The organism is Staphylococcus sp. GDY8P54P, assembly GCF_017892645.1.
Lineage (GTDB): Bacteria > Bacillota > Bacilli > Staphylococcales > Staphylococcaceae > Staphylococcus > Staphylococcus ureilyticus.
The window spans coordinates 57,672-113,522 of the sequence record NZ_JAESLN010000010.1 but is presented as its reverse complement, the minus strand read 5'-3'; the positions used below and the strand labels follow the sequence as shown (position 1 = coordinate 113,522).

The window sequence follows — 55,851 nt, the reverse complement described above, 5'->3', positions numbered from 1 at the left end:
TAAAGCAAATCAAGGAAAACGGAATGACTTAACTTTTAGTTCACCTGAACCAAAAGTTAATAAAGCACCAGTTTACGAAAACAAACAAATCGCTGAGATGGCTGGTGTTAGCCCTTCAACAGTAATGAGAGCTAATAATTAAAGAAATGAGGTTATACAATGCTTCTAAAATCATATAAGCAAGTATTAAGATATTATCCTGCAGAAAAGATAACCGAATACGAGCTATTAACTGCTTATAATCCCGTGTTTATTAATCGTAAAATACAAACCATTGAAGAACAAATCGAATGTATGTATAGCCTTAATACGTCGCACATGACATGTGATGATGTGATGGGTGTAGTCACAACTTCATATCCTTTAGAAAAGTTAGTATGTTGGATTGTTGAGAAAAAAGACGAGCTGGATAGATATAAAAAACAATCAAATAAACGACTAAATTTGGTTAAAAAGCTAATCAAACACTATCCTTCGCATGAACAAAAGGATATCATTCGATACATGCAGTCAAATGGCTCATATAAGCCACACAAAACGATTGAGAAACTGCAAAAAGATTTATATCAAGTCCATCATAAAAACCGTTCACAACGCCGTGAGAAGCATATACAAGCCAATAAAGTGATTTATAATGACTATATCGAAACAAAACGTAAAAGCCTGCAAAATGAACGTGAGGTGCTTGCCATATGATTATTGAGTATCAAGATGTGAACTATAAAATGTTATCCAAGTATATGTTGAACTATCACAGACTTTGTGACTGGTACATCAACAGACCTCATAACGTCAATGACCTTCAGTACCGAAATATATGTGATGTGGTTAAAGGTATAACTGCTGTATATAATAATTCTTCTTTATTAAAGCAACAAGTTATCAAGTTGACGTGGTGGGACAAGGAAAACTTATCAGATGACGTTATTTGCGACATCATCGGCATTAAACAAAGGGCATTGTTGCGTGCTAGAACGTCTATATTAGATCGATTGGCGAGTGAAATCGGCTATGTATGATAAAAAGACGATTAAACAGTTTATATTGAGTTGTCACGAGCATATTAACGATGATTATGAAGATAAACCCATTGAAACAGATGATTTCTTTGAGTTAGGTGCTGAAGTTGGCCATAAGCGTATAGATCAAATGAATACAGAAGATGCGATATTTTTAAACGAGCTAGAATTGGCCGCCGAAACGGTAGGAACATTCAAAGAGTTTAATTTGTTTTTACTGATGGTAGAGGGGAAAACTTACAAAGATATGGCTCGTATATTCGAAGTAGGCGAGCAGAGAGTTAAGCAGATGTTAGACAAGTTAATAGTTAAAATGATTGAATATTTGCAATATAACTAAAATTGTATATAATAGGTAATGGAATCACTTATCACTTTCTAACGAATACACACTAGACGACTTTTAAAGTCGTCTTTTTATTTGGTTATTAATACAACTAAATTTTTTAATCACATTAGAGTGAGTATAAAATAGGCTTATTCTAATATTTAATGCTTTAGTAAACTTACATACAGCTATATATATTATTTTATAATTATTAAATTTCTCATACCAATTGTCAAAGTATGTTACAGGTGGTAATTTGCTTGATATTTCAATGTCATGTTAAAATATATTTATCAGTTTTTTAGTAGCATCATAACTCTTAATTTACAAGGCAGACAGTCTAGTCTGGCTTTTTTTTATTTACAATAACGAACATATGTTCTATTATATTTATTGAGGTGATACTATGATGCCAGATAAATATAAAAATGAAACAGACTATCGTAAAATACCACGTGAATATCTTAATCCACGCATACCACAAGGACGTGGCATGGTTAAATGGCAACCATTCAAGACTATGCCTGAACAGTATGAGAGGTTAGAGCAATACATACTAGACCAAAATAAAATTGAGAGACCTATATTAAGTGAAGATCAATTAAACGAGTTAAATGATACATTAGTATATAAGATGTTTCATGATCCATCACTTACAGTCAGCTATTATAAAGATGGTTACATTGAAAATGTAGAGGGTATCATTCACAAAGTGGGTGACTTAGAGCAATGCTTATACATCCATGTAGAAGATGAGTTAAGAAAAATTAGCTTGATGGATATTGTAGACATAAAATAACCTGCACTAAGTACAGTGCAGGTCTCAGAGATATACTCATAAATCAATATAAAGGTAGTTAAGTAGTGGTATTTGTTATATATCCATAGTGTGTCATCTTAAACATTACTTTAACAAATTTTATAAGTTGTTTAGTTCCTTAAAGATAAAATATATAGGGCAAGGATAACTACCCATAGAATAAAATTTAAGACGGAGAGTTTTGTAGTCCATGTGGTGAATCTTTGCTTAACTCTCTCATACGTTCAATTTCTTCATCTGTAGGATTATCCATATCAATACCTTCGTTAATTACTTGATCTCTTGCTGGATTATCTATAACTTCTTCTTGCGTTTGTGGTTCTTGATATTGTTGTCGTTCTTGAGATTGAACAGGTTCTTGCTGTTGCTGCTCTTCTTGATATTGGTCGTTTTGTGCTTGTTGATTTTGTTTTTCTTCGTTATCTGCTACTTGTTCAGAACTTTTATCATCTGTTTTAGATTTTTCTTCATCTAATTTCTTATTGTCTTTTTTACTATTATCAGACTTCTTATCATCTTTCTTACTTTCTTCACTAGATGACTTCGTTTCCTTCTTATCTTCTGATTTACTTTCCTCTTTATTTCCACATGCAGTCAAAACTAAAAAACTTGCTAATAATAAAAATAAAACCTTTTTCATTTAATAGTCTCCCTTAAAAATAAATTATTAACTTAATTGTACTACATTTAAAAATAAATAGTGATAACAAAAAGTTATGATTAAAGATATTAAGTAATAAAATACTTATAATTCGATGGAAATTATAGGAGATTATGGAACATTTTACGAACAACTATACATTAATTCATTTCTCGATGCAGCACAGAGCGAATGTCAGAGTTGTGATGGGCAATCGTAGTTATAACAACACATTTGAGATAGTGATTAATGAAATAAGACCTCAAAAAAAGAGTATGTACTAATGAAAAAACTCAAGTTTTAATATTGTTTATGTATCTATATATATATGAAGTTATGTTTAGTAATATAAAAATGGTAATAAATAAAATGTAATAATAAGTTTGTAAATTCCATACCTCTCTATTTTATAAAAGGTAGTGATATATTTCACGTTCTGAGAGAAGGTCTGTGTTGCGTTGAGAAGTTATAAGATGGATAATTATATTTACAATACTTATATAGGATTAATATTGTGAGTATAAAGAAAATATTTGAAAAATTAATGAAAGTTTTAGCTTTAAAACAGTTTGATAAAAGCAATTAAAAAGCATGATTATTTTTGTTTAAAAGATAGTTGCAAGTATACTAATGTTAGTAACATAATTTCGTTTAAAATTGAAATGGCAGAAAAATGATTAACTTGAAATTAAAATTTCGCAAAAATTTCGCAAAGATGCGAAATAATATGAATGTTCATAGACTTTCAAAACAAAAAATATGTTTGTAAATGCTGAAATGTCAGGGTTTTGAGCGTTGGTGGTAACTTATGGAATGGTGATATGTTAAAGAAGAACAATAATAGATATTGTATCTGAAAACCCCGTAGGCATATACCTACGGGGTTATTTTTGTGTGTTTTATATTTTTGGAAAGGGCATTAAACTTTGCTCAAGGGTAAGAAATTACTAATTTTAAATAAGTGTATTTTAAGTTTTTTAAGTGAACTTTCTATAATTTCATTATTGTTGAAGTTTGTATAGTGATGATTTAGATTAATCGTCATCATCTAATAAATTTGTAACATTTACAATGATTTCTCTTGTATCAACATTAAACGATACATCATTTCCATAACTTAGTGATTTAACTTTTATAGTATCATTTTCCAATTTTAAATATAGGGCAACGTGTTGATAGTTTTCTAAAATAACTAGTGTATCTTCGTCTCTGACTATATTATATGATCCTTTGCCATTAATTGTAACTGTCCAATTATTGAATTCCATGATACCCATCTCCTTTTATATACTATGTTTCTTTTTCTAATCCTAAAATAACCATTAACACAACTGAAATGAGCATGAATGGTACAAAAATAGATGTTATTAAAAATCCGCCAATCACGATTAGGTAAAATTCATCAATTTTATATTTGCCAAATTGCATAATATCACTTCTCATAAAGTTATATTACTTCTTGTTATAATCATCTATCGTAACGCCATCTTTTTCTATTTTTTTCGTACTAGCCCGTATTAATAAAATTGCATTACCCATAAAGAGTACTGCTAATATTAATGAAGTGGTAAATCCACTAATATTTGTATAATTAAAAATTATGAGTGTTATCATTAAAATGATATTAATTGTATGGTGTATAGCCATTCTCTTATTCACTTTCTTCACCCCTCAGGTATTGATTCTCTATTTTTAAAATTTGGATTCAAAAATTTGTAATGAACTACCCAGCATTATTGTATTTTGACTCGAAATCCATGAGTGCAATAGTATAATTTTTCCACCATGAATCTTTTTGATAATATTCTAAAAGTACTTTTAATTCCATAATACTATATGTAACTGTGCAATCTGCAAATATCAAAGGATAAGATAGTGTATGTCCTTCATACCAAAAACCCATATCATCAATTAATCTATTCAAATTATGTCAACTCCTAGAATACTTTGGGGGTGTTGCTATTTATTCGTATAACTTTGATGTATTTAAGTATCATATTGCTTAAATCATATATATGATTTAAAAATTTTTATTTTTTTGATGGATACAACATATGCTTTATAAAAAGTATGTTAGCATTGAAATAATATTATAACAAAAAGGGGTAATTATATGTGGAATAATATTGAGATAATTGTTTCATTTATTATATTTGTAGGTGCGCTTATATTTGCTGTTTATTCATTTTACAATAATTCTATTACAGTTGGCGTTGGTGCTTTAATTGTGACTACAGTAAATATCTATTACATGATTAAGGCATTAAGAGCTAAAAGAGAAGATAATTACTAAGTGTAGATAGTGTATTAAAGAAATATAGAGACATTTGGATAATTCAGCACATTATTAATAAATTAACTCAATATATAAATTTATGTAAATACGAGTGAAATATTTTTCTAAAAGTATTAGTTCAACAGGAGTGAGAAATTTGAGAAATAATATGGATATGAGTTTTATGATTGCTAATTTTATGAATATAATTTTAGTATTATTATTTGCTTTTGGTACATTCAATCATCTTAATGTTTTTCTTACCGTGATTTTTGCAATAATAACTGTTTTAAATGCAGGTTTTTTGCTTTATAAAAGTATTGAAATTTCAAAGAAAAGTAACCGTTAAAAGGCTTAACTAAAGTGCTTTCTACCTTTATAGTCCACTCATAGAAATTTAAAAAACATAAATACTAATCATAAGTATTTTAAAATGAATGTTCTTATTGCATTTGGGAGGCATTTTATGAATCATGAAAATAATAAGAAAAAATATAAGACAATAGAAGTTATAGCAAACACTTTTGGCATAGTAGCTTTGATCTTAGTATTTGCCTCATTGATTCTAGCTTTGATCTTTGAATGGAAATTTCTGGACTATGTTGTTAACGGGTCTAGTATACTTATTATACTAAGTTTAATCATAGGTGCGATACCACACGTTATGGAAAAAATATCAAGAAAATCATTTTTGATTTTCTCTTTATTGTAATTATAGCGTTTATTTTTTATAACTTATAAGGGGGCTATACATGAAACTTATCACTAAAATTTTAGATGTTTTAGTATGGATATGCGTTATTTTATTGTTTAGTAAGTATATTGTTAAATATGCGAATATGATGTTTGATTGGAATTTAAGATGGTATTTTCTTGAAGATATTCCTCATTTAGCATTGATATTATTTATTTTACTATTTGTATTTGCAGTACCTTCTGAAATGATAAAAGAAAAACATAATAATGAATAAAGTCATACATCATATTTTTGTGTTATTTGAAAAGAAGATTTGGAATGATTTTGAAGATATTAGCCATCTTTTTATAAATCAATCTCTTTCTAGCGCTATATTTAGGTAAAAAGTATAGTGCTTTGAAACAAAAAACTGCATCAAATCAATGTTTTGAAAGTTATCAAATTCAATGATACATATAGATAAGTTTATAATATAGCTGTCTATCATTATAGTTATAATCCCTTATTGCATTAAATGAAAAAATAAAATTATAAGATGAAATCAAGCACATGTTACAAATTTAAGATTTACATTACTGTCACGTAGTTTTATAATTAGTTTTGCATGCCCACGGGTGTGCGAAAATGAGGAGATGGGTTTTCTGTGTGCCCTTGGGCATGCAGAAGATTCATAACTCCCGTTATAAGGCCCCTTTTATTAGGGGTCTTTTTGTATTTAAAAACATTGATTACCATTTACGTAAATAAAGTAACTGTGGTATTGTATTTTCATGTTGATTATCGTAATATTCATGTGTTTAAAAATATACGAATAAAAAGGAGTTTATGCATATGAGTTTTATAATAATGATCATTGTAGGTGGCCTTATCGGCTGGATTGCAGGTGCTATCGTAGGTAAAGATATTCCAGGAGGTATCATTGGTAATATTGTTGCTGGTCTAATTGGTTCTGCGATTGGTAGTAGATTGCTTGGTACTTGGGGCCCAGTATGGGGCGGCGTACCAATTTTCCCTGCATTGATTGGGTCAATTGTATTTATATTTATCACTTCACTTATTATTAGTGCGCTAAGAAAAAAATAATTAAGATAAATCGACTTACAAAAAGTTAGAAAAAATTTTTATTATAACGGGTAGAAATTATGATCTTTTTTGTGAAAATATTACGATAATCAACGACCATCTCTCAATGATAATATAAAGGTGGTTTAGTATGATAAACATTATTTCAGCTATTGGTTCTATTGGAACTTTTATAATGGCACTATTTTATTTTGTTTCAGTTTCAATACAACTGTACCAAATGAAAATAAGTTTTATTCCTGCGCTTGGATTTAATCAAATTTTACTTTCTTTAGATAAAGATAATCAATTACAAATGATTAATACAAGTTCTGATTCTGTTGAACACCAAGATTATTTGAAAATTTTTAATCTAGGTGGCGGAGCAGCAAAAGATATTAAGATTGAAATTATTCTTAATGAAGATAACGTAATTCAAAAGAAATATGTAAGTATATTACCAAGTAAAGAAGGTTATTTATTACCAATTAATAAAGATGTTTTTGATGAATTGCAAAGTACCATTCAAAATAATGGTTATGAATCTAATTTAAATATTAGAATTAATTATTATCATAACGTTAGTAGAAAAGTAAAAACAATCATGTTAAATGGTAAATTAGATAGATTTAATACGTATGATGAAAAAGAACTTTATGAATTACAATTTATTAATAAATAATACTATTTGTGCTTTGTGCATATATAAATATATTTATGAAAAACACTCATTAGATAACTTTAGGGTTATGGTGAGTGTTTTTGTTATGTTTTATGACATAGATTTGCTGTAGATATGCTTTGAATATACAATGAAATAGAGGTGAAACGATATGATACGACAAGCACGTCAATCAGATTTACAATCGATTTTAAGTATATATAATCATGCAATATTAAATACGACTGCAGTTTATACATATGAGCCAGTAACCATTGAAGAAAGAGAAAGTTGGTTTCATACAAAATTAGAGCAAGCTGAACCCATTTTTGTATATTTAAAAGATGGCCAAGTTGTTGGATTTGCAACATATGGTGCGTTTAGAAATTGGCCAGCGTATCAATATACTGTAGAACATTCGATTTATGTTGACCCAGAAACTAGAAATGAAGGTGTAGCTTCACAACTTTTAGTTAAATTAATTGAAGAAATTAAAAACAGAAATTATAAGACAATTGTTGCAGGTATTGACGCATCAAATACTGCTAGCATTAAATTGCATGAAAAATATGGTTTTGAATTATGTGGAACTATAAAAAGTGTCGGTTATAAATTTGACAGATGGTTAGATTTAGATTTTTATCAATTGATATTGAAATAATTATGTTTAAAGCCAACGATGCTATTTTAGAGCAAGTAAATAAAGTATTATAGAAATTGTGCCTGACATGATGTTAGATAAGTTATTTTAATCGTTTGGTAAGTCAGTGGAAACATTTTGCGATACGTATTAGCATCAATGCTAATTAGCTAAACAAATCATCAACGGTAGTATCGAGTATTGATGCCAGTTTAAATGCTAAAGATAATGATGGATCATATTTATTATTTTCAATCGCATTAATGGTTTGTCTAGAAACGCCAAGTGCTTGACTAAGTTTTAATTGGGAAATGGCCTTCTGCTTGCGATAATATTTGATTTTGTTTTTCATTTTATCTTCCTTTTATGTATATTTACGTTTTACGTAAAAATAGTTCATAATCGTTAATATGAAAATAATGATAATGACGGATAGCTCTGGATAAGTTGAAAAAAAGCTGTGATTAAAGTCCCATACATTAATTATACGCAATATAAATGTTAAGAGTAGGGCGTGTATTGTCCAAACGCAAGTTCTAGCAAGTACTTCTGTGAATATTTTACTTTGCCTTTCGTCATATTGATGATTAGCTTGGTCAGATATCTCTGAAGGTAAAAATTTATGTGACAGTATCGTCCAGCTGACTGTAAATAATAAAACAACAATAAAAATGATGAATAATTTCATAATGATGCCTCCATGAGTAGAAAATTTTTCATTTTCAACATAAAAAACATGTGCTTAAATGTCAAATGTTTTTGACATTTTTAAATAGAAAATAAAAGTGATCGTTAGTTTAATAAGTAGAAAGGGTATGGATAAATAAATAATATGACCTTTTCATAAGAGATTTTTAGGTTTTTGTAGTGATACGGTTTGAAGATCTTATTCATATGACTTGGGGTGATTGTGATGGCTGTGTTTGCCTTATTATTTCATTTAGTCTGTTTAATTATTGTTTTAATCGCAGGTTTTAAAGCATTAAAAGAGTTCAGAAAACCTATGAACCAACGTAATCAAAGAAAAATTGATTCCATTTTAGTACTTGTGTTAGTGGTGGCTTTGATTGCGATACTGTCTAGTGTTTTTACAGATATTTAATAAAATGTCGTTGCTCAAGTGAGCGACGGCTTTTAATTTTGTTTTAGAAACGGTAAATGTCGTTAATATGAAGTATAAAATAATATTTCATTTTGTAATTAATTCAATATTAATATAGAATGAATTAAAGAAGTTTTGTAAATGAAATTTTTTGCTACTTAATAGTAAACGGATTAATATTTTATTCAAGGAGATGTCGTTATGAAGTTTAGATTTAGTGTTTCATTGTTGTTGGTTTCAAGTTTATTATTGTCACAAACTGTAATGGCAGCACAAGAAAATAAAAGCACTCAGGATACAAAGAAAAATGATACACAAAATAAAGAAAATACGAGTAAAGCCATTGATTATGAAAAAGCTCAAAAAATGAGTCCGCAACAATTGAAAAATGCATTAACACCAGGAGATTTAAAGTTACATAATAAAGATGGTGAACGTCAAAATACTGAAATGAGAAGTTTTTCAGCAAATCGAGCATATCAAGATGTAAATACATACATAGCAAATAATAATATAAAACCAGCTAAAATCGTACAAGATTCTAGAATGAATAACTTACCCAAGTATAATTATAAATCTGGCAAATATATCGGTGTAGTAATTCATGAAACGGCCAATCCAAACAGTACAATTGATGGTGAGGTAAATTACATGTACAACAATTATAATAGTGCATTTGTACATGCGTATGCGGGTAGCGATAAAATTGTGCAGACTGCGCCAAGTCAATATTTAGCTTGGGGTGCAGGTGCTAACGCTAATCCATATTTTTATCAAATTGAATTAACAAGATCAAACACATTTGATGGTTTTGCAAGATCAGTTAATAACCAAGCATATTTAACCGCAAAAATGTTGAAAGCCAATGGGCTACAACCTTCGCTTGCTGACAATAATCAAGGGACAGGCACAATTATAAGTCACAATGCGGTAAGTCAATATTGGGGTGGTTCAGACCATTCAGATCCGATTGGCTATTTCGGACAATGGGGATATAATATGAACCAGTTTTACAGTTTAGTACAAAAACACTATAAATCTCTATCAGGTGGTAGTAGTGATGGAGCAATTACTGGTGGCACTTATAAAGTATCAAAAGGTGATACGCTGTATAGTATTTCGAGAAGAAGTGGCGTTTCAATAGATAATATTAAGAAATGGAATAAATTAACGAGTAACACACTTTCTGTAGGACAAGTATTAAAGTTAAAAAATCCTAACACATCAAGTGATTCTATTACTGGAGATTCACATAAAGTGGTTGAGGGAGACACACTTTATAATATTTCAAAACGAAGTAAAGTGAGTGTAGCAAACATAAAAAAATGGAACCATTTAAAGTCTGATAATATTAGTAAAGGACAAATTTTATATTTAGTTAAGACATATACGGTTAAAAAAGGTGATACTTTATACAGTGTTGCTAAAAATCAAGGTACTACTGTAGATAAAATTAAAAAGGATAACAAGTTGAGTTCTAATAGTTTGAAAGTAGGGCAAATTTTAAAAATAAAATAGAAGTATTGTATATAAACGAGCAAGTCTTAATGGACTATGCTCGTTTTTTAATACATTGAAAAATGATTTTTGAATATAATTGTGAACGTCATAGTTTCGTGTTACTTTAATAATATAAAATCATAGGTGGGTATAGATAATGAAAAAAATCATTTTAATACTGTCATTGTTATTTTTATCAGTGATTTTGACAGCATGTGGTAACAACGAAAAAAATAGTGATGATGTTGAGCAAAGCAGTAATACAAACAAACAAGATGAAGACAATGATCAGCGTGAGGAACGACAATCTACAGAACAAAGTGAAGCAAAAAAGGATCAGTCGTTACCTCAAGATTCAACGGCTGAAAATGACAAGAATACAGATTCAAAAGCTAAAAAGAAAAACGATAATGTTTCAAAAAAGAAAAATGACGATAATAGTACAAGTTATTTAACAGGTTTAAGTGCTTCAGAGATCGAATACGCACGTGTTTGGCATCAACTAGGCATGATTAAAGATGTCAAAAATATTTATGTCAAAAAATATCCAAAAGGGTCGCCAGTAAATGAAAATGCGGAAAAAAGCGCAAAATATCCTGAGGATGTTGTTAAATTAGAAGCACCAATGAAAGTGGGTGGCTCAATAACATATAGTAGTAATGGGGATGGAACTATTAATATTTATAAAAAAATTCCTTACAGATGGGAGACAAGCACATCTTCGAACCCTGAGGATGTTTATCAAGACACTAAAAATGCAGTTGAGCAAGATGTAGAAACAGTTGAAGTTAATGCAACAGACAATGCACAAATCAAAAAGTTAGCCCAAAGAATACAATTGGTTAATGAATGATGCTTTGTGGTATAAAGTAAAGAACAATTTTGAAGTGATTTGATCATGGCATCAACAATTCTAACTATTTTATGATTTTGTATAGTGTGATACATTATATGTAATCGTAATTAGGAAATTGTTAGCATACGATATATAGTTCGTAACTTTAAATTTAGTTGAGGTGAGACGCATGTTAACTAAAGGTATTAAATATCCATATGTTAAATTCTTTTTTGATGTGATTGGTATTTTATGTGCGATAAGCGTATTAGCGATCATATTTGTTAATGGTTTTACCAACAGTCAATCTGGTAACTTTAGTTTAGGATTCGAAATAACTGGTACACATATGATAATGATGAATATTTTGGTATTGGTGACAATGATTTGTGCAATAACATCAACAATTTTAAGAAGAGTAAAATAGTGTGATGAGGGTTTGATTAGATTGTACTGAAACGAATATTTATGTGAAGTAGAAACAGACCAGAAATTAAAAACTAATTTCTGGTCTGTTTTCATTTTTTATAGATGCACATTTTCTTTAGCATAATAAAATTTTTGCTTTTTTTCAGTAATAAATAATTGGAGAAATGTAAGTATACCAATTTTACCTATTAACATTGTGAGTACAATGACTATTTTCGTTGGGCTATCATATAATGTCGTGAAATTCATCGATAGCCCAACAGTGCCGAAAGCGGAAATCACTTCAAATAATACTTTAGAATAAGGTATTGCCGAATTCAAATAACTTACAATAAATGAGATAAATATAACGAATGTCCCGGCAGAAAATGTAATGGCCACAGCAGTTTTTAATGTATGGTCATGTATAGATTTTTTGAAAATAGAAGGGTGTTGTTCGTTTTTTAATGTACTTTTTATAAATAATAACGTTAAGACTAAACTTGTTACTTTAATACCACCTGCAGCACTGATAGGGGCGCCACCAATAAACATTAAAAGCATTAATAATATTGAAGTAGGTGGTGTGATTTGTCCGATATCGACACTGTTAAAACCAGCAGTTCGTGTCGTAACAGACTGAAAGAATGAAGCGCCAAGTTTTTCTAAAAATGATAAATGCATCATAGAATGGTTATATTCTAAAAAGTAAAACACAACCGAACCAATAAATATGAGTATGACATATGTCGTTAATACTATTTTTGAGTGTACGGTTAATTTACTTAACTTTCTTGTTGTAGCGACGTCTAAAAAGACAAGCGGTCCAATACCGCCCATGATGATAAGAATTGGAACGATTATAGTTATTATAGGGTCATTAACAGTGCGCATCATATTATCACTAAATAATGAAAAACCAGCATTATTAAAAGCAGAAATTGAAGTAAACACACTTAAAAATAGCCCTTTACCAAAGCCATATTTTGGAATAAATGATAGTGCGATACATATTGCTCCAATGAATTCTGTAAGGATACTATAAACGACGAATTGAAGAATCAATTTGATGACGCCACCAGGTGTTTCAATGTTCCAGGTTGTCATAATCAAATAACGGTTTCTTAAACTGATTTTTCGATGCATCAGTATCAGCGTTAAAAGTGTTACCGTGACTATTCCTAACCCACCAATTTGAATAAGTAATAAAATAATAGTATCGCCTAACCAATTAAATTGACTAGATATATCTATAGTCGCTAGGCCAGTAACTGTAAATGCACTAGCAGAGATAAAAAATGCGTCTACAAAATCTAAAGGTTTTACACCTGTGACCGGTAGATATAATAATAAGGTGCCAACGATTGTGGTGAATAAAAACAACATTAAATACATATATAATGGTTTGTTTAATAGTCTCATTTTTAAAGTCCCTCGCATTTTAATAATGAGTATTTTATACTCATTATTAAAAAAAGCAAGTTAATTGATAGAAGTAAACTGAAAAAATTAATTTTTAAGTTTGTGAACGAATGCCTTTAGTGACGGCTTCAGCGAAATCATAAATTGAATTTCGGTATTTATTCGTGTTTTCTCTCGTCTTTCTGTTTAAATTGTCCTTTTTGAAAAATGATTTTCTAATAGATGTAGATATCTCCAGTTGAACTCCGGAACCTGAGTCATTTTCATTGATGAAATTTTTAGAAGAACGGCCATTAATATTATTTGGACTTTTTTCTACATTAAACCCTTCTTTTTCTAATTCTTTTTTTATGGATTGCGCCATTTTTTTATCCTGGCCGCCGATATAAACGATATCTTTATCACCTTGAAATCCGTGTATTGAGATAGATTCTTGAGAACGATTTGTCATTTCTTTCAATTTAGGATCGTCAAAATTGGTAGATGTAATATGCAATTGTTTGTTACTTGATTTTAGTAAGCCTTCAAAGCTATATAAATTAAAGTCTCCTTTTTTAGAAATGATTTTAGCTAATTCGGAGGTGCCCGGTTCTATACCGCCACCATGTATCGCAGTAATAAGTATATCTTTATTATTTGTTTTTTTAACATTTCTTTGCCAATCACGCTGTTTCACTGTATCTGATTTTAATTGAGCGAAATTTTGATATTTATCTTGATTGGGTGACTGGTTATTGTTCCATATGTATGTAAAGTATAGACTAACTAGTATGATGCCAACAATAACAAGCATAACTAAATAATATACGTAAGTGCTTAGAATATTTTTCATCGTTAACTCCTGATCAAAAGTATTTACTGACTAGTAAAGTATAACAAATTTATTAATGCTGCATAGATTATATGTTATTTACAATTATGTTAATAACATTGTAATGAAATTTACATACTAGGGTATGAAAGATATAGAGTGAATTATTAAATTGAAAATGAAATAGTTTGGATATTTTAGAAAAAGTAATAACGACGGAATGGAGAATAAAACATGTACTGACCGAGCATTTATGATAACCATGTTTATGAATTTATGATCAACGCTAACATGTGCGGTTAGATTTTTCCTGTTCAGTCAATCATGCTGAATGTCTTAATAAGACATAATGATGTGTTTTTATGATTGAATGATTACAAAATAATTAATTTTAGAAGAAAGGTTGTGAATTTTTTGGATATAGTAACTAAAATGCAAGTCAATGTATCTAGTGATCAAGTGTTTGAAGCTTTTGTCAATCCAGATTATATAGGAGGATTTTGGTTTTCTTCAAGTTCTGAACGTTGGGAAGAGGGTAAAACAATTACCTTACGATATGAAGAGTATCATGCTGAAATCGATATTTTAATAGAAGATATGGTTGAAAATGAAATGATTCAATTTAAGGGGGGCGATAATCATGTAACAATACAATTCGATGGTGATGATAATCATACAATTGTAACTACTACAGAAAAAGATATAGAAGAAAATGATGTAGCACGCTTATTAGGCCAAAAAGAAGGCTGGGTATATATGCTTAGTTGTCTGAAATCATATTTAGAATATGGCAATAAAATAAGAGGTGCATTATTGTAACTATCCAACTAGGATTGAAAGCATGGCAATGTTTAACTTTGATCACGCTTTCAATCCTTTTTATATATTTTTCAAATACCAAAACAAAAATTTTGCACGATATGGTTTAATATGTTTAAATGTAACTATAAAAGTTTCAATTAAAGATAAAAGGTGATTTCTTTGAATTTAGAATTCAATATAGCAGTACATTTACTGACTTTTTTGCTAAAACATGATGATGAGCGTTTTAGCAGCAATGAATTAGCGGAACGTATCTGTATTAATCCGGCTCAATTACGCAGGGTAACTCGTAAGTTAAATCAACATCATTATTTAGCTACTTCTAGAGGTAAATTTGGAGGGTATCAGGCTAATGATATGACAGCAAATGTTAACTTGTCTGAACTATTTGTGATGTTTAAAGAAGATCGCTCAGAAGGACGTTTATTTACTGGAGATGCTGGTAGTGACTGTGAAGTTTCAAGAGAAATTGGCAACACGATGTTTAAGTTTCATCAAAAAGAAGAAGAGCTATTAATTAATTATTATCAAAATGTAACGATTAAAGACGTTTTAAATGAAACGATTAAGGAGGATTATTATGAAAAAGTATGATTTATTAATAATTGGATTTGGTAAAGGTGGTAAAACTTTAGCAAAATTTGCGTCTGGCCAAGGAAAAAGTGTAGCGGTAGTTGAAAAATCGCAAAAAATGTATGGTGGTACATGCATTAATATAGGTTGTATTCCTTCAAAAACACTTGTGCATGAAGGTTTAGCACACGGTTCATTTGAACAAGCTTTTTCTAGAAAATCCGATGTAGTAAATGCACTAAATAGTAAGAACTATCATAATTTGGCAGATGATAATAATATCAACGTATTAGATTTTACTGCAGCATTTAAGTCTAATAATGAAGTAGAATTATTAGATGAAAATGGTGAAGTACAAGAAACACTTACTGCGGAAGATATCGTGATTAATACAGGTGCACAACCAATCATTCCATCCATCGAAGGTGTAGAAACATCAAAGCATTTATATGATTCTACCGGCATTATGGAATTGGCAACACAACCTCAACGTTTAGTTATTGTGGGTGGAGGCTATATTGCATTAGAATTTGCTTCTATGTTTGCGAACTTTGATACACAAGTAACTGTTTTAGAGAAACATGATGATATCATGCCTAAAGAAGATAAAGATATTGTTGCAGAAGTTAAAAAAGATCTTGAAAATAAAGGTGTTAATCTTGTATTAAATGCGGATACAGAGCGTTTTGAAGATAATGCATCTGGCACAACAGTACACACGACACAAGGAAGCTATGAAGCGGATGCGGTATTATTAGCTACTGGTCGTAAACCAAATACAGACTTAGGTTTAGAAAATACAGATGTTGAAATTGGTGAACGTGGAGAAATCAAGGTAAACCAAAACTTACAAACAAACGTGCCAAATATTTATGCATTAGGTGATGTTAAAGGTGGCATGCAATTCACGTATATTTCATTGGATGACTTCAGAATTGTAAAAGATCAATTGTTTGGTAATGGCAAACGTACGACCGAAAATCGCGGTGCTGTGCCATACACTGTATTTATTGATCCACCATTATCACGTGTAGGTTTAACAGCAGAAGAAGCAAAAGCACAAGGTTATCAAATTTTAGAAAATGCAGTACCTGTAAACACAATTCCGCGTCATAAAATAAACAATGATACAAGAGGTTTGTTTAAAGCAGTCGTTAATAAAGAAACAAGTGAAATATTAGGTGCTACTTTATATGGCTTACAATCTGAGGAAATTATTAATTTAGTAAAATTAGCAATTGACCAACATTTATCTTATGAAGTATTAAAAGAAAATATTTATACACATCCTACAATGGTTGAATCATTTAATGATTTATTCATTATGTAAAGCAAATATTAAAAAGTTTTTAATCAAAAAGAGCAGGGTTAAGTAATCTAGTGTAACTGGATTACGACCCCGCTCTTTTTTATATGATGATTTATATAATTGATTTAATAATTTGGCCTATGAGTCCGAAAATACCGATGATTAAACAGACCACACCAAAGCTGACTAAACTTTGTTTTTTGCCGACACCCTCTTTTTTAGGTGTACGGTTATTTATGATGAGCAACACAATACCAACGATAATGAGTAATATTGAAACAATCCACATTTTGCGTCCCTCCTTACTTGTATCGATAAAATAATAACGTCTTTACTATCTCTTTACCCTGTTAACTGCTTATATTAACGCCTTCTTTGCACATCATATGTGATGTGACATTAACAGATGAGTTAAATATATTATAAATGATTATGTAATGTAAGGGTATAGTAAGTTATAAAATAGATTGATCCACATAAATGATGAGGGGGTGATAGAGATGAAAATAGATGATACTTATGTATTTGACTCAAATGATTTAGAAGATTTTATAACAATATATCACTCGAATGGTTGGATGGGGCATAATAAGGAAAAGATTAAGACAATTTTTAATGCTAGCACACATATCGTGGTGGCAAAGCATAATGGTAGTGCTATAGGATTAGCGAGAGCCTTATCAGATGGTATATTTAACGCAGCTATTTATGATGTTATCGTGGATCAGTCCTAACAAAATCACGGTATAGGTTATGACCTTGTATGTAGAATGATTAAACAATTGGGGCAGGTGTCTTGCGTGCATTTAATTTCAACGCATGGCGTTGAAGGGTTATATTAAAAATTAGGTTTTCGGAAATTAAAAACAGGTATGGACATATATGCAAATCAAAAATTAAAAGATGAGTATACTGATTAATGTCTATCAGCTATACTCACCTTTTTGGTCGAGAATCTAGATTATAAAATATTGTGACTCACATCCTCATGTGAATAATTTTTCAATAGAGAACAACCCAGTGGATGATGACCATTGTCAACGTAATGGTTGATTTCTTCAAGTACATCTAAAATTTCATACTCAGGTGTATTTACATCAAACGTATATTTGAATACTTGCTTCTTGTCAGATAATACAGTTGCAACGAGTTCATTATTTTGCATTTTGTAATTTAATAATTTCATAATAATCCCTCACTTTTATTAATCGTTTTAGTCCGTTTATCAAAATACTCAATTGAGAATAAGTTTCATTGACGACGCCATTACATTATAATTATTATAATGTAATCCTTATTATACATTAAAATACATAAAATGTAGAGAGTTTTGACTTAAAAATTAATTTAAAACGCTTTCTTTATAAGAATTAATATAATTTATTATAAACTGAATCATCTTAACTTGAAGTTCGAAGTGTAATTTGATACGATTTCAGTAATTGAATAAACCTTTCTAGGGTTCCACAACGATGGTGTTGGTTCGGTCCGAGAGAAAGGCACATATTAATATGTGACACGGAAGGATAAAAGCCTGGGAGATAGTATAGATGACTATCTCTCAGGCTTTTTTAATCTTAAAGGAGGATTTTGTTATGAATTGGTTAAAAATTGTGATTGCAGCACTCTTTGAAGTGGGATGGGTTATTGGCTTAACTCATGCTTCATCAGTATTTGAGTGGATATTGACAGTCATTGCTATATTTTTAAGTTTTTACTTACTTATAGATGCTTCAAAAGTATTACCGGTAGGGACATCTTATGCAGTCTTTGTAGGACTTGGTACAACTGGCGTTACACTAGCTGATTTTATATTCTTTGATCAACCATTTAACCCAGGGAAAATCATTTTAATAACGACATTGTTGCTTGGTGTAATTAGTTTGAAATTAGTGACGACAAATGAGAGGGGGCATTCATAATGGCTTGGATTTTATTGATTTGTGCAGGTATATTTGAAATGCTTGGTATTACATTTTTGAATGCTTATGTGCATAGTCGCAAATATAAATCGCTTGGTTGGATGATAACTTTCTTTGCAATTAGTTTTTTAACATTATCTATTGCTATGAAACAGTTGCCTATGAGCACTGCATATGCTGTATGGACTGGCATTGGTGCTGTTGGCGGAGCAGTTTTAGGTATGCTTTTTTACAAAGAGTCAACGGATATTAAACGAATTATTTGTATTCTAATTATATTGGGTAGCACCATTGGTTTGAAATTATTAAGTTAAAATTAACTGAGTTATACCACATAAATTATTTTTCCATTTCACGGCTTTCAATGATTGACCATTGACCAAATTTTGGATTTCGTTCATATATTATTTGAACATCACCATAACAGAATTATAAAAGATTTGTTTCGCGTGTTGCGATACCGTGTGCATCTTGATAACATAATTAAGGTGGAGGTGCAGAAAATGGAAGGATTAGCCGCATTTATAACAATTACTTTAATGATTATTATCGTCCCAGGACCTGATTTTTTCGTCGTGATGAAAAATTCAATCACTTCTGGTAAAGGTAATGGTGCAATGGCAGCATTGGGTATAACGACAGGCCATGTTGTTTATTCTCTACTAGCGGTCTTTGGTATTATTTTTATTTTGGCAAATATGTATTACGTGTTTTTAGTGATTAAAATACTGGGTGCTTGTTACCTTATATATTTAGGTATCAAAAGTATTATTAGTGCACGTCAAAGTATGAATTTTTCAATCACACAAATGAAAGCACAACAAATCAGCTATTTAAGTTCATATAGGCAAGGTTTCTTTAGTACCATTTTAAATCCAAAAGCATTACTCTATTACATAAGTATCTTACCGCAATTTTTAAGTGCAGGCGAAGGCGTTACCACACAAATAGCGGTGTTATCCGCGATTGTAACGACAGTTATTTTATTATGGTTTATTTTCTGTGTATATATTTTTCAATACATTAAATTACTTTTTGCAAACAGAAAGATTAAAGCTATTTTTGACTATACGGTAGGTGCAGTGTTAATTGGTCTGTCGCTTAATTTATTATTTAGCAAAAGTAGTTAATCTAGATTTAACAAAAAAAGCAGCTTGAGGAAACAATATTTTCCCAAGCTGTTTTTTTAGTGTGTTTTTGTGTCTATCGAATATTCAAAAGTAAATGATTTATCTTAGGGGTTAAAATAAGCACTTTCAGAAATTAATACTTTGACGCCACGATAAATATTTTTAATTGTATACCAAATCGTGAATAAGATTAAAATAATTCCTAAAATTATCATTATGACCATAATTGTATGATGTTGTTGATTGACGATCATGCCACCTAAACTTGCAACGATAATAATAAATATCGGTCCTAAATATGTGATGACATGATAGAGTAGCGATTTAGCAGCATGCGTGGATGCTGGTTTATCAGCAAAAATCCAAATGATGATAGGTAATATGATTGGTGCAAAAAATATGCTGAAATAACTTACAGAAGCTAAAACACGTCCACCTTGCGTATCTGAATTTAAAGGTTGTTCATTCATTTTTATCACCTCACATTTAAAGTAACAAAAATAAATATTTTATTATAGAAGTTATACTTCATCTAACAAAAATGTTACCTTATTTAAAAATACAAAGGAGTACAAACATATGAAACTATACTTAATTCGCCATGGTGAATCAAAATCCAATTACGATAAAAAAGAAGGAAATCACTATTTTTGTGGCCAATTAGACGTTCCATTAACTGAAAAAGGCGCTCGAGACGCGCAATTATTACAACATCATTTTAATCAAGTCAAAATTGATCATATTTATTTGTCTGATTTAACAAGAACGAGACAAACATATAATGCAATTTTTGATAAAGATATTCCAGCTAGTGTAACGACATTACTGAGAGAACGTTCTTTAGGTCAGTTTGAGGGTGAAAAAGTGAGTGAAATTGAACAAAATGCTCAATTTGAAACTTATTTTAATGGCGGTCCAAACAGTTCATTTAGGCACAGCTTTACTCAAAAAGCACCAGAAGGAGAAAGTTATGAAGATGTTTTAAAACGTGTAGAAACTTTCTTTAAACAAGAGCTAGATACATCTTTAGATACGGTTGTAATCATTGCTCATCAAGTTGTAATTAGATGTTGTTTCGTATACTTAGGTTATGAAAATAAAGCATCTGTGATAGATAAGCAAATTGATAATTGTGTACCTTATGAAATTGAGCTTTAGCTTTGATAAAATGACGTATTAAAAAACCTGAACTGTTTATTTGCTCAGTTCAGGTTAATATCTTTTTGCTGCTGTTAAGCTATCGTGAAATCCTTGGAATATAGTGTTGATATTGTCTAAGAAACTACCAACAATAACTGCGAGTATGACGTAAGTAATGCTTAAAGCAATAGATTTATATGAAATTACGCCATAAGTTTCTTTTTTCTCAAAGAGATTAAAAGCTATGAAGACAGCAGCCATGGCACCTAGTAAAATCGTAATTACCATAGTGCAACCTCCCTATAAAGTTTTCGGCTGTGCTCCTACGTTTACTGTGTTCAATCTTATAACATAGGATAACAAATACATCTCCGAGAAAAAAAGTCATTTTATATTAAAAAACCTTACAATCATGTAAGGTTTTTTACAAATATAAGTCAAGATGAATCATTTAACTTTAAGTAAGCGCTTAAAAGGCTTTATAATGCTGGGAATTGGTATTGTCATCATTTTGTAATGCATAGCACTTTATTTGATATCAATAAAAATGAATTTGATAGTTATTCAAAGAATGTTCACAAATTCAAGTAGTTGAATAACCATGAATGATACATTATTTATCTATTGCATCACTTTTAATACCTTTATCTTTAAGGAACTTTTTGATTTTTTCTTGTTGTTTACCGTTTACATTTCCTGCATGTTCTGCTGATACGTCTACAACGTTTAGCGTGTTTTGCGGTTGATAATTTACTTCTTCGATTTGTTTATCAGCATCTTTAATCGTGGTGTTTAACGCAGTGAAATAGTTAATGATTCGATCCACGTCATCTTTATAACCTTTAGGCAGATGATTGTCTTTGACAAAGTTTTTAAATCGCACATCGTTTTTAATCGCATTGTGTGATAAATCAGATAATCTTTTGGCTTGTGCGTCTGTGATTTTAGTATCCGTACCGGTTTGCTTATCTAATTTATACTGTATTAGATATTTATTGTCGAGAATATCTGCATTAACATCTAGATATTTTTTTATCGCTTTGTTCATTTCATCTTCGCTTATATTTTCGCCTTTTTTATGAGAAGCAAAGATATTACTTTCTGTAACTTTTTTGACATTTGAAGGGGCATGTCTTTCACTGTGTTGTTTATCATCATTTGGATTTTCATTAGCACATGCTGTGAGTATGACAGTTAGCATGAGAACGAATGTTATAAGTATACTTTTTTTCATAAAACGTATTGCTCCTTTAAAAATAGTCCAATTTATATTAATTGATGTGCTTTTGAAATTATAACCTAAGACTATCATTTCAAGCTATTGATTGATATAGATGTCGTAAAGTTAAACGCACAATCTTTTGAACAAAGTTTGAAACTTTGAGCGAAAACGTTTCATATTTGTGTAACAAGATTCGACTGCTTTTCCTTAGAAATGAAAACAACAAAAAAAGGAGAACCAAATTTGGTTCTCCTTTATCATCTATTTGAATAGGGAAGTGATTAGTGTCGAATGATATAATCAAATGCATTTAATGCAGCATTTGCACCAGCGCCCATTGAAATAATGATTTGTTTATTACGATCATCTGTAACATCGCCTGCAGCAAATATACCTGGGATGCTTGTAGCGTTTGTACGATCAATGATTATTTCATTTGCTTGGTTTAACTCAACATAGTTATCTAACCATTCTGTATTTGGAAGTAATCCGATTTGTACGAATATACCTTCCAATTCTATAGTGTGGTCTTCACCAGTTGATTTGTCTTGATATTTAAGACCCGTCACTGAAGCTTCACCTAAAACTTCAGTTGTTTGTGCGTTCTTGATAATTGTAACGTTTGGTAAAGAGCTTAAACGTTCTTGTAATACGTCGTCTGCTTTAAGGGTAGCGTTACGCTCAAGTAGTGTAACATGTTCTACAATACCTGCTAAGTCTATTGCAGCTTCTACACCTGAGTTACCGCCACCAACAACAGCAACGTTTTTATTTTCAAATAGAGGTCCGTCACAGTGCGGGCAGAATGCCACCCCTTTATTGATAAGGGCTTCTTCACCAGGTACTTCTAGCTTACGCCAACGTGCACCTGTAGCAATAATCACGGTTTTACTTTGTAATTTAGCGTCATTATCTAAAGTGACAATAATACCATTGTCTGTTTTTTCAATATCACTTGCTCTGACACCTGTCATGGTATCTACATTATATTGCTTTACATGATCTTCAAGTGCAGAGGAGAACTTAGGACCATCCGTTTCTTTAACTGTAATAAAGTTTTCAATTGTTGCAGTATCGTTGACTTGACCACCAATGCGATCTGCAACAATACCAGTGCGTAATCCTTTACGTGCAGTATAGATAGCGGCACTACCACTTGCGGGTCCACCACCAACGATTAACACGTCGTAAGGATCTTTATCATTGAATTCCGAAGGGTCTGCTTTACTACCTAGTTCAGATAATATATCTTGTACAGTCATGCGTCCATTGCCAAATTCTTCACCATCTAAATAGATAGCTGGCACTGCCATAATATCTTCAGATTCCTCTCTGAAAATAGCACCGTCAATCATTGTATGAGTGATATTTGGATTTAATAAACTCATTAAGTTCAATGCTTGAACGACATCCGGGCATTTTTGACACGTTAAACTGATATAAGTTTCAAAATTGAGTGGGCGATCTAAAGCTTTAATTTGATCTATGACAGATTGCTCTTCTTTAGGTGCGCGACCACTGACTTGTAATAAAGCTAATACAAGTGAATTAAATTCGTGACCCATAGGTAAACCAGCAAATGTAATCCCTGTGTCTGCGTCAGGTTTATCTACTGTAAAGCTTGGTGTACGTTTTAGGTCTTTCTCTTCAATTGTGATATGAGATGATGCTGCTGCAACTTCATCTAGCAACTCTTTTAGTTCTTTCGATTTATCATCTGAACCAAGACTTGCGCGTAGTACAACATCACCCTCCATTAATTGAAGTAATTGTTGTAATTGTGATTTTAGCTGATCATTAAGCATTCAAATCAATGCCTCCTTAGATTTTACCTACTAAGTCAAGACCAGGTTGTAATGTTTCTGAACCTTCTTCCCATTTAGCTGGGCAAACTTCACCTGGGTGTTGACGTACATATTGTGCTGCTTTAATTTTGTGTACTAATGTACTTGCATCACGGCCAATACCGTCCGCATTAATTTCAGCTGCTTGAACAACACCATCAGGATCAACGATAAATGTACCACGTTGAGCTAGGCCAACCTCTTCATCTAATACGTCAAAATTACGAGTGATTGTTTGTGAAGGATCGCCAATCATTGTATATTGAATTTTATTAATTGCTTCAGAATGATCATGCCAAGCTTTGTGTACAAAGTGTGTATCCGTTGAAACTGAATATACGTTTACACCTAGTTCTTGTAATTTATCATACTGATTTTGTAAATCTTCTAATTCAGTAGGGCATACGAATGAGAAGTCTGCTGGGTAGAAGCAAACTACACTCCAAGAACCTTTTAAGTTTTCATCAGAAACTTCGAAAAACTCATCTTTCTTTGGATCATAAGCATTAGCTGTAAATGGTAAAATTTCCTTGTTGATTAAAGACATGTAAAACATCCTCCTATTTAATAACTTAGTGTTAATTTAAATATTATTAATCAGATTATCATAATTTCTTAATGATAATAATTCTAATCTTTCAATTACTATTATTGCATGTAGCTATTGTTTCGTCAACATTAGTACCTTTAAAGCACAATAGATTTAAATCGTGCTCGCTATTTGTGTTAGAAGACAATAAAACTAGTTAAGCTACATAAGAAAATGAAAGCATATACATTATTTGTATTTTCTTTCACACTATATAAATAGCCTTCCTATTCTCAACTAAACATAAGAATTGAGAAGGAAGGCATTGAAAGTTTGATATGATAGGATTATAAAAAATTATCACAAATTTGTGAACTTATTTACCGCTTTTGGAACTTGTAATGATAAGTAAATATTAAAGAAAGTAAATTGATTTATTGGAAAACATTAGCGCCGCATTTTGATATTTGCTAAATTGTTCCATGTTAACAATAGGTGTATATAAAATGATTGAATCACATAAAGAGATTATTTTAGGTTGTGGAATTTAGGAGAATTTAAAAAGTGAATTGTTTATGCTACTCAAAACTTAAGAATAGAAGCATAACAAATAATTTATTAGCTACATTTCTATTCCTAAGTTTTTAAAATAGCTTATGAGTTGTTCATTGAAAAAAGTGAAATAATCATATTAATAAACAATTTTACAGTCAAACAAACGACTGTACCATCCACCAAATAATAAACGCTACAGGGAAGAATAACCACCAAAAGTTAGATAGAAATTCCCAAACATTCATAGGACGATCTTTCTGATTAGAAACTGGTTGTTGATAGGTTTCAATAATTGTCTTTTTTAATGCTTTATCTCCTTTAATGAGTTCATCTAATGAGACGTCGAATAGGTCGCTCATTTTTATTAACATATCAATACTAGGATAGACTTTGTTCAGTTCCCATTTTGAAATACTTTGACGTGAAATATTTAATATTTCAGCAAGTTCGTCTTGCGACCAATTTTTGAGTTCGCGTTGTTCTTTGATACGTGGTCCAATTTCCATAGTTATCACTCCTTTTATTTGAAATTAACGGTATCACCATGTAATGTCACGCACTTAATCGTTTACTAGTGTGCAACTCGAGGTTGCAAACACCTATTTGAAGGTGTTTTTGAAATAAATATAGCATGAAATCAGATCAATTTGATGTAAATTGAATCTTTAAATGTTTAGTAAGTATTTACCCATATTCACATAAAAAAGACGAGATAGAAATTAAATTACAATGAAAAATTTCTATCTCGTCTGCTTGTATCATTAAATATATCGTTGTAGGGATATATTATTTTAATTTTATATGCTTATCTGTCCCAATATCTTGCGCGTTCAAATGCTTGAATAATCGTTTGAGCATCATCTGAAATATATACACCGGGTGCGTTCAAGTCTAGTTTTGCATTTGATAATTTTTCTGATGCGGCTTGATTAACAACTAGCGGTTTGTTGTGTTTGTATGTGAGTTCTGCAAATGCCTCTGCATCCGGTGATAATTCTGCACCATCTGAAATTACAAACACACTATCAAATAATGTAGGGTGTGCAGTATCATACGTTTCAGTTATGCCGAAATCTTTAGTGATATCTTTAGGTTGTTTGCCTACAAAAGCATAGTTGAGTTTGTTGTCGGCAAATGTTTTGGCATATGATTTTAATGTTTCCTCATTTATCTCACCGTTCACAAGTACTGCTATAGAATGTCCAGGTAATGGTATATCGAATTTTTCCATTGTTAACTTACTATCTTTGGCATCAGTTTGTACTTCTTCATTTTCTTCTGGCACTTCAACGCCTACGTTTGCTGCGACGCGCTCTGTCAATGCGCGATCAACTTTGTTTAGTTGATTCACTGCATTTTGTTTAACTATAGCTGATTTACATTTACCAATTTCAAATGAAAATCCATCTACGGTATGGTCGAATTCAGGCTTTGTTAAACTATTCAAATAAAGTTTAGCTTGGCTGTAATAATCTTTAAAGCTTTCACTACGTTTTTGTATTTTACGTCCTTCAACTTTTTCTTGATAATGTTCGTAGCCGCCTTCTTCTTTAGGTGTTGTGTGGGGATCGTTGTTGTTTAATGCATTGTTGTGATATGCCGTTTGTCCTTTATGGACATTCATTTGATGCATAGCATCTCTTTGGTTATTGTGTACTTCATTAACTGGTCGATTAATTGGTATTTGATTAAAGTTTGGTCCACCTAATCTTGATATTTGAGTATCCGTATATGAGAATAAACGTCCTTGTAATAGAGGATCGTTAGAGAAATCAATGCCAGGCACGATATGACCAGGATGGAACGCTGCTTGTTCCGTTTCATCAAAAACATTAGATACGTTTTGATTTAACGTCATTTTACCAACAATTTCAACTGGAACTTCATCTTCTGGCCATATTTTTGTTGGATCTAAAATATCAAAATCAAAATCAAATTCTTGTTCTGGTCGAATCACTTGAAGGCCTAATTCCCACTCAGGGTAGTCTCCTTTTTCAATTGATTCATATAAATCTTTGCGATGGAAGTCAATATCTTTACCGGATAAGATTTGTGCCTCATCCCATACTAATGATTCTAAACCGTGAACTGGCTTCCAATGAAATTTTACGAAATAGGATTGACCCTCACGATTAACTAAGCGGAAGGTATGGATGCCGAATCCTTCAATCTGTCTAAAGTTTTTAGGGATACCTCTGTCACTCATAGCCCAAACCGTTGTGTGCGTTGATTCTGGGTTTTGTGCGAAAAAGTCCCAGAATGTATCGTGAGCAGTCCCACCTTGAGGCATTTCATTGTGTGGTTCAGGTTTAACAGCGTGAATTAAATCTGGAAATTTAATAGCGTCCTGTATAAAGAAAACAGGTATATCGTTACCTACTAAATCAAAAATACCTTCATCTGTATAGAATTTTGTAGCAAAACCACGCACGTCTCTTACTGTATCTGGAGAACCTTTTGATCCCTGGACAGTTGAAAATCTGACAAACACTGGGGTAGTCTTTTCAGGATGTGTTAAAAAGTCTGCAGAAGTGTATTCAGATAAATCTTTGTAAACTTGAAATTCACCGTGAGCGCCAAAACCGCGAGCATGTACGATTCTTTCAGGAATTCGCTCGTGGTCAAAGTGCATAATTTTCTCTCTAAAATGGAAATCTTCTAATAAACTAGGACCACGTTCACCAACGGTTAATGTGTTTTCATCTTCACTTACTTTAACGCCATTATTCGTCGTCATTGCTTTATCGTCATTGTTTTTTTCTACATTTTTTAATTGTTCCTGTTTTTTGTTACTCAAATGAATTACCCCCTTGTTATTATTGTTCCACATTTATGTTTTGGAAAACATTTCAATTTTGAATATTATTATTTTTAAAACAGGAGATATTACAAAAGGAAAATATACTTGTGGTTATATAGCAATATATGAAAAAATTTAAGAAGTATTTTTGTGTCCATTTCTGACATATATAATGTGCCAAGATGATTTATTTAATTGAAGCACACAAGCATCACATTCGTGTTTTATTTTGTTTATATATTTTAGGAATATTCAACATTTAAATAGGATGATAACATTTAATAAGAGTAAAAAAAGGGTAAACAAATAACAAGCAATTCACTGTGAGCTTTGTTAACATCTAAATACTATAAACACATACACAAAAGAGGAGCGGATAATACATGTCTGATTATGTATACAACTTATTGAAAAAACACCATTCAGTCAGAAACTTTAAGCAAGAGCCTATTCCAGAGGAGCATATTAAAAAATTAATTGAAGCGGGTCAAAGCGCTTCAACGTCAAGCTATTTACAGGCTTATTCAATTATTGGTATAGATGATCCTGAAGTTAAAGAAGACTTGAAAGAAGTGTCAGGTCAACCTTATGTAGTAGAAAACGGTTATTTATTTGTCTTTGTTATGGATTATTACAGACATGCAATCGTTAATGAAAATACTAAAAAAGATATGGCAACATCATTTGAATCAGCAGAAGGTTTGTTGGTCGGTACGATAGATGCGACATTAGTTGCACAAAATATTGCTGCTGCAGCTGAGGACATGGGTTATGGCATGGTTTATTTAGGGTCATTGAGAAACGATGTTGAACGTGTGCGTGAAATTTTAGACTTACCTAAGCATACTTTCCCATTATTTGGTATGGCATTAGACTTACCAGCAGATGACGAAAATGGAGATCCTAAACCACGTTTACCACTTGAAAATATCTTCCATCACAATAAATATGACAGTGATAAAGAAACGCAACGTAAAACATTAGCAGATTACGATGAAACTGTAAGTAAATATTATGAATCCCGTACAAATGGTGAACGTACTGAAACGTGGTCAGAACAAATTTCTAATTTTATGAGTGCTAAGCAGAGACTAGATATGTTAGAACAATTGAATAAATCAGGTTTTATTAAAAAATAATTCACTGACAACTTCTGTTGCGTGTCACTTATGATGAAAAGGTCATATCATAGAAAGGGGTTGGTTATGTTGAGCATGTTTGACAAATTTTTTGGTAAGAAAACGCATGGAAATCATAAAGCTAAAGAGCAATATATTTATTCTTCTAGCAGTAAACTAACCCCTCAAGAAGCTCAAGCCTATTGGGTGAAATTGGCCCAAAAGTTAGTTGTTGGAGCTATTAATTCCGTTGATCACACAGCAGAACGTATATTTATTCTTATTTCATTTAACGAAAACGATTCTACGATAGATATATTCTTTCAAATGGATGGCCAGTTAAGAATGTGGAATGATTTAGATAATCAAACCCATAAAAGAACCATATCAAATAGTTTAATTTCACAAGCACCTAATCTCGTGAAGCATGTGAACTGCTTATATGATAGTGTTAATTTAACTCGGCTCGCATATTCACAGATTCAATATGAATTTGAAAGTAAGGCGTGGTATTTACATGATATTAGCGAAGATAGTGCTGAAGCGCATTTAGACAAAAATCCTGCATTTTTAAAATGGTTTGATGATGTTTCGAATACAATTGATAACATTCCGTTAGATAGTAAACAAAAAATTACTTGGGGTCCATTTAAACCAAGATAATAAATATTTAAAAGTGAGGATCAATTTTCTGTTAACAAAATAGAAGCAAAGACAGTCAGTGTTAAGGAAAACAATCAAAATGAAAAGTTTAAAATTAAATCGACTGTTTCATTAAATTTAACTGTCCATATGTTAAGTACTTGTAAAATAAATACTTTGGTCTAAAAAAGAACCGTCAATTTCTATTGCAATAATAATAGAAATTGACGGTTTTTGTTTTATGTCATTTAGGAGTTCGTTACACAATGATAGTGCTTAGTTACGATATTAGTACCAATTCAGTCATTTGTTCAAATTATTGCAGCTATTGAACGGTTATTTTAGTGAAAACTTATTATCTTTCTCAAATTCATTAACTTAATATAACAAACAATATAACAAATGTATTATTATATTATATAAAATTCATTATTTTGTGAATTTATTCACAAATATTTCATAAAAGTCTGTTTTTTGCCATTGTAAGTGTTTTCACAAAGTTTTATGATGTGGTTGGAAATAAAAAATGATAGATATCAATGAAAAATAGAAAGAGGTTTGAGGAAATGGATATTATTTTAGGTGTAGGAACGCTACTCATTGTATTGTTAGCTATGACGTTATTTTTAAATTTTGCACCTTATGGTAAGAAAGGGCTACAAGCATTGTCGGGTGCTGCCTGTGCAACATTCTTACCACAAGCATTTTTAAGTTATGCCATTGGTGGCGTCTTTGACATTAAGTTTTTGCAGGAAATTGGTGACTTAGCCGGTAGTTTAAGTGGTGTAGCAGTCGGTTTTCTTACTTGTTTAAAATTAGGTGTCTCGCCAGTTTTTGCTGTAATCGTTGGTTTAGTACTTCACGATTTTAAATTATTACCCGCTTTTTTAGCTGCTTATTTGGTTTCATTTGCTATTAAATTTTTAGAAAAAAAAGTCCCAGAGGGCTTAGATTTAATAACTGTAATTTTATTTGCTCCTGCTGTTTCTTTCCTTCTTGCAAGTATTATGAGCCCAGGTGTTATCGCTTTATTAAAACAAATTGGTAGTGCCGTGACAGCTGTTGGTGACAACAATCCTTATGTATTAGCAATTATTTTAGGTCTTATTATTCCTGTTACAGGTATGACACCACTTAGTTCCATGGTATTAACAAGCTTATTAGGACTAACTGGTTTGCCTATGGCGATTGGTGCACTGACATGTACAGGTAGCTCATTTGTCAATTTCATTATGTTTAAACAATTAAAAATAGGTAACGCTTCCAAAGCTTTCGCTGTTGCAGTTGAACCATTAACCCAAATAGATATTATTGCGAAGTATCCTTTGCAACTCTATGGTACTAATGCACTTATTGGTGTTGTAAACGCATGTATCGTCACATTTAGTGGATTAGTAATCAACGTGACAGGTATGGCGACGCCAATTGCCGGTGCTATTGTATTGTTTGGATTTAATGACCCGATTAAATCTGTGATTACGATTATTACGGTATCAATTACTAGTATTTTATTAAGTCTAGTTATAGGAAAAATGATTAATAAATTTAATATGACTAGCTTGAATTTCAATCTACCTAGAATGAAAAAACAGACCAATTAAGGAGAGAGAAGAATGGCAAGAAAACAAGATTATCAAAGTGCTTTTGATGTTATTGGTCCTATTATGATGGGCCCATCTAGTTCTCACACTGCAGGTGCAGTGAAAATAGGCAATGCTGCGCGAACAGTATTACAGTCTGAACCTCAAAAGATTGTGATTCATTATTATGAATCATTTGCCTCCACGCACAAGGGTCACGGAACAGATTTAGCAATTATTGGTGGGTCAATGGGTTTCAGCACATTTGATGAGCGAATTAAAGACGCTATCACATTTGCGGAAGCACAAAATATTGATATAGAAATTATAGAAGAAACAAGTGCTAGCTTGGGTGAACATCCGAACTGCGCATTAATTAAATTAGATGGTAATGGAAGACATGTAGAAATTAATGGTATTTCAATTGGTGGAGGTACAATTAAAATTAAAAGTATCCACGTGGATGGGCTTTGTATCCTCATGCATCATGCATTGCCTATTTTGGTTGTAGATGGAGAAGCTAATATTTCTTTAATTAACCATTTGATTAATGACTTGATTGAGTATGAAGTAGATATTAATGAAGAAATTAAAACAATTAATATTGACAAATGTTTATTGGCATTACATTTAAATAAAGCTTTAGATGTAGATAGTTTAAGTGAATTACGTGAGAAATATAAAGAATTAAATTTTTCATATATTTGTTAGAGGAGTGGCAATATGTATCATTCAATGCGAGAAATTATAGATTATGCAGTGGCACAGAACACAACATTTGCTGAAATGATGATTCATGAGGAGATGGAATTAAAAGGGATTTCAAGGGATGAAGTTCGTGCATTAATGAAACAAAATCTTGATGTTATGAGAGAAGCGTTAGAAAAGGGACTTTCTGGAGATGGTGTGAAAAGTGTAACAGGTTATACTGGACATGATGCAGTGAAACTAGATCGATATAATGAAGATTACCATGCTTTATCTGGACATGATATGGTAGAAGCTTTAAAAGGTGCAATATCGACAAATGAAGTGAATGCTGCGATGGGTATCATTTGTGCAACACCAACTGCTGGTTCATCAGGTACAATACCAGGCATATTATTCAAGTTAGAAAAAACACACGGTTTAACAGAAGCGCAGATGATTGACTTTTTATTTGCTGCAGCACTATGTGGCAAAATTATCGCAAACAATGCAAGTGTGGCAGGTGCTATTGGTGGATGTCAGGCAGAGGTGGGGTCAGCCTCAGCAATTGCAGCAGCTGCAGCAGTTGAGATATTTGGTGGAACACCTGAAGAAAGTGGTCATGCGATGGCATTAGCTATCAGTAATTTATTAGGGTTAGTTTGTGACCCTGTGGCAGGGTTAGTTGAAATACCTTGTGTTATGCGTAATGCTATTGGTTCAGGCAATGGTTTAATCTCAGCTGATTTAGCATTAGCTGGAATAAAAAGTAGAATTCCAGTAGACGAAGTGATAGAGGCGATGGATAGAGTAGGACGCAACTTGCCGGCATCGTTGAGAGAAACTGGACTGGGAGGTCTAGCTGGAACGCCAACTGGAGAAGCAATAAAGAAAAAAATATTTGGACAAACAAGTGTTGAATCTTAAAAAGTAAAGATATATCTATTGAAGGTATTGAAAAATTAAATTGAAAAAATGCATGTTTCCCACTAAACTAAATTAAAAGAGGTGGGAGACATGTTACTGAAGTTAGGGATTATTTTTATTGTGTTTGTTATAAATAGTATCGTGACGTATTACTTAACTACGAACGGTACATGGGTCAACCTATTGTTGAAATCATTATCGCTAAGTTTGATTATTGTCTTTATTTATAATTACGTAAAACTGATGATAACAATAAAACGACAAAAATAGTAATATGATTAAAATTGAATTGATAATATAGTAAAAGTATAGAAATGAAAAAAGGTTGGAACGACTAGCGTTCCAACCTTTAATTATATTTATAAAAATATCTGAAGTTCATAGTGATTGATGTCTTTTATTATGAACTTGTGATTTCCCCGTATTCTTTCGAATGATAAGTGTCAGTATCTAAGTTGTTTGTCAATTTAGCTGTACCTGTACCAGCAAGCATAGAGTCGTTAACGTTTAATGCAGTACGACCCATATCGATAAGTGGTTCTACTGAAATCAGTACACCCGCCAATGCAACAGGTAAATTTAATGTAGATAATACAATGATAGATGCGAATGTTGCGCCACCACCGACACCTGCTACACCAAATGAACTAATCACAACAATGCCTATGACAGATAAGATAAATTGTAAATTAACTTCGACACCAGCTGCCGGTGCTACCATGATTGCTAACATTGCTGGATAAATGCCGGCACAGCCGTTTTGACCAATAGAAAGACCAAATGAAGCTGAGAAGTTTGCAATACCATCTGGCACTCCTAAACGATTTTTTTGAGTTTGAACATTGAGTGGTAAAGCACCAGCACTTGAACGAGAAGTAAATGCAAATAGCAATACTTCAGACGTTTTCTTAACAAATGTAACAGGGTTCAGTCCCATACCAGTTACAATGAGTAAGTGAATGATATACATTACAATTAATGCCGCGTAAGATGCGATTACAAATTTTCCTAATGTCCATATTGCACCAAAATCACTTGTAGCGATTGTATTCGCCATGATAGCTAAAATACCGTATGGAGTTAGACGTAATACAAACGTTACAATTGCCATTACGATATTATAAACGGCATCGATACCACGTTTAAGTAAGTGACCACTTTCAGGTTGTTTACGCATTACACGTAAGAAGGCAAAGCCAACAAATGCAGCGAAGATCACTACAGCGATTGTTGATGTTGTACGCTGACCAGTGAAATCTAAGAATGGGTTACTTGGTAATAATTCTAAGATTTGTTGTGGTAGCGTGTTAGCTGTCATATCCTTAGCTTGACTTGCGATTTCACTACCTCTTGAGCTTTCGGCACTACCTAAATCAATCGTAGATGCGTCTAAGCCAAAGACAAGTGCTGAGATAATGCCGATAATTGCCGCAATTGCTACAGTCCCAATTAAGAAAATGAAGATATAGATGCCAATTTTAGCAAATTTTTCTCCAATATTAATTTTAGTAAATGCGGAAACGATTGAAATAAATATTAAAGGTATAACAATCATTTGTAAGAATGAAATATAGCCATCTCCAACTATACTAAACCAATCTGTGGTTTGTTTAGTGACCTTTGAATCCACACCGTAAATTAAATGAATAGCAATTCCAAAGACAATCCCGATGCCTAAAGCTGTAAAGACACGTTTAGGAAACGAAACATGTCTTCTTGCCATTACATATAATCCGATAAGGAAGGCCGCAAAAATAATGATGTTTAAAATTGTTAATAACATAAAAACAAGACCTACACTTTCTTTTATTTAATTTATTTTGTTAAATCCGATACGCATACTAAGGATAGTAGCAAAACGAATAATATTCAAGTCAATTACTCAAAAAAATTATAAAATTTATATGACTTTATTTTTGAAGCAGAATCGGAAGGGCTATAAATCTAGGTAGAATATGGTGTCAAGGCGTTTGTGGCTAAATCAGATAGAAATTCAATTAGGATGAAATTAAGGAAAATTTTTGATTTAGAAACTAAATAAGCCATTAAAAGAAGATAATGAAGTAAACACAATTTTTGATTTAGAAAAGCTGGTAGATATTTTAATACGAATTTCGATTCGAGTAATATTATAGTTTAAAGTGACCTTAGTAAAGTCAAAATAGCGCTGTAATTTTTGAATAATAGCTATATCACAAACTGTGAAATTTTATGCAAAACAAAAAACGTCAATTTCTATACGATTTCAATAGAAATTGACGTTTTTTAACCAAAGACTTTTTGGCTTTGGTATCATCTTTAACTTATAAATTAAAGAGGCGTGCGAAAAATCCTTTACGTTCTTCTTTGCGCTCTTCTTTAGCAAGTGGTGAAGCGTATGACGTTGTTTCTTGAGACGTGTTTGCTTGTTGTGCGTCTGACTCATTTGTAGTAGACGAAGCTGATGCGGTTTCTTTGTTATGATCTGTTTGTTGTTCAGCTTCAGACGTTTCTTTATGTGTATCTTGTTCAATTTGGTCATCTGTTTTATCGGCTGAATTTACTTCAGCAGCTTGCTTTTTAGTTTCTGAATTTGCTGATTGTGTCGAAGGTTGTTCGCTAATTTGTGTGATTTCTTCATCGGCAGTTTGTGTTGATACATTTTCAGAAACTGTATTTGTATGAGCATCTGCTGTGTCAGTCGCTTTTTCAGGTGTTGCTTTCGTATTTGCTTGCTCAGTTGTATTTTCAGTGAATGCATTCGCTTCATTATTAATTGAACTTTGATTTGTATGCACGCGTTCAGATTCGACATTAGACTTCACAAGTTCTGTTTGTTCTTTTTGGGAATCCTGAATGACACTTTGTGTAGATTTAATTTCATCTGTAGATGATTGAATTGCTTTCAGTGATTCTGTATTTTCTTCTAGTTTAGATGTAATTTGATCTTGCATTTTATGCAATTCTTGCTGTTGTTGGTGCACTTGATTAATCATTTGTCCGAGCATTTGGCGTTCGTCACGCATATTTTGAATTTCGGTACGTAAATCTTCTACGAGTAAAGACACATTTTGATCTGAAGGTAGGTTGTTGTCATCCTCTTTGACTAATACCTGTAGAAAATCTTTTTCCTTTTCAAGTTCTTCGAAGGCTAAATCATAGCTATTTGTCTGCTTCACTTTTTCAGCAATATCTTGGAAGAGTTCAATATCCTCTTCTTGGAAATCTGTGGCTTCGCGGCCACGGTATTCGGTTTTACTAAGTTGATAACCGCGTTCTTCTAAATGTTGAACGATTTTACGGACTTGCTTTTCACTTAGTTCAACACGTTGTGCAAATTCTTTAGTTAACATAGAAATGAGTCCTTTCATAAGTGATTTTATGTATACGGACGTTTGTCTTCGGTTAGTGAAACGTCAGTCTTACCTCTATGTTAGTCTAAACTGTTTTAACAGTGATTTCAAGTGGTGTACACTATGATTTACGTAAATCCATTTCTTCTAATAATGGGTAAATAATACTTCTAGAAATTCTGTTCGCAAATACATACTTTAATATATAGTTTGATTTAATACTTGGCCCATATATGTCTTTTGTCAGTTCTATATTAGATTTGATAAACAAATCTTTAGGTAATCCTTCTGAATATCCGTCTAAATTTGGGGCTAGATAATCTAAATCATATTGTCTTTCAAAACCATGGCTAAATAAAAACTCGCGTCTGTTACTGAGCACTTGTTGCTCATCTTCTGAAACAAGTTCTGGTTCTTTAGGTACTTCTAGCATAATAAAGTTTACATCGTGTTCATGTAATTGATTGGATAAATAATTAATTTCCTTTTCTATACGTGCCAAAGTATTTGTAATTAATTCATCGTGGTCCGATTGATCATTTGCAATCAGATAGATTAAAAATGCAGAATTTGTTGTCGCTTCATAATGTGCAGTTGCTAAGCTAACAACTTTATCTGACTGTAAGCCTACTAAAAAGATATAATCATCTTTGGTATGTTCATTTTTTAAAGATTGTTTAAATATTTGTTCATCTTCAGATAAATCAATGTCGAATTGTCCATCATATAGTTTTAATGCTGCTTTAAATAATGGATCATCAATTGATTTGATAGTCTTAAAATCCATGAATAGATGCCCTCCAATAATAATGCGTTTATTATAACATAGTAAATAAATGGAAATCAGTGGAAATAATTTTTAAAAATATTCTATGGGTCATTTATAAAAGGAATAAAATAGGAGCGAGACAGAAACCACAAAATACAAAGTGATTTCCTGCGTTCGCTCCTTATAAAGGTAGTCTATAATGTTAAGTAGCTATGTTAAAGTATTTTGTGATCTTATTAAAATAATAGTATAAATCACACTTTACTTGAGCGTAGATTAGGATTTTGGTCCATCTGTTTCTTCTGCGTAATGCTTATCTTTAATAGCACTACTTGTATATGCAGCATTTGCTTCTTGTACTTCTTCATGAGAAGAGTTATCTTTAGTTGCAATCACGAGATAGTTATTATCAAGGATCTCTTTTTTATAACGCTCTTTATCATCATCGCTAATATCATAATAAGCTAAAACAGTTTCTTCACCGTCTTCGCCAGTTAAAATTTTAGCCATTTTGTCACTGAATGAGCCACTCGTTGCTGTTAGGTTTACTTCAGAATCATGTAATTCGTCAAAATGAAGTTTTGTCTTACTAATTACTGAAATTTCAGATTCAACATATCCTTCTGACAATTTTTGCTGGATAGTTGGTAGTATTTCGTCTTTACTTTGTACGATTGTAAAATCAGCCATTAACTGTCCCTCCGTCCACTTTTCTATTGTTTATCTAATACTTTCCCTATTAACTACTAGGTAAAACGAATATATATTTATTATATAATGAAGTGGCGTATCTGACAATCTTGTTTTAAAAGTAAAGAAAGCGGTTACTAACATAATTGATTATTAATAAATCTCCTTCTTTAAAGCGCTTACTTATAATATTCGTGTTGAAAATCATGCCGAAATTTGCTATCATCAGTTAATAATTTATCTAACTCATATAATCTAGAGAATATGGCTCTAGAAGTTTCTACCATGTTGCCATTAACGACATGACTATGGGTAACCAATACAATACAAAGCATTCAACTTCAATCGTTTTAAAGTTTGATTTGGGAAATGAAGTGATTAATATATTCTTCTAAAACAATTGTCGTGTTTTCAATTTCTACATAATTAGGGAAATGAATGTTGAAGGCTATCAGTTCTTTATAGTATTGCACGTTCACTCATAGATCCTGAAACTAAGTTAGTTTAGGATTTTTTTTGTATAAAAAATGAGGAGGTTTTTTGAGTGGATTTGTTAAAACGGAAAGTTGAGGCAGACGGTGTCGTCATTGATGAGAAGATTTTGAAGGTAGATGGGTTTTTAAATCATCAAATAGACGCAAAGCTGATGCACGACGTAGGACTAACGTTTTATAATCAATTTAAAAATGAAGGGATTACTAAAGTATTAACGATTGAAGCATCTGGTATTGCACCAGCAATCATGGCAGCAATGCATTTTGATGTACCATGCTTATTTGCTAAAAAGGCAAAGCCTAGCACGTTAACGAAAAATACATATCAAGCTGATATCCATTCATTCACTAAAAATACGACGAGTACTGTAGTGGTTTCAGATGAATTTTTAGACGAAAATGATCGCGTATTAATTGTTGATGATTTTTTAGCTAATGGTGATGCATCATTAGGCTTAAATGAAATTGTTCAACAAGCCAATGCTGAAACTGTTGGCGTAGGCATTGTAGTTGAAAAGAGCTTCCAACCAGGCAGAGAACGTTTAGAAACAGCAGGGTTGAAAGTATCGTCTTTATGTAAAGTTGCTTCTCTAAGTGGAAATAAAGTGACATTTGTTGAGGAACAATCATGAAGACATTTATCTTAAGTTTACAACATCTATTGGCGATGTATGCAGGCGCCATACTCGTACCAATTATTGTAGGGACAAGCTTAGATTTTACTCCAGAACAAATTGCCTTCTTAGTCACTGTTGATATTTTTATGTGTGGTGTAGCCACATTTTTACAAGTTTGGAAAGGCACAGGCACCGGATTGCCTATCGTCTTAGGTTGTACATTTACTGCCGTTGCGCCGATGATTTTAATCGGGCAAACCAAAGGCATAGGTGATTTATATGGTTCCCTTTTCTTATCAGGTATATTGGTTGTCATCATTGCTCCATTCTTTTCATATTTAGTTAAATTCTTTCCACCAGTTGTAACAGGTAGTGTCGTTACAATTATAGGTATCAATTTGATGCCAGTAGCGATGAATTATTTAGCAGGTGGAGAAGGTGCTAAAAATTTTGGTGATGCCAAAAACATCTTACTTGGTGTAATTACATTAATAGTCATATTAATTGTGCAACGTTTTACAACAGGTTTCTTAAAATCTATTGCCATCTTGATTGGCTTAATTGTAGGTACAGTATTAGCGTCAATATTTGGCATTGTTGATGTGAAACAAGTTGGTGAAGCACATTGGTTTTCGTTACCACAACCATTTAGATTTTCAACATTCAGCTTTGATTTTGGCGCAACTTTAGTATTCTTTATTGTTGCGTTAGTCAGTCTGATAGAATCAACAGGTGTTTACCATGCATTAAGTGAAATTACAGGTAAGAAATTGGAAAGAAAAGATTTTCGTAAAGGTTATACAGCTGAAGGTATTGCGATTATCTTAGGATCTATTTTTAATGCATTCCCGTATACTGCTTATTCTCAAAATGTAGGCTTAGTATCATTATCTGGTGCTAAAAAGAACAAAGTTATCTATGGCATGGTTATCTTGCTCATTATTTGTGGTTGTATCCCTAAATTAGGTGCTTTAGCAAATATGATTCCACTACCAGTATTAGGTGGCGCAATGATAGCAATGTTTGGCATGGTTATGGCATATGGTGTTAGTATATTAGGTAATATTAATTTCAAAAATCAAAATAATTTATTGGTAATCGCGGTATCAGTTGGACTAGGAACGGGTATAAGTGCAGTACCACAAGCGTTTCAAGCTTTAGGAGACCAATTCGCATGGTTAACTCAAAATGGTATTGTACTCGGTGCGATTTCAGCAATTGTTTTGAATTTCTTTTTTAACGGCATTAAGAATCAACAAAACATAGAAACTATGGAATAATGGAGCTATAAAACAAATATTAGGAGGCTGTATTCATATGTGGGAAAATAAGTTTGAAAAAGAATCTTTAACTTTTGATGATGTGTTATTGTTACCAGCAGAATCAGATGTATTGCCGAAAGAAGTAGACTTGAGCGTTCAATTATCAGAAGGTATTAAATTAAATATCCCTGTTATTTCAGCAGGTATGGATACTGTAACTGAATCTAAAATGGCAATCTCAATGGCTAGACAAGGTGGCCTAGGTGTCATTCATAAAAATATGAATATTGAAGATCAAGCAGATGAAGTTCAAAAAGTTAAACGCTCAGAAAATGGTGTTATTTCAAACCCATTCTTCTTAACGCCAGAAGAAAGTGTATATGAAGCAGAGGCATTAATGGGCAAATATCGTATTTCAGGTGTACCTATTGTTAACAATGAAGAAGACAGAACATTAGTCGGTATTTTAACAAACCGTGATTTACGTTTTATTGAAGATTTCTCTATTAAGATTTCAGATGTTATGACTAAAGAAAACTTAATTACAGCACCTGTAGGCACTACTTTAGATGAAGCTGAAGAACTATTACAGCAACATAAAATAGAAAAATTACCGTTAGTTAAAGATGGTAAATTAGAAGGTTTAATCACAATCAAAGACATTGAAAAAGTACTTGAATTCCCAAATTCTGCTAAAGACAAACTTGGCAGATTGCTAGTTGGTGCAGCGATTGGTATTGCAAAAGATACAGATATTCGCGCTGAAAAATTAGTTGAAGCGGGTGTAGATGCCTTAGTTATTGATACAGCTCATGGACATTCTAAAGGTGTTTTAGAACAGGTTAAACACATTAAAGAAAAATTCCCACAAGTGACATTAGTTGCCGGAAACGTTGCGACTGCTGCAGGTACTAAAGCTTTATACGAAGCTGGTGCAGATGTTGTCAAAGTAGGTATTGGACCTGGCTCAATTTGTACGACTCGTGTTGTTGCTGGTGTAGGTGTGCCACAAATTACAGCCGTGTATGACTGTGCAACAGAAGCACGTAAACATGGAAAAGCTATTATTGCTGATGGTGGTATTAAATTCTCAGGAGACATCATCAAAGCATTGGCAGCTGGTGGACACGCTGTGATGTTAGGAAGCTTACTTGCAGGTACTGAAGAAAGCCCTGGCGCAACAGAAGTATTCCAAGGTAGACAATATAAAGTATATAGAGGTATGGGTTCATTAGGCGCAATGGAAAGTGGTTCTAACGATCGTTACTTCCAAGAAGATAAAGCCCCTAAAAAATTCGTGCCTGAAGGTATTGAAGGTCGTATTGCTTATAAAGGTCCATTACAAGATACGATTTACCAACTTATGGGCGGTGTGAGATCAGGTATGGGTTACACTGGTTCAAGAAACTTAGAAGCATTAAGAGAAGAAGCACAATTCACACGTATGGGACCTGCTGGATTAGCAGAAAGTCACCCACATGATGTGCAAATTACTAAAGAATCACCAAATTATTCATTCTAAGTTAAAAGGAGATTTAAAGTTATGGAAATGGCGAAAGAGCAAGAGCTCATACTTGTTTTAGATTTTGGTAGCCAATATAACCAATTAATTACACGTCGTATACGTGAAATGGGTGTGTATAGTGAACTGCACGACCATGAAATCAGCATTGAAGAAATTAAACGCATGAATCCGAAAGGGATTATCCTTTCAGGAGGACCAAATTCAGTATATGAAGAGAACTCTTTTACGATTGACCCAGAAATTTACAATTTAGGTATTCCTATTCTAGGTATTTGTTATGGCATGCAATTAACAACTAAATTGTTAGGTGGCAAAGTTGAACGTGCCAATGAAAGAGAATACGGTAAAGCAGTGATTAATGCGAAAACGGATGAATTATTCTTCGGACTTCCTGAAGAACAAAATGTTTGGATGAGTCATTCAGATAAAGTGATCGAAATCCCAGAAGGTTTTGAAGTGATTGCAGATAGTCCAAGCACAAACTATGCAGCAATTGAAGATAAATCACGCCGTATCTATGGTGTTCAATTCCATCCTGAAGTACGTCATACTGAATTTGGTAACGATTTATTACGTAACTTCGTACGTCGTGTGTGTGAATGTACTGGTGAATGGTCAATGGAAAACTTTATTGATATTGAAGTTGAAAAAATCCGCGAACTTGTTGGTGATCGCAAGGTGCTATGTGCAATGAGTGGTGGTGTAGACTCATCTGTTGTTGCTGTATTACTACACAAAGCGATTGGTGACCAATTAACATGTATTTTCGTAGACCATGGTTTATTACGTAAAGGTGAAGGCGACATGGTCATGGAACAATTTGGTGAGGGCTTCAACATGAACATCATTCGTGTCGATGCTCAAGAACGTTTTATGAACAAATTGCAAGGTGTGTCAGATCCGGAACAAAAACGTAAAATCATTGGTAATGAATTCGTTTATGTCTTTGATGATGAAGCATCTAAGCTAAAAGGTGTAGATTTCTTAGCGCAAGGTACATTGTATACAGACGTTATTGAATCAGGTACAAAAACAGCACAAACGATTAAATCACATCATAATGTAGGCGGATTGCCTGAAGATATGGAATTCCAATTAATTGAACCTATTAATACATTATTCAAAGATGAGGTACGTGAATTAGGTATCGAATTAGGTATTCCAGAACACTTAGTATGGAGACAGCCTTTCCCAGGTCCAGGTTTAGGTATTCGTGTGCTGGGTGAAATTACAGAAGATAAACTTGAAATCGTACGCGAATCAGATGCGATTTTAAGACAAGTCATTCGTGAAGAAGGTCTTGAACGCGATATATGGCAATACTTCACAGTGTTACCTGGTATTCAATCTGTAGGTGTCATGGGAGACTACCGGACGTATGATCATACTGTTGGTATTCGCGCAGTGACATCCATTGATGGTATGACAAGTGACTTTGCGCGTATTGATTGGGAAGTCTTACAAAAAATTTCAAGCAGAATCGTTAATGAAGTAGACCACGTGAACCGTGTTGTCTATGATATTACATCTAAGCCCCCAAGTACCATCGAGTGGGAATAACAGAATAGAATGATGAAACCCCTTAAGCATAGGCTTGAGGGGTTTTTTGTGATTTAGGAATTGCGGGGAGTGAATAGAAGCGTAGTTTATGTATACTTATCTAAAAACTGTAATACAATTATCATCAAAGGAATGATTCAGGTAGCAAAGTGCTCATAAACAACGTTATAACCTATTTAAGAAACTATATCTATGAAGATAAAAATAAGGTTATTGATGATAAAGTGCTTTCTGCGAATGAGATACTACATCTACTATCTAATGCAGCCGTTGGGGAAGAAAAAGAAATGAAAGAGGTAGTCACTAAACGTGGCGAATACGTTAAGAACCCAGATACAGGCAAGTACAATATCATTTACAACGAAAGTGTTGAGATGGTTGAAGTACCTATTAAGATAAGTGACCGATTAAAAGCGCGTGATCTACTTGGCAAATACAATACACTTTTTACAGATAAGCATGAACTAATAGGAGGTACACCAGTAATCATTAATATTGGTGAGTAGGATGACTGAAGTAGAAGAGAAAATGGATAAGAAGTACCCCAATAGAACTAAAATTATAGATGATATTCCTTTGGAAGATTAGAAATAAGCCCATTATCAATGATAGTGGGCTTGTTATTTTAAGTGAGTAAATCAAGTATTAATTTTGATAAATAGTTTTCGACGAATGCTGCTACTATAAATAAAGGTAAAGCAATAAAAATGTAAATTTTTATTAAATTAGTTATTGCTAGTTTGATAGAAAAATTCTGTTTCTTGTTTTTTCTTAAAAGATTGCAAATCTTTCTGATAATAGATTGATTTAATTTAAATAGGCTACTAGCAACAAAGCAAAATGCTAATATTTCTATCAAGAAGTGAGGGATTGTAGATATGGTTAGCATAATTCCTTTATAATTATCAAAGTTAACTGCAAATCCTAAAGCTATAGCAGGAGAAATTGTTGTACTGATTATATTTAAATAATATAAAAAAGGAATTGGAATGATAGCTAGTATCAGCATTTGAAAAGGAACTCTAAAGCCATTGTTTAATATATATTCCCAAACTTTTTGTAAACCTTCTGCATTGGCCACATTTTTAGGTATACCATTAAATATGTTTTTAATGGTTTCAGTAGAAGGACTAAATATAATAGCCAGAATAAAAGTGATGATAAAAATCAATAATGTTATAGCTAAAAAGCTTAATGTTCTTTTGATATAAGTAGCATCATAAATTTTAAGCATGTTTCCTCCATTAATAAAGATTGTTTATATAACTAATATCACACTATCAAATATTTATTGATATTAATAGGTTATTTAAATAAATGTAGTTCTCTAAAATGTACACACTACTATAAGTTCTGTTAGGTGGTTTTGTTATAATTACATTTATTTAGAAATAAAATTTATACATTTAGGCAATATAAGTTTTTGAAAAATATGTTATTATATTTTTGAGTTATCCTCAATATTATTAAAAAAGAAAAGTATGAGGAGGAAGCTATGTTAAGTGGATTGTACGATGTTCTAGGCTTTTTTATTGACCTTTTTATGGGAAAGTATTCCCAATTTTATTTAATAGTATTTATATTAATAATTGTGTTAGCTGCTATAATAGATTTGTTTTTATCGATTGGTTCTAAGAAATCAGAAAATAAATTATTATTATTCATTAAGAGTTTAGGTATTCATTTCGTTGGTATTATAGTCTTTTGCGGTATTCTGTTATTCATAAATAGGATGTTAACTTTTATACCATTCTTTCATATTAACTCCCAATCAGAAGAGTTAATGGGTTTAACTGGTATTACATTATATTTATCATTACTTTTTGTATTGTTTGTAGGACTATTTTTCATGAAAATGAGAGGGCATAAATTATTTCATGTTGTAATACAGTTTTTTATTGCTATAGCTATTTTTTACATAGGGACTTTATTATTAAATTTCTCAGTACCATTTAACATACCAATTATACTAGCAGATATTGCTATAGTTGTTTTAATTGGGAATGTACTATTGGAATATATAGAAAAGGTGGATTAGTTATGTGGATAGCAATATTCGGTATGTGGTTTTGTATAGGTATGGCATTCTTAGCTATTTATTTAAATAAGGAGAAATAAATATGTCTGCACCTTATGTAGTAATGTTACTACTCACTATAATTGCAGTTACAATGATGATTATTATATGTATGATTTTGGATAAATCCATGATATATATGTTTATAATACTATTCATTCACTCAACACTTTTATTTATCATTCGCTATTTCTGGCAAAATAAAGAATTAGGGGAAGCTTTTACAAGATCATTTGACCTCGTTACGATAACTATCGTAGTTATCTTTACTATTTTGAAAATCAATAAGACTAAATCAAATGAGTAGTATTAAGATACTGTAAATATTATTGTACTATTTAATTGCGTATAATATAATTGTGCATGAAGTTCCTCCAGAACTTTATCCCTTAGGGTTCCTTCGGGGACGCTTCACAAATTAAAATATCACCTTCTTATTTATAATTGTGTTATTTTATGAAATCACTCTAACTATTTTTATAGTTAATTCAAAACTGCTCGGGCAGGCACTTATGTGCTCGCCCTATTTTTATGTGTTAATATCAAATATTATACAATCAGTAATAAATTGATTTTAATATCACAAAGGAGTGTTATTGATTTGAAAAGGAAGGGTGAACTAGATCAAGGATTTATTATGCCAACTATGTTAAATGTATTTTCTTACTCGGACTTATTTTCATCTCACAATTAGAAAATTTATTTATATTAATACCTTATGTTCTTGTAATGGGAGTAAATGTAGTTTATTTAGTTGTTAAGTCTATGAAATTTAGAAATGACCGAAGATTATAAAAGGTTTGTTTTATTAATAGTATGTTAGTATACGGTTTGTTATGAACTACATAAAATATAAGGAGAAGATTATGTTATCCATTGAAAAAAGTTTTATGAAAAGGGCTAATAAATTTTTCATATTTACTGTAGGTATAACTGTAGCAATTATTTTCATATTTTACATTCTTGGCTTGATGATAGATGATTTTAGCGATTTTTCAAAAGCTAGTATAAATGACGAGCACAAATTTAAACTAGTAGGTTTATTTACATATTTTTTTAATAATGGGTTCATTTTACCTTTCATAATGCTGATACTTGCTATTATACCAATACCATTTTTATATTATTTGAATATGCTATCAACTGTTTTTTCATTAGGTATGTTAATTGGCATACACTTTGCATATAATTTCACGGATGGAATAAGGCTGTTTCTTGGATTTTTGCCGCATCTATTAATTGAAATTTATAGTTCAAGCTTAATGCTTTCAATACTTTATGTTATTAACAAAGTTATTATTAGTAAGTTAATGAATTTATTCAGAAAAAAACCTACTAAAATGAAACCAATTTACATAATATTAATTGACAGTATTAAAAGCTATATTCTTTATTATTTACCAATTGTATTACTAGCAGCAATAATGGAAACTTATGTTTCACCTCTTTGGTATGGTTTTTTATTATCATTATTTTAATATTTAACCCGTTACCTTTGATTTGAGGAGTGGACATGCAATGGGCAAACACTTATCTGCTCACCCTATTTTTGTTATATTTATATTAGAATTTAGATTAATTAGACTAAAATAAAGTTTGCTAAAAAGGGGTTGTATTTTGAAGATATTTTTGTCCTTTATATATTTTTGGGTTTCATTTTTTGTTTTGAAATCCCTATTGGATTTAGTATTACCAATTGAATTTGATATGTATGCAAATCTAATTTCTTCATCATTTTTTGCATTCGTTATGACACCATTTTCCTTTGTGCTTAAAAAGTTTAAAGATAAAAAATAGAATATATGTTTATACGAAAAAATTATTAATTGTAAACAGTTCTGAAGATCAACGTTAATAAAGGAATTGGAAAAAATAACAATGTAAATGTTTGAAAAATGAGGTGTTGTAATGAAGAGTTTAAATGTTATATCTAATATATTGATTTTATTAATTATAGTAACTTCCATATTAACAATATTGGATTTAACAGGTCTTATAAATTTTCCTTTTTCTTTATCCGTTGTAGGTTTAATACTTATCTTAAATTATTGGATTGAAACTAAAAAAGAAGGAAAAACTGAAGTTCTTTACTTATCAGTAGGTGCAGTTTTGTTTATTTTAGGTTTAATAGAGATTTTGTTCTTTTAGAAAGGAGTTTTCTCTTGTATTGATACTAAGATCAGTACCATAATGTGTTTGCCCTATTTTATTTTATAAATAAAAATATTTTGATTAATTATATTGTGAAATAATGAAAAATGTAAAGGAGTGGGTTATTTGAAATGGTTTTTACTTATTGTACAAGTGATTTTAGGGATGTTTTTAGTATTTTTTGCATATAAACAAATGAATCAAGACCATTTAGACACATGGTTTGGAGTTTATTTTATATTGTTTGCAATTTTTGTGGCTTGGTATTCTAAACATTATTATAAAAGTTAAGAGTTCAGAAGCTCAACGTCAATAATGCAATATTGTTTTATATTTTAAAAAGTGAAAGGAGCTTTTTATTATGAATGAAAAAAATCGTGGTATTTTTTCTATGATTTCTTTGATTATTTCTTCTATATTTTTCTTCATTAGTCTTGTTGTTTTTGCCTTTCAAATAAATTCAGATGTGGCTTCTTTATGTACAACTTTAGGAATTTTATTTGTTGGTGTTTATGGAGTATTAGCTAAATTTAAACTAGGTTATATAGCGATTATTTTAGCTTTAATAGCTATAGTTTTGAACTTAGTGTTTTAGGTTTTAGAAACGAGTTCTTCTTGTCTTTATACATAATATAACTACCTATTAGCAGAAGTGTTGGCGAGTTTTGTAATACATAGCGAACAATTGAAAGTGTTTTAGCCAAATAGGACTTTTACTTATGTATTTGTCCTATTTTTTAATGAGTAGAGACAAATGACAATTTAACACTTATGATTTTAAATATCTAAAAATTAATGATAGAATACAATTAGATTAATCTTAATTTGATATGTAAAACGATTAATTAATCATTATTATTGAATTTCAAAAAATTATTGGAGTGATTTTCATGGCAAAACCATTATTTGAAACAACTGTCATAAGTAATGGAGGAAGAGATGGAAAAGTTTTTAGTGAAGATAATACATTTTATCAAGACTTAGCTGTTCCAAAAGAAATGGGTGGCAACGGCGTTACAGAGTCAAACCCTGAACAGTTATTTGCAGCAGGTTACAGCTCTTGTTTTAACAATGCGCTAATGCATATTTTGAAAGGTGCAGGCAAAGGTACAATTGAGCCAGAAGTACGTGCGACTGCTTATTTATTGCCAGATAAATCTGATGGTGGTGTGAAATTGGCAGCTGAATTAGATGTATTACTTAAAGATCTCAGCCAAGAAGAAGCGGAGATGTTCGTTGAAAAAGCGCATAATTATTGCCCGTACTCGAAAGCACTAAAACACACGATTGATATTGAAATTACTGTAAGCGTTAATTAAGTAAAGTGATGCAAAAAGCTAGATAAGATTTTTTTGGAATTTTATCAAGCAGTCATATATTTATATAACCGTATCTTAATTGGTGCGGTTATTTTTTATGAAATAATATAATTCAACTAAATGTTTATGTACGTTTATTAAGAAAAAGTATCAATTGGGTCATAAGCATATTAGAATAAATCAGAAAATATTTTTTGAAATTTAGCACTGTATTTTTAGTGATGATGATATTGTTACATCATTAAATAATGGGTCACCCTCAGTGGAAGTATCAACATTCTTAACAATAATTTTATAATTTGGAGTGATAAACATGCCTAAATCACAACAAGTATTAGTTGGTATATGTCTAATATTATTTAGTTTTAATTTTATAGCCCCTATTATTGGAACAATGCTGCATATTAAAATATTAGAATTTAGCTCACCTCTAATTAAAACTGTACAATTCGCTTTTGTCATTATTTTTGGTATTTTTACATATAGACAAATTAAACGTAAAGGTTTCTAGAAGAGTAAGACTAAAATACTATATGATTGGAGTTTTAATATGTCTATGCCAAACATAGTCATGCTGATACTTACTATAATAATGCTGTTATTTGTATTTGTTTTTGGTCTATTACTTGATAAACCAGTGATATACATGTTTATTGCATTGTTTATGCATTCAACGCTTTTATTCGTAATTCGTTATTTCTGGCAAGATAAAGAATTTGGGCAAGCTTTTACACATTCTTTTGATTTCATTACCATAACAATTGTTATTATATTTATAATTTTGAAAATTCATAAAGCAAAATCAAGTGAATAATACGTTTAATTAAAGGTTTACCTACTATTGATAAAACGAAGAGTGTATCTTTTATATAAAAGCACAATCAGAATAGACTAATAAAATTTGAAAATCAGTGTTATGAGAAATTATAAACACCTAAAATACCATTTTAAAATAAGATTGAATCATATTTAATCATATAAAAAGAGTTGGGAACATTGCTAAGGTACAGTTTCCAGCTTTTTTTATTTTGACTTAAACATTTTGACAGATTTGATATTATCAATATTTAAATTTAAAACTTACATATTATTACTATTTTCTATCTATATTTTTACTTAAACGGAAATATTACCCTAATAAATGACTCCTTGCAATATTATGGTAATTAGTAATAATTCCATAAATATTTGTTATTAATGTATAAAATATATTGTATACATACAACAGATAACTTCTTGGTAGTTAAGGAAAATTTTATATTACGAATATTCACTTTAACAGTAAAAATGAGTGAGATATTCATATTACAATAACTCTATTAGAAAGGAAGTTTTAAAATGAAAAAGGTACTATTATCTACAGCTTTATTAATGACAGTTGTACAATTTAGCAGTCAAGGGGCAAATGGTGAAGAGATTCCTCATGGTATTTTGCATAAGGATGGAAGCTTTACAGAACCAAATGTGTTTCCGCATAAAGATATAGCAGAGGTTGAAAAACCGATAGAATTAAAGGATGGTACGAAGAAAATACCTCATGGTATCTTGCATAAGGATGGAAGTTTTACAGAACCAAATGTATTTCCGCATAAAGATATAGCAGAGGTTGAAGAGCCAAAAGAATTAGAAGATGCTACGAATGAATTTAATCATAAATCTAATAGTGAGACATCCTTGCACAATAATGCAGTAAATGAAAAATTAAAAGATGAAGGTGGTTTAAACCCTAAAAATCCAGGAGCAGAAAGTGAGCGATTTAATAAAAATCAGCAGTTAGACGCTTCAAAAAATAATGATTTCTCAAAAGTTAACTCTGAAGTAAAAAATTCAAAAAATAGCGTGAATCACAATACAATAAAAGCATTACCTAATACAGGCATGATTTCAGATAATAGAACACTAACCATTTTTTTAGCCAGTATCTCATTGATTGCGGGTAGTTTATTATTATGTAAACGTGTTAATTTTAAAGTTTTTCAAAAATAAGACATTTTAGGTATTACTATTGTGATAATCTTACAGTGATGTCATTTTGAATAGCATTAACAAAAATTTAAATATTATGATGTGGATGTATACACAATCGTCTACTTTCCATAAGATATTCATAGCTGAAACATTATTATGTTTCAGCTTTTGTTTTTATTACAAGTATAGTTTAAATTGTGATATTTTCAATTACAATAAGTTAGATTATTTACAAACAATTCACGTTTTAAAATGTATGATATTATAAAAATATAATTCGAAGTATCTTTTTGAACTTGAGCGAATAATAGTAAGTTATACAGTACATTTTAGGAGAGGTAAAATGAAAACGATTGGCATTATTTTAGGGATTTTAGTTATTCTTTCTTGGCTATTTGTAATAAAGGAATATAAAAATGGAAATCAGGACACTCATAGAGCTCAAAATGTTATGTTATTAGCTTGTTTGTTAACTATAATTATGACCGTTTTACAATTATTTTATTAGCCGTTCGTGAAAATAGGTTTGTAAATGAACAAATAAGTAATGCTATATAGAAGTCTAAACATATTTTCCTATACAATAAACTTAAGACTGAGACTTAACTTTATTGTAAAGAATACCTACGCCACAGCTGCTATATCCTAATTGATAATCGAATTTAATGATTTCGATATAGGGATTTTCCTCTAAGAATTCATTAACTTTCTTGTTTAGGCCTTTTTCTGTCATAGCTGTTAAATTTACAAATTTCATATGATGACTCCTTTACTATTTTTGTTTTTATTATATTATACAGTATTTTAGAAACATACTTTTTACAGTTCGAGTTTTAATTCAACTATATCATTGCTCATTTATGGTAGAAAGTTACCATATTTTGATTATTCGATTACAAATTTGAATTAAGTAATAATAGGTAAAATCCTGTTGCCATAACTGCAAACAAACACCACATAAAGCGACATTGTTTACCATTCATTGCTGCCGTACCTTCTTTTTTAGCTCGTCTAATAAGTTTGATATGTAAAAGTATTGTTGAATTTGAAGCATATACAAAAACGAAAATAATACCTAAAAGTGTAAGTAAAAATAGTTGCACAATACCCCTCCAACTTTATGATATTTAGCCCATATAATTTTAAAAATAACCACGTACAATGTTAATTATAAAATAACACATATGTTTTTAGGTTGTAATAAAAATTTGAATTAATATTTTTATATATATTTAATTATTAAAAATCTTATGGTACGATGTGGATTAAATGAGACGATATCTTGGGGGTTCAGTCATGTCAATGATACTGTTAAGCATTGTTTTAATAGTTAATTTTGTTGAAGCGTTGTATTTAGGAATCAAATTTATTCGGTTGAAAATGCGTAATGCACCAGATCAAGCGTATAAAGATTTAGTGAGTTCTCCGTTTTGGTTAATGTCACTCATTATTTCGATTATCTTATTTGTGATTGCATACATATTAAGTTGAAAAACGCAAAGATGTGGTTTAGTGGGATTTTCTATATTTTATAAATAAAAAGTTATTGTATTTGTGATGCCCAATTTTTTAAAACTATGCAACAGACTGTCTTTATTTCATTTTAAATGAATTTCAGTATAGGAATAATGTAAATTAACATAGCGAAAAAAGGGAGTAATCCAATGAAATTTTCATCTATATTAATCAGTATGATAACTGGTTTACTTATGTTTTTAGTGACGTTTTATACTAGCAATCATTCTGTTATACCATCATTATTTATGGGGATTGTCGGTTTAGTAACAAATATATGGATTGGCATCGAAGCAAAAAAGCGATTATGAGCATTAAAATGGTAGAAAATATTAGAAGTATTAAAGACTGAGGCAAATGTTGTCTCAGTCTTTATTTTATCATTCAGCAATTTTTGTATTTATGAATGTTATTATGGTGGTATTACTATCAAAACTTAGGAATCTGTTTTATGCATCTTCAATCCAATAAGGAATAATGAACTGTTAGACGATATCATCTTATACTCATAGAATATAATGTATTTTGATAGTATAAAATAATGAAATGTTTTGAAAATTTTTAAAAAGGATAGATATAAAATAGGTTCATTATAAGGAGATGATGTATATGGTTTCGGTGTTTTTAGAAACGATATAGAGAATCGATAATATTTTATAAATTTATTAAATTACTTCCTTGAATTATAAGTATAAAAAAGAATGATCTAAATTAAAGTTTAAAATATCATTTCAGGGTATAGATGTAATATATAACTTTTGGAGTAATTTTATTTTATTGTAAGTGGTACGGCATGATTTATTGTTTTACGTTTAGTGTCAAAAAGATAGCATGTAACCTTAATATGAGATGGATTTTGTGAATGAAGTGGGGGATATGTATGGTTAATTATTACAATAAAGATATCAAAATTGATAGAACTAATGAGATGCGCACGGATGAAATTTCTAAAATGATTGAAGAGGGTGGACTTGGTGCTGATCAATATTATGTTATAGATAAGTATCAGCCTAACCATAAGAGATTAGTAGAAAATATCGATCAATTTCGGCAAGAATTAGTTCAAATGGATAATGATGATTTAGTAGACATTTTGATTATTAACACTCAAGAAAATACAAGTTCTAAGTATAGCCAAGCATTAATGATTATTAAGCATGAAATAGTCAAAAGAATGAATAACTAGGGTGTAGTCACTAAAAAATTACAATCAAAGCGCACAAGTTAGAAAACATATTTTGCAAATAAATAATTCTATCTTGTGCGCATTATTATATTATTAGCTCATCAAAATAATATTTTTATTAAGTGTATTGTTTTGATTCATAATGTGATGTTTAAAGGTGATTGAATGCTTTTTTAGGTACTTTGTTTTTAGGCACTTCTTTATAACTTTGGACATGCCCAAGTTCGGTGTCTAATTTTAAGTAATGATTTGTTTTTAATGGTTTTTCACCAAAACCATTAAAATCTAAATGTCTTTTTTCACCTTTTTTGTTATATCCATTTTGCTTATAATTATATGTGACAAGAGTTTCTCCATCATCACTTTTGTTGTGCTCAACTTTTGTTGGCTTTTGAGTTTTTACATAATATGCTTCATTAGTAATGAGCGGATTTAATTTGGCAAAACTAACAACATCAGGATTGTCCGAATGTTTTTCTGCATAAACTTTCCAGCCAAAAAGGCCGATAAAAACAATGATAATGATAACAAAGATATTTAGAAGTACTTTTACAAACCTGTTCATACTTATTACCTCCTTAAAGTAACTATCTATAATGTAAAAGTTATTTGATTTGTTCGCTATATTTTTAAGTTACAAAAATGCATTTTAATATAACGATTTTGTCATTTTTCATATTCAATTAAATTATATATTTCAAATGGATTATATTACTAAAAATAAAGTGCAAAATATATTTATTTGAAAATAGGGGTATACAAAGGTCTGATTATTCGTTATACTAGGTATTAAGTAATTTAGTTCGTGAAATTGATTTGTAGTTTTATTCTTTTGAATTTACTCCTTTTGATTTTTTAGACAGATTACAAATTTTTGTGCAAAAGCACTTGGAGGATTTTTATTATGAATAACGGTACAGTTAAATGGTTTAACTCAGAAAAAGGTTTTGGTTTTATCGAAGTAGAAGGCGGAAACGATGTATTCGTACACTTCTCAGCAATTAACCAAGACGGCTACAAATCATTAGAAGAAGGACAAGCTGTTGAATTCGAAATCGTTGAAGGCGACCGTGGACCTCAAGCAGCTAACGTTATTAAATTATAATAACGCATAAAAAAAGACGAGCAACGCTCGTCTTTTTTTATTTGTCTTAAAATCGATCTCTGAAGTTATATACATGTATTTACTTTAAAAGGTGTTAATTCAAAGTCAACTTGTTAGTTATGACTCGGATTTGCACCTATTTTTTTACTACCAATAAAATATTAATGACTCTTGCAAGATTGCTTAGCATTAATACATCATTTGAAGCCAATTTTATAAAAGAATGGTAATAGCCACAAACAGCAGCATAAAAATTAATTTTTGGGTGTATGCATGTAGAATAATTTTTAACATCATTTTGAGTTGAAATAGAGCCTTTTTTAAGTACTTCAATGAGAAATTACATATAAATACGTTGTATTTTGACGAGACTCTTGAGGGAGCAGGACAAGTTGAAGACTACAAGCTGAAGTTGTCCCCTAAGAAAGTGAGTCAACAATACGAAATATTGAATAATAAAATAGCTATGAAAAAATCTATCGTCATAGATTTCTTCATAGCTAATCTTAGTATGTTTTTTACACCGTTCAAGTTGTTGAAGCGTTGCTACTTTCACTTAAATAGATTTAATATTATACTTCACGCGTATTATCCGCTTTATTTTTTGTTTTTATCAGTAGTGTTAATATAAAACCAATAATTAATAATAGCGTAGTGAATGCAAATGCTGCGTCGACACCTTGTACAGTCGCTTGTTGTGCAATATCTGCTTTGGACTGATGCTTACTTGGAACATAGTTTGTACGAACAATTGCCATAATTGTAATCATAATGGCAGTACCAATCGCACCTGCAATAATTCTTAAAGAATTAATAATCGCAGTACCGTGTGAAATATTTTTACTTTCTAATGCGTTAATACCAATTGTATTCAGTGGCATTATAATCAATGCTACAGCAAACATTCTTATAGCGTAAATGACGACAATATACCAATAAGGTGTGTCTGAAGTTAAGAAACAATGTAGTATTGTCATAAAAATTAAAAGGACAAATCCAGGAATCGCCAATACTTTCAAGCCATATTTGTCATATATTTTCCCTGTATAGACGGACATAAATGCGTTGACTACTGCACCTGGTAAGATAACAAGACCTGACAGAATTGCAGATAGACCTAAGCCTGATTGGACATAAATTGGAATCAATAATGCTGGGCCTACAATTCCGATAAATAATACCATAGACGCAAATGCAGATAGTGAAAATGTACGATTTGTAAATACGCGCATATTTAATAGTGGATTATCGATTCTAATTT

At 31.2% G+C, this 55,851-nt stretch carries 75 protein-coding genes, 1 pseudogene and 2 riboswitches (2 of these 78 running past the window's edge); of the genes and pseudogenes, 49 read left to right on the top strand and 27 right to left on the bottom strand.

Annotated features, from left to right (window positions below; all coding sequences use genetic code 11):
- The 5 genes from KA883_RS06400 to KA883_RS06380 form a co-directional block, all read left to right on the top strand.
- Window positions 1–142, top strand: the 3' portion of a protein-coding gene (locus tag KA883_RS06400; protein WP_192945212.1) for a hypothetical protein. 263 nt of this gene lie to the left of the window's left edge; only the last 142 of its 405 coding nucleotides appear in the window; its start codon lies beyond the left edge, outside the window; its stop codon occupies window positions 140–142.
- A 17-nt stretch (window positions 143–159) separates the two neighbouring features.
- The gene (locus KA883_RS06395; protein WP_192945211.1) at window positions 160–696 is read left to right on the top strand and encodes a spore coat protein; all 537 of its coding nucleotides are present in this window, start codon (window positions 160–162) and stop codon (window positions 694–696) included.
- Window positions 693–1,019 (top strand): hypothetical protein, encoded by a 327-nt coding sequence (locus KA883_RS06390; protein ID WP_210139914.1) that lies wholly within the window; start codon window positions 693–695, stop codon window positions 1,017–1,019. The genes KA883_RS06395 and KA883_RS06390 overlap by 4 nt, the downstream gene beginning before the upstream one ends.
- Complete coding sequence (locus tag KA883_RS06385) at window positions 1,012–1,359, top strand: hypothetical protein (RefSeq protein WP_210139913.1); 348 nt, start codon at window positions 1,012–1,014, stop codon at window positions 1,357–1,359. Before KA883_RS06390 ends, KA883_RS06385 begins: the two co-directional genes overlap by 8 nt.
- A 394-nt stretch (window positions 1,360–1,753) precedes the next feature.
- Entirely contained in the window at window positions 1,754–2,146 is a 393-nt protein-coding gene (locus tag KA883_RS06380) for a YolD-like family protein (protein ID WP_064209740.1), read from the top strand.
- 187 nt (window positions 2,147–2,333) lie between these two features.
- On the opposite strand, the gene KA883_RS13585 is transcribed toward KA883_RS06380, so the two are convergent.
- The 5 genes from KA883_RS13585 to KA883_RS06355 form a co-directional block, all read right to left on the bottom strand.
- Window positions 2,334–2,807: a midas domain-containing protein gene (locus KA883_RS13585; RefSeq protein WP_233432646.1), complete on the bottom strand. Its 474-nt coding sequence runs from the start codon at window positions 2,805–2,807 to the stop codon at window positions 2,334–2,336.
- 1,034 nt (window positions 2,808–3,841) lie between these two features.
- On the bottom strand, window positions 3,842–4,075 hold the full coding sequence (locus tag KA883_RS06370; RefSeq protein ID WP_046207085.1) for a hypothetical protein: 234 nt from the start codon (window positions 4,073–4,075) through the stop codon (window positions 3,842–3,844).
- Between the two features lie 22 nt (window positions 4,076–4,097).
- The gene (locus tag KA883_RS06365) at window positions 4,098–4,235 is read right to left on the bottom strand and encodes a hypothetical protein (RefSeq protein WP_176745325.1); all 138 of its coding nucleotides are present in this window, start codon (window positions 4,233–4,235) and stop codon (window positions 4,098–4,100) included.
- 24 nt (window positions 4,236–4,259) lie between these two features.
- Window positions 4,260–4,466: a hypothetical protein gene (locus tag KA883_RS06360; protein WP_046207084.1), complete on the bottom strand. Its 207-nt coding sequence runs from the start codon at window positions 4,464–4,466 to the stop codon at window positions 4,260–4,262.
- Between the two features lie 64 nt (window positions 4,467–4,530).
- Window positions 4,531–4,731 carry a hypothetical protein gene (locus KA883_RS06355; RefSeq protein WP_046207083.1) on the bottom strand — a complete coding sequence of 67 codons (201 nt, stop codon included), beginning with the start codon at window positions 4,729–4,731 and terminating at the stop codon, window positions 4,531–4,533.
- A gap of 189 nt (window positions 4,732–4,920) precedes the next feature.
- On the opposite strand from KA883_RS06355, the gene KA883_RS06350 reads away from it, so the two are divergent.
- From KA883_RS06350 to KA883_RS06320, 7 genes are all read left to right on the top strand, one after another.
- Window positions 4,921–5,100: a hypothetical protein gene (locus KA883_RS06350; protein WP_046207082.1), complete on the top strand. Its 180-nt coding sequence runs from the start codon at window positions 4,921–4,923 to the stop codon at window positions 5,098–5,100.
- Between the two features lie 139 nt (window positions 5,101–5,239).
- Window positions 5,240–5,431, top strand: coding sequence for a hypothetical protein (locus KA883_RS06345; RefSeq protein WP_052722062.1), 192 nt, complete (start codon window positions 5,240–5,242; stop codon window positions 5,429–5,431).
- Window positions 5,432–5,548: 117 nt separating this feature from the next.
- The gene (locus KA883_RS06340) at window positions 5,549–5,794 is read left to right on the top strand and encodes a hypothetical protein (RefSeq protein WP_046207081.1); all 246 of its coding nucleotides are present in this window, start codon (window positions 5,549–5,551) and stop codon (window positions 5,792–5,794) included.
- A gap of 40 nt (window positions 5,795–5,834) precedes the next feature.
- Window positions 5,835–6,053, top strand: coding sequence for an epilancin biosynthesis-related protein ElxI1 (gene elxI1 / locus KA883_RS06335; protein ID WP_046207080.1), 219 nt, complete (start codon window positions 5,835–5,837; stop codon window positions 6,051–6,053).
- A gap of 557 nt (window positions 6,054–6,610) precedes the next feature.
- On the top strand, window positions 6,611–6,862 hold the full coding sequence (locus KA883_RS06330; protein ID WP_046207079.1) for a GlsB/YeaQ/YmgE family stress response membrane protein: 252 nt from the start codon (window positions 6,611–6,613) through the stop codon (window positions 6,860–6,862).
- Window positions 6,863–6,992: 130 nt separating this feature from the next.
- Complete coding sequence (locus KA883_RS06325; RefSeq protein ID WP_046207078.1) at window positions 6,993–7,523, top strand: hypothetical protein; 531 nt, start codon at window positions 6,993–6,995, stop codon at window positions 7,521–7,523.
- Between the two features lie 151 nt (window positions 7,524–7,674).
- Window positions 7,675–8,163: a GNAT family N-acetyltransferase gene (locus tag KA883_RS06320; protein WP_046207077.1), complete on the top strand. Its 489-nt coding sequence runs from the start codon at window positions 7,675–7,677 to the stop codon at window positions 8,161–8,163.
- A 145-nt stretch (window positions 8,164–8,308) separates the two neighbouring features.
- On the opposite strand, the gene KA883_RS06315 is transcribed toward KA883_RS06320, so the two are convergent.
- Complete coding sequence (locus KA883_RS06315; protein ID WP_046207076.1) at window positions 8,309–8,494, bottom strand: helix-turn-helix transcriptional regulator; 186 nt, start codon at window positions 8,492–8,494, stop codon at window positions 8,309–8,311.
- 12 nt (window positions 8,495–8,506) lie between these two features.
- Window positions 8,507–8,830, bottom strand: a complete 324-nt coding sequence (locus tag KA883_RS06310; RefSeq protein WP_046207075.1) for a hypothetical protein — start codon at window positions 8,828–8,830, stop codon at window positions 8,507–8,509.
- 225 nt (window positions 8,831–9,055) lie between these two features.
- Between KA883_RS06310 and KA883_RS06305 the strand changes: the two genes are divergently transcribed.
- From KA883_RS06305 to KA883_RS06290, 4 genes are all read left to right on the top strand, one after another.
- Window positions 9,056–9,244: a hypothetical protein gene (locus tag KA883_RS06305; protein ID WP_046207074.1), complete on the top strand. Its 189-nt coding sequence runs from the start codon at window positions 9,056–9,058 to the stop codon at window positions 9,242–9,244.
- A gap of 201 nt (window positions 9,245–9,445) precedes the next feature.
- Complete coding sequence (locus tag KA883_RS06300; RefSeq protein WP_046207073.1) at window positions 9,446–10,762, top strand: LysM peptidoglycan-binding domain-containing protein; 1,317 nt, start codon at window positions 9,446–9,448, stop codon at window positions 10,760–10,762.
- 139 nt (window positions 10,763–10,901) lie between these two features.
- The gene (locus tag KA883_RS06295; protein ID WP_046207072.1) at window positions 10,902–11,597 is read left to right on the top strand and encodes a hypothetical protein; all 696 of its coding nucleotides are present in this window, start codon (window positions 10,902–10,904) and stop codon (window positions 11,595–11,597) included.
- A 172-nt stretch (window positions 11,598–11,769) separates the two neighbouring features.
- Window positions 11,770–12,006, top strand: a complete 237-nt coding sequence (locus KA883_RS06290) for a hypothetical protein (protein ID WP_046207071.1) — start codon at window positions 11,770–11,772, stop codon at window positions 12,004–12,006.
- A 98-nt stretch (window positions 12,007–12,104) separates the two neighbouring features.
- On the opposite strand, the gene KA883_RS06285 is transcribed toward KA883_RS06290, so the two are convergent.
- Window positions 12,105–13,409, bottom strand: coding sequence for a TrkH family potassium uptake protein (locus tag KA883_RS06285; RefSeq protein WP_046207070.1), 1,305 nt, complete (start codon window positions 13,407–13,409; stop codon window positions 12,105–12,107).
- A 94-nt stretch (window positions 13,410–13,503) separates the two neighbouring features.
- Entirely contained in the window at window positions 13,504–14,241 is a 738-nt protein-coding gene (locus tag KA883_RS06280; protein ID WP_046207069.1) for a poly-gamma-glutamate hydrolase family protein, read from the bottom strand.
- Between the two features lie 393 nt (window positions 14,242–14,634).
- Here KA883_RS06280 and KA883_RS06275 point away from each other — a divergent pair, with 393 nt between their 5' ends.
- The 3 genes from KA883_RS06275 (at window position 14,635) to merA (ending at window position 16,945) form a co-directional block, all read left to right on the top strand.
- Window positions 14,635–15,039: an SRPBCC domain-containing protein gene (locus KA883_RS06275; protein WP_046207068.1), complete on the top strand. Its 405-nt coding sequence runs from the start codon at window positions 14,635–14,637 to the stop codon at window positions 15,037–15,039.
- A gap of 162 nt (window positions 15,040–15,201) precedes the next feature.
- The gene (gene hypR / locus KA883_RS06270) at window positions 15,202–15,636 is read left to right on the top strand and encodes a redox-sensitive transcriptional regulator HypR (RefSeq protein WP_046207067.1); all 435 of its coding nucleotides are present in this window, start codon (window positions 15,202–15,204) and stop codon (window positions 15,634–15,636) included.
- Window positions 15,623–16,945: a hypothiocyanous acid reductase MerA gene (merA, locus tag KA883_RS06265; protein WP_210139912.1), complete on the top strand. Its 1,323-nt coding sequence runs from the start codon at window positions 15,623–15,625 to the stop codon at window positions 16,943–16,945. Before hypR ends, merA begins: the two co-directional genes overlap by 14 nt.
- A 91-nt stretch (window positions 16,946–17,036) precedes the next feature.
- Here merA and KA883_RS06260 read toward each other — a convergent pair whose 3' ends face one another.
- Window positions 17,037–17,213 carry a hypothetical protein gene (locus KA883_RS06260; protein WP_164987250.1) on the bottom strand — a complete coding sequence of 59 codons (177 nt, stop codon included), beginning with the start codon at window positions 17,211–17,213 and terminating at the stop codon, window positions 17,037–17,039.
- A gap of 211 nt (window positions 17,214–17,424) precedes the next feature.
- Between KA883_RS06260 and KA883_RS13705 the strand changes: the two genes are divergently transcribed.
- A complete protein-coding gene (locus KA883_RS13705) occupies window positions 17,425–17,658 on the top strand; it encodes a hypothetical protein (RefSeq protein WP_348634416.1) in 234 nt (77 codons plus the stop codon).
- 227 nt (window positions 17,659–17,885) lie between these two features.
- Here KA883_RS13705 and KA883_RS06250 read toward each other — a convergent pair whose 3' ends face one another.
- A complete protein-coding gene (locus KA883_RS06250; RefSeq protein ID WP_019469882.1) occupies window positions 17,886–18,110 on the bottom strand; it encodes a hypothetical protein in 225 nt (74 codons plus the stop codon).
- Between the two features lie 259 nt (window positions 18,111–18,369).
- Window positions 18,370–18,467: riboswitch (guanidine-I (ykkC/yxkD leader) on the top strand.
- A gap of 52 nt (window positions 18,468–18,519) precedes the next feature.
- Here KA883_RS06250 and KA883_RS06245 point away from each other — a divergent pair.
- The 3 genes from KA883_RS06245 (at window position 18,520) to KA883_RS06235 (ending at window position 19,976) form a co-directional block, all read left to right on the top strand.
- Window positions 18,520–18,846, top strand: coding sequence for a DMT family transporter (locus KA883_RS06245; RefSeq protein ID WP_046207065.1), 327 nt, complete (start codon window positions 18,520–18,522; stop codon window positions 18,844–18,846).
- Window positions 18,846–19,160: a DMT family transporter gene (locus KA883_RS06240; protein WP_046207064.1), complete on the top strand. Its 315-nt coding sequence runs from the start codon at window positions 18,846–18,848 to the stop codon at window positions 19,158–19,160. Before KA883_RS06245 ends, KA883_RS06240 begins: the two co-directional genes overlap by 1 nt.
- Before the next feature lie 189 nt (window positions 19,161–19,349).
- Complete coding sequence (locus KA883_RS06235) at window positions 19,350–19,976, top strand: LysE family translocator (RefSeq protein WP_046207063.1); 627 nt, start codon at window positions 19,350–19,352, stop codon at window positions 19,974–19,976.
- Between the two features lie 104 nt (window positions 19,977–20,080).
- On the opposite strand, the gene KA883_RS06230 is transcribed toward KA883_RS06235, so the two are convergent.
- Entirely contained in the window at window positions 20,081–20,446 is a 366-nt protein-coding gene (locus KA883_RS06230; RefSeq protein ID WP_046207062.1) for a DUF4870 domain-containing protein, read from the bottom strand.
- 109 nt (window positions 20,447–20,555) lie between these two features.
- On the opposite strand from KA883_RS06230, the gene KA883_RS06225 reads away from it, so the two are divergent.
- Entirely contained in the window at window positions 20,556–21,134 is a 579-nt protein-coding gene (locus tag KA883_RS06225) for a histidine phosphatase family protein (protein WP_046207061.1), read from the top strand.
- Between the two features lie 54 nt (window positions 21,135–21,188).
- On the opposite strand, the gene KA883_RS06220 is transcribed toward KA883_RS06225, so the two are convergent.
- From KA883_RS06220 to KA883_RS06195, 6 genes are all read right to left on the bottom strand, one after another.
- Window positions 21,189–21,404 (bottom strand): hypothetical protein, encoded by a 216-nt coding sequence (locus KA883_RS06220; RefSeq protein WP_046207060.1) that lies wholly within the window; start codon window positions 21,402–21,404, stop codon window positions 21,189–21,191.
- Between the two features lie 325 nt (window positions 21,405–21,729).
- Window positions 21,730–22,350 carry an NDxxF motif lipoprotein gene (locus tag KA883_RS06215; protein WP_046207059.1) on the bottom strand — a complete coding sequence of 207 codons (621 nt, stop codon included), beginning with the start codon at window positions 22,348–22,350 and terminating at the stop codon, window positions 21,730–21,732.
- 269 nt (window positions 22,351–22,619) lie between these two features.
- Window positions 22,620–24,143, bottom strand: coding sequence for an alkyl hydroperoxide reductase subunit F (gene ahpF, locus KA883_RS06210; protein WP_046207058.1), 1,524 nt, complete (start codon window positions 24,141–24,143; stop codon window positions 22,620–22,622).
- Window positions 24,144–24,159: 16 nt separating this feature from the next.
- The gene (gene ahpC, locus KA883_RS06205; protein ID WP_046207057.1) at window positions 24,160–24,729 is read right to left on the bottom strand and encodes an alkyl hydroperoxide reductase subunit C; all 570 of its coding nucleotides are present in this window, start codon (window positions 24,727–24,729) and stop codon (window positions 24,160–24,162) included.
- Between the two features lie 692 nt (window positions 24,730–25,421).
- Window positions 25,422–25,772 (bottom strand): helix-turn-helix domain-containing protein, encoded by a 351-nt coding sequence (locus KA883_RS06200; protein ID WP_046207056.1) that lies wholly within the window; start codon window positions 25,770–25,772, stop codon window positions 25,422–25,424.
- 299 nt (window positions 25,773–26,071) lie between these two features.
- Window positions 26,072–28,063, bottom strand: coding sequence for a catalase (locus KA883_RS06195; RefSeq protein ID WP_046207055.1), 1,992 nt, complete (start codon window positions 28,061–28,063; stop codon window positions 26,072–26,074).
- A 386-nt stretch (window positions 28,064–28,449) separates the two neighbouring features.
- Between KA883_RS06195 and nfsA the strand changes: the two genes are divergently transcribed.
- From nfsA to KA883_RS13580, 6 genes are all read left to right on the top strand, one after another.
- Entirely contained in the window at window positions 28,450–29,205 is a 756-nt protein-coding gene (gene nfsA, locus KA883_RS06190) for an oxygen-insensitive NADPH nitroreductase (RefSeq protein ID WP_210139911.1), read from the top strand.
- A 75-nt stretch (window positions 29,206–29,280) separates the two neighbouring features.
- Entirely contained in the window at window positions 29,281–29,847 is a 567-nt protein-coding gene (locus KA883_RS06185) for a hypothetical protein (protein WP_046207545.1), read from the top strand.
- Between the two features lie 545 nt (window positions 29,848–30,392).
- Window positions 30,393–31,427 carry a PTS sugar transporter subunit IIC gene (locus KA883_RS06180; protein WP_046207053.1) on the top strand — a complete coding sequence of 345 codons (1,035 nt, stop codon included), beginning with the start codon at window positions 30,393–30,395 and terminating at the stop codon, window positions 31,425–31,427.
- A 12-nt stretch (window positions 31,428–31,439) separates the two neighbouring features.
- Complete coding sequence (gene sdaAB, locus KA883_RS06175) at window positions 31,440–32,117, top strand: L-serine ammonia-lyase, iron-sulfur-dependent subunit beta (protein ID WP_046207052.1); 678 nt, start codon at window positions 31,440–31,442, stop codon at window positions 32,115–32,117.
- Between the two features lie 12 nt (window positions 32,118–32,129).
- Entirely contained in the window at window positions 32,130–33,020 is an 891-nt protein-coding gene (sdaAA, locus tag KA883_RS06170; protein WP_046207051.1) for an L-serine ammonia-lyase, iron-sulfur-dependent, subunit alpha, read from the top strand.
- Window positions 33,021–33,110: 90 nt separating this feature from the next.
- Window positions 33,111–33,290: a hypothetical protein gene (locus KA883_RS13580; RefSeq protein ID WP_071562246.1), complete on the top strand. Its 180-nt coding sequence runs from the start codon at window positions 33,111–33,113 to the stop codon at window positions 33,288–33,290.
- 130 nt (window positions 33,291–33,420) lie between these two features.
- Here the strand turns inward: KA883_RS13580 and KA883_RS06165 are convergent, their stop codons facing one another.
- The 4 genes from KA883_RS06165 to KA883_RS06150 all read right to left on the bottom strand — a co-directional run bounded on the left by KA883_RS06165 (window position 33,421) and on the right by KA883_RS06150 (window position 37,811).
- The gene (locus tag KA883_RS06165) at window positions 33,421–34,803 is read right to left on the bottom strand and encodes an L-cystine transporter (RefSeq protein ID WP_046207050.1); all 1,383 of its coding nucleotides are present in this window, start codon (window positions 34,801–34,803) and stop codon (window positions 33,421–33,423) included.
- A gap of 520 nt (window positions 34,804–35,323) precedes the next feature.
- Window positions 35,324–36,352 (bottom strand): hypothetical protein, encoded by a 1,029-nt coding sequence (locus KA883_RS06160; protein ID WP_046207049.1) that lies wholly within the window; start codon window positions 36,350–36,352, stop codon window positions 35,324–35,326.
- A 121-nt stretch (window positions 36,353–36,473) separates the two neighbouring features.
- The gene (locus KA883_RS06155) at window positions 36,474–37,139 is read right to left on the bottom strand and encodes a hypothetical protein (RefSeq protein ID WP_046207048.1); all 666 of its coding nucleotides are present in this window, start codon (window positions 37,137–37,139) and stop codon (window positions 36,474–36,476) included.
- A gap of 258 nt (window positions 37,140–37,397) precedes the next feature.
- A complete protein-coding gene (locus KA883_RS06150) occupies window positions 37,398–37,811 on the bottom strand; it encodes a general stress protein (RefSeq protein ID WP_046207047.1) in 414 nt (137 codons plus the stop codon).
- A gap of 226 nt (window positions 37,812–38,037) precedes the next feature.
- A riboswitch (purine riboswitch) is annotated at window positions 38,038–38,140 on the top strand.
- A 215-nt stretch (window positions 38,141–38,355) separates the two neighbouring features.
- Between KA883_RS06150 and xpt the strand changes: the two genes are divergently transcribed.
- From xpt to KA883_RS06125, 5 genes are all read left to right on the top strand, one after another.
- Window positions 38,356–38,937, top strand: a complete 582-nt coding sequence (gene xpt, locus KA883_RS06145; protein ID WP_046207046.1) for a xanthine phosphoribosyltransferase — start codon at window positions 38,356–38,358, stop codon at window positions 38,935–38,937.
- On the top strand, window positions 38,934–40,202 hold the full coding sequence (gene pbuX / locus KA883_RS06140) for a xanthine permease PbuX (protein WP_046207045.1): 1,269 nt from the start codon (window positions 38,934–38,936) through the stop codon (window positions 40,200–40,202). Before xpt ends, pbuX begins: the two co-directional genes overlap by 4 nt.
- A gap of 37 nt (window positions 40,203–40,239) precedes the next feature.
- Complete coding sequence (gene guaB, locus KA883_RS06135; RefSeq protein WP_046207044.1) at window positions 40,240–41,706, top strand: IMP dehydrogenase; 1,467 nt, start codon at window positions 40,240–40,242, stop codon at window positions 41,704–41,706.
- 21 nt (window positions 41,707–41,727) lie between these two features.
- The gene (gene guaA / locus KA883_RS06130; protein ID WP_019469906.1) at window positions 41,728–43,269 is read left to right on the top strand and encodes a glutamine-hydrolyzing GMP synthase; all 1,542 of its coding nucleotides are present in this window, start codon (window positions 41,728–41,730) and stop codon (window positions 43,267–43,269) included.
- Window positions 43,270–43,418: 149 nt separating this feature from the next.
- Entirely contained in the window at window positions 43,419–43,775 is a 357-nt protein-coding gene (locus KA883_RS06125; protein WP_230622999.1) for a terminase small subunit, read from the top strand.
- A 119-nt stretch (window positions 43,776–43,894) separates the two neighbouring features.
- Here the strand turns inward: KA883_RS06125 and KA883_RS06120 are convergent, their stop codons facing one another.
- Complete coding sequence (locus KA883_RS06120) at window positions 43,895–44,503, bottom strand: stage II sporulation protein M (RefSeq protein ID WP_046207043.1); 609 nt, start codon at window positions 44,501–44,503, stop codon at window positions 43,895–43,897.
- Window positions 44,504–44,764: 261 nt separating this feature from the next.
- Here KA883_RS06120 and KA883_RS06115 point away from each other — a divergent pair, with 261 nt between their 5' ends.
- From KA883_RS06115 to KA883_RS06075, 10 genes and pseudogenes are all read left to right on the top strand, one after another.
- A complete protein-coding gene (locus KA883_RS06115; protein WP_046207042.1) occupies window positions 44,765–45,307 on the top strand; it encodes a hypothetical protein in 543 nt (180 codons plus the stop codon).
- Between the two features lie 640 nt (window positions 45,308–45,947).
- Window positions 45,948–46,141: pseudogene (locus KA883_RS13735) on the top strand (hypothetical protein).
- Between the two features lie 71 nt (window positions 46,142–46,212).
- On the top strand, window positions 46,213–46,824 hold the full coding sequence (locus tag KA883_RS06110; protein ID WP_052722061.1) for a stage II sporulation protein M: 612 nt from the start codon (window positions 46,213–46,215) through the stop codon (window positions 46,822–46,824).
- 430 nt (window positions 46,825–47,254) lie between these two features.
- A complete protein-coding gene (locus KA883_RS06105; protein ID WP_046207038.1) occupies window positions 47,255–47,494 on the top strand; it encodes a hypothetical protein in 240 nt (79 codons plus the stop codon).
- Window positions 47,495–47,623: 129 nt separating this feature from the next.
- The gene (locus KA883_RS06100; RefSeq protein WP_182478106.1) at window positions 47,624–47,788 is read left to right on the top strand and encodes a hypothetical protein; all 165 of its coding nucleotides are present in this window, start codon (window positions 47,624–47,626) and stop codon (window positions 47,786–47,788) included.
- Between the two features lie 70 nt (window positions 47,789–47,858).
- Entirely contained in the window at window positions 47,859–48,092 is a 234-nt protein-coding gene (locus KA883_RS06095) for a hypothetical protein (RefSeq protein ID WP_046207037.1), read from the top strand.
- Between the two features lie 295 nt (window positions 48,093–48,387).
- Window positions 48,388–48,816 carry an Ohr family peroxiredoxin gene (locus KA883_RS06090; RefSeq protein WP_046207036.1) on the top strand — a complete coding sequence of 143 codons (429 nt, stop codon included), beginning with the start codon at window positions 48,388–48,390 and terminating at the stop codon, window positions 48,814–48,816.
- A 313-nt stretch (window positions 48,817–49,129) separates the two neighbouring features.
- Window positions 49,130–49,327, top strand: a complete 198-nt coding sequence (locus KA883_RS06085) for a hypothetical protein (protein ID WP_046207035.1) — start codon at window positions 49,130–49,132, stop codon at window positions 49,325–49,327.
- Between the two features lie 827 nt (window positions 49,328–50,154).
- The gene (locus tag KA883_RS06080; RefSeq protein WP_046207034.1) at window positions 50,155–50,802 is read left to right on the top strand and encodes a hypothetical protein; all 648 of its coding nucleotides are present in this window, start codon (window positions 50,155–50,157) and stop codon (window positions 50,800–50,802) included.
- 325 nt (window positions 50,803–51,127) lie between these two features.
- Window positions 51,128–51,292, top strand: a complete 165-nt coding sequence (locus KA883_RS06075) for a hypothetical protein (RefSeq protein ID WP_186821097.1) — start codon at window positions 51,128–51,130, stop codon at window positions 51,290–51,292.
- An 81-nt stretch (window positions 51,293–51,373) separates the two neighbouring features.
- Here KA883_RS06075 and KA883_RS06070 read toward each other — a convergent pair whose 3' ends face one another.
- Both KA883_RS06070 and KA883_RS06065 read right to left on the bottom strand, forming a co-directional pair.
- Window positions 51,374–51,541 (bottom strand): hypothetical protein, encoded by a 168-nt coding sequence (locus tag KA883_RS06070; RefSeq protein WP_164987248.1) that lies wholly within the window; start codon window positions 51,539–51,541, stop codon window positions 51,374–51,376.
- Window positions 51,542–51,677: 136 nt separating this feature from the next.
- Complete coding sequence (locus tag KA883_RS06065) at window positions 51,678–51,887, bottom strand: hypothetical protein (protein WP_046207033.1); 210 nt, start codon at window positions 51,885–51,887, stop codon at window positions 51,678–51,680.
- A 193-nt stretch (window positions 51,888–52,080) separates the two neighbouring features.
- Here KA883_RS06065 and KA883_RS06060 point away from each other — a divergent pair, with 193 nt between their 5' ends.
- From KA883_RS06060 to KA883_RS06050, 3 genes are all read left to right on the top strand, one after another.
- On the top strand, window positions 52,081–52,275 hold the full coding sequence (locus KA883_RS06060) for a hypothetical protein (protein WP_046207032.1): 195 nt from the start codon (window positions 52,081–52,083) through the stop codon (window positions 52,273–52,275).
- 173 nt (window positions 52,276–52,448) lie between these two features.
- Entirely contained in the window at window positions 52,449–52,610 is a 162-nt protein-coding gene (locus KA883_RS06055; protein ID WP_155390637.1) for a hypothetical protein, read from the top strand.
- Between the two features lie 569 nt (window positions 52,611–53,179).
- The gene (locus KA883_RS06050) at window positions 53,180–53,485 is read left to right on the top strand and encodes a hypothetical protein (protein ID WP_046207031.1); all 306 of its coding nucleotides are present in this window, start codon (window positions 53,180–53,182) and stop codon (window positions 53,483–53,485) included.
- Between the two features lie 151 nt (window positions 53,486–53,636).
- Here the strand turns inward: KA883_RS06050 and KA883_RS06045 are convergent, their stop codons facing one another.
- Window positions 53,637–54,050 (bottom strand): YxeA family protein, encoded by a 414-nt coding sequence (locus KA883_RS06045; protein ID WP_046207030.1) that lies wholly within the window; start codon window positions 54,048–54,050, stop codon window positions 53,637–53,639.
- A gap of 339 nt (window positions 54,051–54,389) precedes the next feature.
- Here KA883_RS06045 and cspD point away from each other — a divergent pair, with 339 nt between their 5' ends.
- Complete coding sequence (cspD, locus tag KA883_RS06040; protein ID WP_019469926.1) at window positions 54,390–54,590, top strand: cold-shock protein CspD; 201 nt, start codon at window positions 54,390–54,392, stop codon at window positions 54,588–54,590.
- 572 nt (window positions 54,591–55,162) lie between these two features.
- Here cspD and KA883_RS06035 read toward each other — a convergent pair.
- On the bottom strand, window positions 55,163–55,851 hold the end of the coding sequence (locus KA883_RS06035; RefSeq protein ID WP_046207029.1) for an MDR family MFS transporter. Its footprint extends 745 nt past the window's final position; the window shows 689 of its 1,434 coding nt (coding positions 746–1,434); its start codon lies off the right edge, out of view — the gene reads right to left on this strand; the stop codon is at window positions 55,163–55,165.

Coding starts and splice junctions, on each gene's coding strand:
- KA883_RS06330 (WP_046207079.1), top strand. CDS start 6,611: ATGAGTTTTATAATAATGATCATTGTAGGTGGCCTTATCGGCTGGATT.
- KA883_RS06385 (WP_210139913.1), top strand. CDS start 1,012: ATGTATGATAAAAAGACGATTAAACAGTTTATATTGAGTTGTCACGAG.
- KA883_RS06295 (WP_046207072.1), top strand. CDS start 10,902: ATGAAAAAAATCATTTTAATACTGTCATTGTTATTTTTATCAGTGATT.
- KA883_RS06105 (WP_046207038.1), top strand. CDS start 47,255: ATGAAGAGTTTAAATGTTATATCTAATATATTGATTTTATTAATTATA.
- KA883_RS06200 (WP_046207056.1), bottom strand. CDS start 25,772: ATGGAAATTGGACCACGTATCAAAGAACAACGCGAACTCAAAAATTGG.
- KA883_RS06310 (WP_046207075.1), bottom strand. CDS start 8,830: ATGAAATTATTCATCATTTTTATTGTTGTTTTATTATTTACAGTCAGC.
- KA883_RS06055 (WP_155390637.1), top strand. CDS start 52,449: ATGAAATTTTCATCTATATTAATCAGTATGATAACTGGTTTACTTATG.
- ahpC (WP_046207057.1), bottom strand. CDS start 24,729: ATGTCTTTAATCAACAAGGAAATTTTACCATTTACAGCTAATGCTTAT.
- KA883_RS13580 (WP_071562246.1), top strand. CDS start 33,111: ATGTTACTGAAGTTAGGGATTATTTTTATTGTGTTTGTTATAAATAGT.
- KA883_RS06185 (WP_046207545.1), top strand. CDS start 29,281: ATGTTTGACAAATTTTTTGGTAAGAAAACGCATGGAAATCATAAAGCT.
- KA883_RS06240 (WP_046207064.1), top strand. CDS start 18,846: ATGGCTTGGATTTTATTGATTTGTGCAGGTATATTTGAAATGCTTGGT.
- guaB (WP_046207044.1), top strand. CDS start 40,240: ATGTGGGAAAATAAGTTTGAAAAAGAATCTTTAACTTTTGATGATGTG.
- KA883_RS06165 (WP_046207050.1), bottom strand. CDS start 34,803: ATGTTATTAACAATTTTAAACATCATTATTTTTGCGGCCTTCCTTATC.
- KA883_RS06110 (WP_052722061.1), top strand. CDS start 46,213: ATGTTATCCATTGAAAAAAGTTTTATGAAAAGGGCTAATAAATTTTTC.
- KA883_RS06060 (WP_046207032.1), top strand. CDS start 52,081: ATGTCAATGATACTGTTAAGCATTGTTTTAATAGTTAATTTTGTTGAA.
- KA883_RS06380 (WP_064209740.1), top strand. CDS start 1,754: ATGATGCCAGATAAATATAAAAATGAAACAGACTATCGTAAAATACCA.
- sdaAA (WP_046207051.1), top strand. CDS start 32,130: ATGTATCATTCAATGCGAGAAATTATAGATTATGCAGTGGCACAGAAC.
- KA883_RS06250 (WP_019469882.1), bottom strand. CDS start 18,110: ATGAAATTATTAAATTACAAAATGCAAAATAATGAACTCGTTGCAACT.
- KA883_RS06075 (WP_186821097.1), top strand. CDS start 51,128: ATGAAAACGATTGGCATTATTTTAGGGATTTTAGTTATTCTTTCTTGG.
- KA883_RS06370 (WP_046207085.1), bottom strand. CDS start 4,075: ATGGAATTCAATAATTGGACAGTTACAATTAATGGCAAAGGATCATAT.
- KA883_RS06340 (WP_046207081.1), top strand. CDS start 5,549: ATGAATCATGAAAATAATAAGAAAAAATATAAGACAATAGAAGTTATA.
- KA883_RS06245 (WP_046207065.1), top strand. CDS start 18,520: ATGAATTGGTTAAAAATTGTGATTGCAGCACTCTTTGAAGTGGGATGG.
- KA883_RS06155 (WP_046207048.1), bottom strand. CDS start 37,139: ATGGATTTTAAGACTATCAAATCAATTGATGATCCATTATTTAAAGCA.
- KA883_RS06230 (WP_046207062.1), bottom strand. CDS start 20,446: ATGAATGAACAACCTTTAAATTCAGATACGCAAGGTGGACGTGTTTTA.
- KA883_RS06070 (WP_164987248.1), bottom strand. CDS start 51,541: ATGAAATTTGTAAATTTAACAGCTATGACAGAAAAAGGCCTAAACAAG.
- KA883_RS06115 (WP_046207042.1), top strand. CDS start 44,765: ATGTTAAGTGGATTGTACGATGTTCTAGGCTTTTTTATTGACCTTTTT.
- KA883_RS06095 (WP_046207037.1), top strand. CDS start 47,859: ATGAATGAAAAAAATCGTGGTATTTTTTCTATGATTTCTTTGATTATT.
- KA883_RS06090 (WP_046207036.1), top strand. CDS start 48,388: ATGGCAAAACCATTATTTGAAACAACTGTCATAAGTAATGGAGGAAGA.
- KA883_RS06080 (WP_046207034.1), top strand. CDS start 50,155: ATGAAAAAGGTACTATTATCTACAGCTTTATTAATGACAGTTGTACAA.
- KA883_RS06225 (WP_046207061.1), top strand. CDS start 20,556: ATGAAACTATACTTAATTCGCCATGGTGAATCAAAATCCAATTACGAT.
- KA883_RS06180 (WP_046207053.1), top strand. CDS start 30,393: ATGGATATTATTTTAGGTGTAGGAACGCTACTCATTGTATTGTTAGCT.
- pbuX (WP_046207045.1), top strand. CDS start 38,934: ATGAAGACATTTATCTTAAGTTTACAACATCTATTGGCGATGTATGCA.
- KA883_RS06220 (WP_046207060.1), bottom strand. CDS start 21,404: ATGGTAATTACGATTTTACTAGGTGCCATGGCTGCTGTCTTCATAGCT.
- KA883_RS06260 (WP_164987250.1), bottom strand. CDS start 17,213: ATGTGGATTGTTTCAATATTACTCATTATCGTTGGTATTGTGTTGCTC.
- KA883_RS06365 (WP_176745325.1), bottom strand. CDS start 4,235: ATGCAATTTGGCAAATATAAAATTGATGAATTTTACCTAATCGTGATT.
- KA883_RS06320 (WP_046207077.1), top strand. CDS start 7,675: ATGATACGACAAGCACGTCAATCAGATTTACAATCGATTTTAAGTATA.
- KA883_RS13705 (WP_348634416.1), top strand. CDS start 17,425: ATGAAAATAGATGATACTTATGTATTTGACTCAAATGATTTAGAAGAT.
- elxI1 (WP_046207080.1), top strand. CDS start 5,835: ATGAAACTTATCACTAAAATTTTAGATGTTTTAGTATGGATATGCGTT.
- ahpF (WP_046207058.1), bottom strand. CDS start 24,143: ATGCTTAATGATCAGCTAAAATCACAATTACAACAATTACTTCAATTA.
- KA883_RS06150 (WP_046207047.1), bottom strand. CDS start 37,811: ATGGCTGATTTTACAATCGTACAAAGTAAAGACGAAATACTACCAACT.
- KA883_RS06045 (WP_046207030.1), bottom strand. CDS start 54,050: ATGAACAGGTTTGTAAAAGTACTTCTAAATATCTTTGTTATCATTATC.
- KA883_RS06215 (WP_046207059.1), bottom strand. CDS start 22,350: ATGAAAAAAAGTATACTTATAACATTCGTTCTCATGCTAACTGTCATA.
- KA883_RS06160 (WP_046207049.1), bottom strand. CDS start 36,352: ATGTTAACTAAAGAATTTGCACAACGTGTTGAACTAAGTGAAAAGCAA.
- KA883_RS06280 (WP_046207069.1), bottom strand. CDS start 14,241: ATGAAAAATATTCTAAGCACTTACGTATATTATTTAGTTATGCTTGTT.
- KA883_RS06120 (WP_046207043.1), bottom strand. CDS start 44,503: ATGCTTAAAATTTATGATGCTACTTATATCAAAAGAACATTAAGCTTT.
- sdaAB (WP_046207052.1), top strand. CDS start 31,440: ATGGCAAGAAAACAAGATTATCAAAGTGCTTTTGATGTTATTGGTCCT.
- nfsA (WP_210139911.1), top strand. CDS start 28,450: ATGTCTGATTATGTATACAACTTATTGAAAAAACACCATTCAGTCAGA.
- merA (WP_210139912.1), top strand. CDS start 15,623: ATGAAAAAGTATGATTTATTAATAATTGGATTTGGTAAAGGTGGTAAA.
- KA883_RS06305 (WP_046207074.1), top strand. CDS start 9,056: ATGGCTGTGTTTGCCTTATTATTTCATTTAGTCTGTTTAATTATTGTT.
- KA883_RS06050 (WP_046207031.1), top strand. CDS start 53,180: ATGGTTAATTATTACAATAAAGATATCAAAATTGATAGAACTAATGAG.
- cspD (WP_019469926.1), top strand. CDS start 54,390: ATGAATAACGGTACAGTTAAATGGTTTAACTCAGAAAAAGGTTTTGGT.
- KA883_RS13585 (WP_233432646.1), bottom strand. CDS start 2,807: ATGAAAAAGGTTTTATTTTTATTATTAGCAAGTTTTTTAGTTTTGACT.
- KA883_RS06395 (WP_192945211.1), top strand. CDS start 160: ATGCTTCTAAAATCATATAAGCAAGTATTAAGATATTATCCTGCAGAA.
- KA883_RS06390 (WP_210139914.1), top strand. CDS start 693: ATGATTATTGAGTATCAAGATGTGAACTATAAAATGTTATCCAAGTAT.
- KA883_RS06085 (WP_046207035.1), top strand. CDS start 49,130: ATGCCTAAATCACAACAAGTATTAGTTGGTATATGTCTAATATTATTT.
- KA883_RS06300 (WP_046207073.1), top strand. CDS start 9,446: ATGAAGTTTAGATTTAGTGTTTCATTGTTGTTGGTTTCAAGTTTATTA.
- guaA (WP_019469906.1), top strand. CDS start 41,728: ATGGAAATGGCGAAAGAGCAAGAGCTCATACTTGTTTTAGATTTTGGT.
- KA883_RS06235 (WP_046207063.1), top strand. CDS start 19,350: ATGGAAGGATTAGCCGCATTTATAACAATTACTTTAATGATTATTATC.
- KA883_RS06325 (WP_046207078.1), top strand. CDS start 6,993: ATGATAAACATTATTTCAGCTATTGGTTCTATTGGAACTTTTATAATG.
- KA883_RS06290 (WP_046207071.1), top strand. CDS start 11,770: ATGTTAACTAAAGGTATTAAATATCCATATGTTAAATTCTTTTTTGAT.
- KA883_RS06350 (WP_046207082.1), top strand. CDS start 4,921: ATGTGGAATAATATTGAGATAATTGTTTCATTTATTATATTTGTAGGT.
- KA883_RS06285 (WP_046207070.1), bottom strand. CDS start 13,409: ATGAGACTATTAAACAAACCATTATATATGTATTTAATGTTGTTTTTA.
- KA883_RS06315 (WP_046207076.1), bottom strand. CDS start 8,494: ATGAAAAACAAAATCAAATATTATCGCAAGCAGAAGGCCATTTCCCAA.